The sequence below is a fragment of the Vibrio sp. 1978 genome, assembly GCF_033344345.1.
On sequence record NZ_JAWPOP010000016.1, the window covers coordinates 1 to 57671 of the forward strand.

General features: G+C 44.5%; 52 protein-coding genes and 1 pseudogene (1 of these 53 running past the window's edge). 35 read left to right on the forward strand and 18 right to left on the reverse strand.

Features of this window, described 5'->3' with window-relative positions; all coding sequences use genetic code 11:
• Positions 1 to 552: 552 nt before the first annotated feature.
• From R8N49_RS15850 to R8N49_RS15895, 10 genes and pseudogenes are all read left to right on the forward strand, one after another.
• The gene (locus R8N49_RS15850; protein ID WP_017633753.1) at positions 553 to 1152 is read left to right on the forward strand and encodes a hypothetical protein; all 600 of its coding nucleotides are present in this window, start codon (positions 553 to 555) and stop codon (positions 1150 to 1152) included.
• A gap of 9 nt (positions 1153 to 1161) precedes the next feature.
• Complete coding sequence (locus R8N49_RS15855) at positions 1162 to 2655, forward strand: type VI secretion system-associated FHA domain protein (protein ID WP_047101282.1); 1494 nt, start codon at positions 1162 to 1164, stop codon at positions 2653 to 2655.
• Positions 2648 to 3148, forward strand: coding sequence for a type VI secretion system lipoprotein TssJ (tssJ, locus tag R8N49_RS15860; RefSeq protein WP_005386118.1), 501 nt, complete (start codon positions 2648 to 2650; stop codon positions 3146 to 3148). The genes R8N49_RS15855 and tssJ overlap by 8 nt, the downstream gene beginning before the upstream one ends.
• A gap of 11 nt (positions 3149 to 3159) precedes the next feature.
• Complete coding sequence (gene tssK / locus R8N49_RS15865) at positions 3160 to 4485, forward strand: type VI secretion system baseplate subunit TssK (protein WP_005373357.1); 1326 nt, start codon at positions 3160 to 3162, stop codon at positions 4483 to 4485.
• Entirely contained in the window at positions 4482 to 5273 is a 792-nt protein-coding gene (gene icmH / locus R8N49_RS15870; protein WP_025767903.1) for a type IVB secretion system protein IcmH/DotU, read from the forward strand. The genes tssK and icmH overlap by 4 nt, the downstream gene beginning before the upstream one ends.
• 148 nt (positions 5274 to 5421) lie before the next feature.
• Positions 5422 to 5989, forward strand: a pseudogene (locus R8N49_RS31015) (DUF4150 domain-containing protein); the annotation flags it as partial.
• A gap of 902 nt (positions 5990 to 6891) precedes the next feature.
• Entirely contained in the window at positions 6892 to 8949 is a 2058-nt protein-coding gene (locus R8N49_RS15880) for a vgrG protein (protein ID WP_104980542.1), read from the forward strand.
• Entirely contained in the window at positions 8949 to 9350 is a 402-nt protein-coding gene (locus tag R8N49_RS15885) for a hypothetical protein (protein ID WP_104980543.1), read from the forward strand. Before R8N49_RS15880 ends, R8N49_RS15885 begins: the two co-directional genes overlap by 1 nt.
• Positions 9351 to 9755: 405 nt before the next feature.
• Positions 9756 to 10244 carry a hypothetical protein gene (locus tag R8N49_RS15890; RefSeq protein ID WP_258489478.1) on the forward strand — a complete coding sequence of 163 codons (489 nt, stop codon included), beginning with the start codon at positions 9756 to 9758 and terminating at the stop codon, positions 10242 to 10244.
• Between the two features lie 203 nt (positions 10245 to 10447).
• A complete protein-coding gene (locus R8N49_RS15895; protein ID WP_104980545.1) occupies positions 10448 to 10858 on the forward strand; it encodes a hypothetical protein in 411 nt (136 codons plus the stop codon).
• 114 nt (positions 10859 to 10972) lie between these two features.
• Here the strand turns inward: R8N49_RS15895 and R8N49_RS15900 are convergent, their stop codons facing one another.
• Positions 10973 to 12109 (reverse strand): multidrug effflux MFS transporter, encoded by a 1137-nt coding sequence (locus tag R8N49_RS15900; protein WP_053307573.1) that lies wholly within the window; start codon positions 12107 to 12109, stop codon positions 10973 to 10975.
• 99 nt (positions 12110 to 12208) lie between these two features.
• Here R8N49_RS15900 and R8N49_RS15905 point away from each other — a divergent pair, with 99 nt between their 5' ends.
• Entirely contained in the window at positions 12209 to 12982 is a 774-nt protein-coding gene (locus tag R8N49_RS15905; RefSeq protein ID WP_186585408.1) for an AraC family transcriptional regulator, read from the forward strand.
• Positions 12983 to 13072: 90 nt separating this feature from the next.
• On the opposite strand, the gene R8N49_RS15910 is transcribed toward R8N49_RS15905, so the two are convergent.
• Positions 13073 to 13981, reverse strand: a complete 909-nt coding sequence (locus R8N49_RS15910) for a LysR family transcriptional regulator (protein WP_005373334.1) — start codon at positions 13979 to 13981, stop codon at positions 13073 to 13075.
• 135 nt (positions 13982 to 14116) lie between these two features.
• Between R8N49_RS15910 and R8N49_RS15915 the strand changes: the two genes are divergently transcribed.
• The 9 genes from R8N49_RS15915 to mnhG all read left to right on the forward strand — a co-directional run bounded on the left by R8N49_RS15915 (position 14117) and on the right by mnhG (position 22184).
• Entirely contained in the window at positions 14117 to 14836 is a 720-nt protein-coding gene (locus tag R8N49_RS15915) for an SDR family oxidoreductase (protein ID WP_186585406.1), read from the forward strand.
• A 394-nt stretch (positions 14837 to 15230) separates the two neighbouring features.
• Positions 15231 to 16166, forward strand: coding sequence for a universal stress protein (locus tag R8N49_RS15920; protein ID WP_054574676.1), 936 nt, complete (start codon positions 15231 to 15233; stop codon positions 16164 to 16166).
• Positions 16167 to 16275: 109 nt separating this feature from the next.
• On the forward strand, positions 16276 to 16467 hold the full coding sequence (locus R8N49_RS15925) for a hypothetical protein (RefSeq protein WP_005373328.1): 192 nt from the start codon (positions 16276 to 16278) through the stop codon (positions 16465 to 16467).
• A 164-nt stretch (positions 16468 to 16631) separates the two neighbouring features.
• The gene (mbhE, locus tag R8N49_RS15930; RefSeq protein ID WP_213879819.1) at positions 16632 to 19301 is read left to right on the forward strand and encodes a hydrogen gas-evolving membrane-bound hydrogenase subunit E; all 2670 of its coding nucleotides are present in this window, start codon (positions 16632 to 16634) and stop codon (positions 19299 to 19301) included.
• Entirely contained in the window at positions 19301 to 19654 is a 354-nt protein-coding gene (locus tag R8N49_RS15935) for a Na+/H+ antiporter subunit C (protein ID WP_017633704.1), read from the forward strand. The genes mbhE and R8N49_RS15935 overlap by 1 nt, the downstream gene beginning before the upstream one ends.
• Positions 19651 to 21147 carry a Na+/H+ antiporter subunit D gene (locus R8N49_RS15940; RefSeq protein WP_017633703.1) on the forward strand — a complete coding sequence of 499 codons (1497 nt, stop codon included), beginning with the start codon at positions 19651 to 19653 and terminating at the stop codon, positions 21145 to 21147. Before R8N49_RS15935 ends, R8N49_RS15940 begins: the two co-directional genes overlap by 4 nt.
• Positions 21144 to 21620 (forward strand): Na+/H+ antiporter subunit E, encoded by a 477-nt coding sequence (locus tag R8N49_RS15945; RefSeq protein ID WP_017633702.1) that lies wholly within the window; start codon positions 21144 to 21146, stop codon positions 21618 to 21620. The genes R8N49_RS15940 and R8N49_RS15945 overlap by 4 nt, the downstream gene beginning before the upstream one ends.
• Complete coding sequence (locus tag R8N49_RS15950) at positions 21613 to 21891, forward strand: cation:proton antiporter (RefSeq protein ID WP_005373317.1); 279 nt, start codon at positions 21613 to 21615, stop codon at positions 21889 to 21891. Before R8N49_RS15945 ends, R8N49_RS15950 begins: the two co-directional genes overlap by 8 nt.
• Entirely contained in the window at positions 21891 to 22184 is a 294-nt protein-coding gene (mnhG, locus tag R8N49_RS15955) for a monovalent cation/H(+) antiporter subunit G (protein ID WP_005373314.1), read from the forward strand. Before R8N49_RS15950 ends, mnhG begins: the two co-directional genes overlap by 1 nt.
• A gap of 19 nt (positions 22185 to 22203) precedes the next feature.
• Here the strand turns inward: mnhG and R8N49_RS15960 are convergent, their stop codons facing one another.
• On the reverse strand, positions 22204 to 22911 hold the full coding sequence (locus tag R8N49_RS15960; RefSeq protein WP_005373312.1) for a GntR family transcriptional regulator: 708 nt from the start codon (positions 22909 to 22911) through the stop codon (positions 22204 to 22206).
• Between the two features lie 180 nt (positions 22912 to 23091).
• Here R8N49_RS15960 and R8N49_RS15965 point away from each other — a divergent pair, with 180 nt between their 5' ends.
• Together R8N49_RS15965 and R8N49_RS15970 are read left to right on the forward strand one after the other, a co-directional pair.
• Complete coding sequence (locus R8N49_RS15965; protein ID WP_005373308.1) at positions 23092 to 24420, forward strand: 6-phospho-alpha-glucosidase; 1329 nt, start codon at positions 23092 to 23094, stop codon at positions 24418 to 24420.
• A gap of 55 nt (positions 24421 to 24475) precedes the next feature.
• Positions 24476 to 26026: an alpha-glucoside-specific PTS transporter subunit IIBC gene (locus R8N49_RS15970; protein ID WP_258489480.1), complete on the forward strand. Its 1551-nt coding sequence runs from the start codon at positions 24476 to 24478 to the stop codon at positions 26024 to 26026.
• Positions 26027 to 26203: 177 nt separating this feature from the next.
• Here the strand turns inward: R8N49_RS15970 and R8N49_RS15975 are convergent, their stop codons facing one another.
• The 3 genes from R8N49_RS15975 to R8N49_RS15985 all read right to left on the reverse strand — a co-directional run bounded on the left by R8N49_RS15975 (position 26204) and on the right by R8N49_RS15985 (position 29997).
• Entirely contained in the window at positions 26204 to 28234 is a 2031-nt protein-coding gene (locus R8N49_RS15975; protein ID WP_186585402.1) for an acetoacetate--CoA ligase, read from the reverse strand.
• Between the two features lie 87 nt (positions 28235 to 28321).
• The gene (locus R8N49_RS15980) at positions 28322 to 29248 is read right to left on the reverse strand and encodes an electron transfer flavoprotein subunit alpha/FixB family protein (RefSeq protein WP_186585401.1); all 927 of its coding nucleotides are present in this window, start codon (positions 29246 to 29248) and stop codon (positions 28322 to 28324) included.
• Positions 29245 to 29997, reverse strand: coding sequence for an electron transfer flavoprotein subunit beta/FixA family protein (locus R8N49_RS15985; RefSeq protein ID WP_186585400.1), 753 nt, complete (start codon positions 29995 to 29997; stop codon positions 29245 to 29247). Before R8N49_RS15985 ends, R8N49_RS15980 begins: the two co-directional genes overlap by 4 nt.
• Positions 29998 to 30152: 155 nt before the next feature.
• On the opposite strand from R8N49_RS15985, the gene R8N49_RS15990 reads away from it, so the two are divergent.
• The 9 genes from R8N49_RS15990 (at position 30153) to R8N49_RS16030 (ending at position 40894) form a co-directional block, all read left to right on the forward strand.
• Positions 30153 to 31790, forward strand: a complete 1638-nt coding sequence (locus tag R8N49_RS15990; RefSeq protein WP_186585399.1) for an electron transfer flavoprotein-ubiquinone oxidoreductase — start codon at positions 30153 to 30155, stop codon at positions 31788 to 31790.
• A gap of 242 nt (positions 31791 to 32032) precedes the next feature.
• A complete protein-coding gene (locus R8N49_RS15995) occupies positions 32033 to 32833 on the forward strand; it encodes an ABC transporter ATP-binding protein (protein WP_005373297.1) in 801 nt (266 codons plus the stop codon).
• Positions 32833 to 34785 (forward strand): long-chain fatty acid--CoA ligase, encoded by a 1953-nt coding sequence (locus R8N49_RS16000; RefSeq protein ID WP_054576076.1) that lies wholly within the window; start codon positions 32833 to 32835, stop codon positions 34783 to 34785. The genes R8N49_RS15995 and R8N49_RS16000 overlap by 1 nt, the downstream gene beginning before the upstream one ends.
• Complete coding sequence (locus R8N49_RS16005; protein WP_005373295.1) at positions 34785 to 35678, forward strand: branched-chain amino acid ABC transporter permease; 894 nt, start codon at positions 34785 to 34787, stop codon at positions 35676 to 35678. The genes R8N49_RS16000 and R8N49_RS16005 overlap by 1 nt, the downstream gene beginning before the upstream one ends.
• Before the next feature lie 11 nt (positions 35679 to 35689).
• Positions 35690 to 36757, forward strand: coding sequence for a branched-chain amino acid ABC transporter permease (locus R8N49_RS16010; RefSeq protein WP_005382737.1), 1068 nt, complete (start codon positions 35690 to 35692; stop codon positions 36755 to 36757).
• Positions 36758 to 36802: 45 nt separating this feature from the next.
• Positions 36803 to 38047 (forward strand): ABC transporter substrate-binding protein, encoded by a 1245-nt coding sequence (locus R8N49_RS16015; protein WP_005373285.1) that lies wholly within the window; start codon positions 36803 to 36805, stop codon positions 38045 to 38047.
• A gap of 80 nt (positions 38048 to 38127) precedes the next feature.
• A complete protein-coding gene (locus R8N49_RS16020) occupies positions 38128 to 38949 on the forward strand; it encodes an ABC transporter ATP-binding protein (protein ID WP_017633695.1) in 822 nt (273 codons plus the stop codon).
• A 9-nt stretch (positions 38950 to 38958) separates the two neighbouring features.
• A complete protein-coding gene (locus R8N49_RS16025; protein WP_033906431.1) occupies positions 38959 to 40161 on the forward strand; it encodes a phenylacetate--CoA ligase family protein in 1203 nt (400 codons plus the stop codon).
• Between the two features lie 136 nt (positions 40162 to 40297).
• Complete coding sequence (locus R8N49_RS16030; protein ID WP_186585398.1) at positions 40298 to 40894, forward strand: methyltransferase domain-containing protein; 597 nt, start codon at positions 40298 to 40300, stop codon at positions 40892 to 40894.
• 288 nt (positions 40895 to 41182) lie between these two features.
• Here the strand turns inward: R8N49_RS16030 and R8N49_RS16035 are convergent, their stop codons facing one another.
• From R8N49_RS16035 to budA, 3 genes are read right to left on the reverse strand one after another with little or no spacing between them, the layout of a single operon-like run.
• Positions 41183 to 41941, reverse strand: coding sequence for an SDR family NAD(P)-dependent oxidoreductase (locus R8N49_RS16035; RefSeq protein ID WP_258489481.1), 759 nt, complete (start codon positions 41939 to 41941; stop codon positions 41183 to 41185).
• On the reverse strand, positions 41938 to 43641 hold the full coding sequence (gene alsS / locus R8N49_RS16040) for an acetolactate synthase AlsS (protein ID WP_186585397.1): 1704 nt from the start codon (positions 43639 to 43641) through the stop codon (positions 41938 to 41940). Before alsS ends, R8N49_RS16035 begins: the two co-directional genes overlap by 4 nt.
• 29 nt (positions 43642 to 43670) lie before the next feature.
• Positions 43671 to 44456, reverse strand: a complete 786-nt coding sequence (gene budA / locus R8N49_RS16045; RefSeq protein ID WP_017820349.1) for an acetolactate decarboxylase — start codon at positions 44454 to 44456, stop codon at positions 43671 to 43673.
• Positions 44457 to 44553: 97 nt separating this feature from the next.
• Here budA and R8N49_RS16050 point away from each other — a divergent pair, with 97 nt between their 5' ends.
• Positions 44554 to 45435, forward strand: coding sequence for a LysR family transcriptional regulator (locus R8N49_RS16050; RefSeq protein WP_017820348.1), 882 nt, complete (start codon positions 44554 to 44556; stop codon positions 45433 to 45435).
• Positions 45436 to 45613: 178 nt separating this feature from the next.
• On the forward strand, positions 45614 to 46369 hold the full coding sequence (locus R8N49_RS16055; RefSeq protein WP_186585396.1) for a PhzF family phenazine biosynthesis protein: 756 nt from the start codon (positions 45614 to 45616) through the stop codon (positions 46367 to 46369).
• 69 nt (positions 46370 to 46438) lie between these two features.
• Here R8N49_RS16055 and R8N49_RS16060 read toward each other — a convergent pair whose 3' ends face one another.
• Genes R8N49_RS16060 through R8N49_RS16070 form a run of 3 tightly spaced genes read right to left on the reverse strand, consistent with a single transcriptional unit; the run spans position 46439 to position 48988 of the window.
• A complete protein-coding gene (locus tag R8N49_RS16060) occupies positions 46439 to 46567 on the reverse strand; it encodes a DUF2474 domain-containing protein (RefSeq protein WP_005373267.1) in 129 nt (42 codons plus the stop codon).
• Positions 46568 to 46587: 20 nt separating this feature from the next.
• Positions 46588 to 47595, reverse strand: coding sequence for a cytochrome d ubiquinol oxidase subunit II (gene cydB, locus R8N49_RS16065; protein WP_047101326.1), 1008 nt, complete (start codon positions 47593 to 47595; stop codon positions 46588 to 46590).
• Between the two features lie 28 nt (positions 47596 to 47623).
• Positions 47624 to 48988: a cytochrome ubiquinol oxidase subunit I gene (locus R8N49_RS16070; RefSeq protein WP_086047473.1), complete on the reverse strand. Its 1365-nt coding sequence runs from the start codon at positions 48986 to 48988 to the stop codon at positions 47624 to 47626.
• Between the two features lie 154 nt (positions 48989 to 49142).
• Between R8N49_RS16070 and R8N49_RS16075 the strand changes: the two genes are divergently transcribed.
• Complete coding sequence (locus R8N49_RS16075) at positions 49143 to 50558, forward strand: PLP-dependent aminotransferase family protein (protein WP_176311490.1); 1416 nt, start codon at positions 49143 to 49145, stop codon at positions 50556 to 50558.
• Between the two features lie 9 nt (positions 50559 to 50567).
• Here R8N49_RS16075 and R8N49_RS16080 read toward each other — a convergent pair whose 3' ends face one another.
• The gene (locus tag R8N49_RS16080; protein ID WP_025767897.1) at positions 50568 to 51116 is read right to left on the reverse strand and encodes a sugar O-acetyltransferase; all 549 of its coding nucleotides are present in this window, start codon (positions 51114 to 51116) and stop codon (positions 50568 to 50570) included.
• Positions 51117 to 51449: 333 nt separating this feature from the next.
• Here R8N49_RS16080 and R8N49_RS16085 point away from each other — a divergent pair, with 333 nt between their 5' ends.
• Positions 51450 to 52316 carry a mechanosensitive ion channel family protein gene (locus R8N49_RS16085; protein WP_258489483.1) on the forward strand — a complete coding sequence of 289 codons (867 nt, stop codon included), beginning with the start codon at positions 51450 to 51452 and terminating at the stop codon, positions 52314 to 52316.
• A 98-nt stretch (positions 52317 to 52414) separates the two neighbouring features.
• Here R8N49_RS16085 and R8N49_RS16090 read toward each other — a convergent pair whose 3' ends face one another.
• From R8N49_RS16090 to R8N49_RS16110, 5 genes are all read right to left on the reverse strand, one after another.
• Positions 52415 to 52735 carry a DUF1840 domain-containing protein gene (locus R8N49_RS16090; RefSeq protein WP_005373256.1) on the reverse strand — a complete coding sequence of 107 codons (321 nt, stop codon included), beginning with the start codon at positions 52733 to 52735 and terminating at the stop codon, positions 52415 to 52417.
• Positions 52736 to 52908: 173 nt separating this feature from the next.
• The gene (locus tag R8N49_RS16095) at positions 52909 to 53811 is read right to left on the reverse strand and encodes a hydroxymethylglutaryl-CoA lyase (RefSeq protein WP_017633678.1); all 903 of its coding nucleotides are present in this window, start codon (positions 53809 to 53811) and stop codon (positions 52909 to 52911) included.
• A complete protein-coding gene (locus tag R8N49_RS16100) occupies positions 53792 to 55840 on the reverse strand; it encodes an acetyl/propionyl/methylcrotonyl-CoA carboxylase subunit alpha (RefSeq protein ID WP_186585392.1) in 2049 nt (682 codons plus the stop codon). Before R8N49_RS16100 ends, R8N49_RS16095 begins: the two co-directional genes overlap by 20 nt.
• Complete coding sequence (locus tag R8N49_RS16105) at positions 55833 to 56615, reverse strand: enoyl-CoA hydratase-related protein (protein ID WP_017633676.1); 783 nt, start codon at positions 56613 to 56615, stop codon at positions 55833 to 55835. Before R8N49_RS16105 ends, R8N49_RS16100 begins: the two co-directional genes overlap by 8 nt.
• Before the next feature lie 105 nt (positions 56616 to 56720).
• On the reverse strand, positions 56721 to 57671 hold the 3' portion of the coding sequence (locus R8N49_RS16110; protein WP_137282718.1) for a carboxyl transferase domain-containing protein. The gene runs 657 nt beyond the window's last position; 951 of the gene's 1608 nt are visible here — the last part of the coding sequence; its start codon lies off the right edge, out of view; the stop codon is at positions 56721 to 56723.

Below are 57671 nucleotides of genomic sequence, written 5' to 3' on the forward strand. Positions count from 1 at the left end.
GAGCGTACCACTTTCAGTAGTTGACTTCCTCTTCTACACCTATCCATGAATGTCGCACTTATTATCTGAAATCGGGAGTATTAAGTTATATAGGATTTCACTACTGTTATATTAAATTATAAGCAGTGCACATCTGCCGCAATTCTATAGACAAAATAAGCGGATTAGATAATAAAAATTCATTAAAAGAAATTAAATTACTTTTAGTGTGATCTTTGTTCATAATATTAATATCAATAGTTAAGTCTATTTATAAGAAGAAACTTATATATGAAGATGAGAACGTTGATTAAAAAGTAACTAAATTGTTATCGGAGATTACGTTTTGTTCAATTAGCAATCAAATTCTGTTACTTCTATTTAAATAGAAAGATTTACTGTCTCGTCACTTAATCTGTAGTCGGTTCTTTAGTTTTTGTTTGTAGGTAAAACAACCAACCTGATAGTTGAAATGTATTAAATTATAGGTGTTTTTTTAGGCTTATTGAAAAAGAGAATATAATTGATATCTTTCGCCTCTAAGTAGAATATCGGTTTTCCTAGAGGGACGAAATGCTAAAACCAAGTCAAATTGGGCTGATTTCAGCCATGTGTCTATTTTCTTCTGTTGCAATGGCAAAAGGGGAGCGATATGGACTCTCTACCAGTATGTTGACTATCGATAGCATTAAATACGATGAAGGTAAAAGTGGTGAGCAGGATACGCTTAGGTTCGGCTTGGTTCATACTCGTCCTATTGATGAAAACAATAACCGTTGGCGTTGGTGGTTAGGGCTAAACTATCTAGCAGAAGATATTGAAGCGCCAGCAAACGGCTTATATCAAGAAGCGACGAACTATGAACTTCGTGTTGTTCCTCAATATGCGTTGACTTCTTGGAGTGTTTTCACGCCATATGTTGGTGCGGGCTTGTCTGTCGGTTACTCGCAATATTCTAATCGTTGGCAAGTAGACCAAGAGGGCTATCGTTATGAGAGTGTTGAAGATATCGACCAGTTTGAGTTAGGTGCGGTTGTGACCCTTGGTACTGCTATAAAGTTAGGCAGTAATCCTGACGCCCATATACAAATTATCCCGCAGGCCTCTTATATCCTTCCGGTTGTAAATGATGGAATTGGTGGGCTTGAACTATCAGTTTCTTTGCTCTTTTGAGGTTCGTAAATGTACTCAAATCAGCTAGTTTTATTTATCTCAAAGTGTCCAGAGGAATACACCGGTGCAAAGCATATTGAAATGCCTGAAAGTGGTGGTTCGATAGGTCGTTCCCCAAGCTGTAGCGTGTCTTTAGCCGATCACAACCGCTTTATATCGGGCACTCATTGTTTGCTCAGCGTGTATGGAGATACCTACTATATAAGTGACGTATCAACTAATGGCACAATGGTAAATGGGAATAAAATACTAAAAAATCAACCCGTTGCGATAGTTGATGGCGACATCATTTCTTTAGGGCAATATGAGATTGGTGTTTCTCTTGAGCACGTTACCTCAACACTAGACATCGCCGCTGATATTGCTCCTGAGCGAGTATCTAGCGATCCTCTGGTTAGTCTAGGAGATGCGGTTGTCGAAGAGGAAGAAAAAGTCGGTGCCTTAGAAGATTTGTTTATGGAGACTAAACAGGATGACATTGATTGTCATGATCCTGTTGCTCACCTTAACTTTTCGATGCAGCGAGATGACGATTACTTAATTCGTGATAATGAGCGTACAGAATCTGAACAACCTAGAACCGTGGAAAGCACGCGTCAGGTGGTCGATGACAGTTTCAGTATATATTCCGAATTCGATCAGCCAAGCCTAATCCCTGAAGACTGGATGGCTGCGGAAACCAAGAGTAACGCATCAGTCAATGATGCATTAGCGCCAGAAAGCGGTAAGGCACATAGAGCCGATATTGCCTCAGCTGAGGTGATGCAACCTGGCACGGTAGCCCCAGATAGCACTATTCAAAGACAACATCGTACGCCTAATGTTACTGAGATGGTCGTAGAGCAGGCTAACACAGGGTCAAAATGGGAAGAGATGACCCAATCTTTTACGCCTTCTCCTAACACTAATCAGCAACTTCAAATACCTACGGCAGAGCACGCGATAAACAGTACGACGAAAGCACAAGTCGATACTGATGCGGCCGTTTGCTCTCAAGATATAGCGCAAGCGTTTTTTGATGGTTTGGGTATTCGAAATCCAGAGTTGATGACAAACGAGGCGCAGTTATTCAAGCAAATGGGCACTTGCTTGCGTTTATGTATTGATAACCTACAGAAAGAGTTGCACGAAGTGGAATCGTTAAAGGATGAGCAGAGTGCGAGTGAGGCTAACTCGAACATTGCAGAGCTAATGCTCACTTTGAATAGTCAGCAATTACTGGCTCCAAATGAACTGGTTGAACAAATGCTCGATGAGCTGAACGACCACCAAGTTATGTTTAACAAAGCACTGAATGAGCTCGTTTTAGAACAGTCTGAAACGAACGATCCCGTAGCATTTGCTAACAGGGTCGCTAGCCAGTCTTTGTTCTCAACTAAGTCAAAGCTGTGGGCCGAATACCTAGATTTCTACACTAATAATCGTCGCCTGCTTAATGAAACATCCTTAAAAGGGCTGATTAAGAAAAACTATAACAAAGTGATTAAGGGAAACCATGCGTAGTATCGCCGTATTACTCGGATTTGCCATGTTGTCCGGTTGTTCCATGTGGGATCAATTTAAAGAGTCCACAGGTATCACACCAGAAACTTCGTCGATTGAATTGGTTATTGAGGCATCACCTGTACTCAATGTGAGAAATGGGGGCCAGTCATCTCCAGTTATTCTCCGTCTTCACGAATTAAGTTCGCCAGTATTGTTCCGAAGCTTAGATTTCTTTGCCTTGTTTGAGAGCGATAAAGCGTCGTTGGGTGATGAGTACATCAAACGTTACGAATATCAAATACAGCCAGGTGGAAAAGTTCATGAAATGCTAACGCTAGACCCTGACACTCGTGCCGTCGGTTTTTCAGTGGCTTTTCGTGATATTGATGGTTCGTCATGGCGAAAAGTGGAAGTTATTGAAGAGAAGAGCGAGTACTACATCAAGCTCAAGTTAGAGGGCAGTGAGTTAATTTCTGATAACACTCGCGGCATTGAACAGGTTTACTTTTAAGGGATAGAAACATGTCTTTATACAATCCAGTTGTTTGGCAAGATGGAATGTTCATGAAGCCGCAGCATTTTCAACAACTCGATCGTTCGCAAAGTAAACTATCGAGCCTACTGAGTGCCAATGCATCGCCTTTGCATTGGGGAATTAAACGTTTAGAAATCAACTCTCAGTTACTAGCACTGGGTAAAATCGGTATTACTCGTGCTGAAGGTATTTTACAAGACCGGACACCATTTGAGCTTCCGTTGCTTGCCGAGCTGCCTGAAGTGAAAGATGTAGATCCTTCTATTGCCGATAAAGTCGTTTATTTGTGCTGTCCGTTACCATCGGAACGTTCTGAGTTGTTTGGTACCAAAAAAGACGGTGCGCGCTATACGATGGAATCTCAAGAAGCGGTTGACGCTTGTTATGATTCGGAAGACATGGCAAATATCGTCGTCGGTAAGCTTAACTTTTGCTTAATGTACGATCATGAAGATAAGAGTGCTTACACGTCTATTCCGATCTTAAAGATCTCAGAAGTGAAGCCTGATGGCAGCGTGATCTTAGATGATAGTTTCATTCCTACCTGTATCGATATTCATGCGTCGACAGTACTGAGTAAATTTGCGACCGAGTTTGCTTCTATGTTGAAGCATCGCGCGGAATCGATAGTTCAGCGATTAGGGGTGGTGGATCAACAAGGTGTATCATCGGTTTCTGACTTTATGCTATTGCAAGCGCTCAACCGATACGAACCCTTGTTTTGGCATTTCGCCAGCACAGAAGCTGTGCATCCTGAGTCTTTGTATCGAATTCTTCTTCAGGCAGAAGGTGAGCTTTCGACGCTGTGCTCAACGACACGCCGACCTATTGAGTTTACGAAGTACAATCATGGTGATCTTACTAGCTGTCTTTCTCGCGTCCTAGACAGTGCGAAAATGACATTGAGCGTGATGTCTGAGCAAAGAGCAATTCCACTGACCTTAAAAGATCAGAACTATGGCATCAGAACGGCAGCAATCCCTGACAATAAGATCATCGATACGACGACCTTTATCCTCGCAGTTAAAGCTGACGTGACCTTGGATGTCCTGCATACCCAGTTTGTCAGCCAAACGAAGATCGGTTCTATCGATAACATACGTGACTTGATTAACCTTCAACTGCCTGGGATTGAGATCAAACCAATGCCAGTAGTGCCACGTGCGCTGCCGTATCACGCTGGCTACACCTATTTCGAGCTCGATAAAACGGGCGAAGAGTGGATGGCATTGAAGAACACTGCTGCGATTGCGATTCACGTTGCGGGCGATTTCGCTAACTTATCATTGCAACTTTGGGCCGTTCGTCTATGAGTTACGCAGAAACCGACGTCACCGTAGTCTTATTCCAACCAGAGCCTGGCAAACCAATGGAGGTAATGCCAGCGCCTGACTTGTCGAGAAACATCGCAGTACAAGATCTATCTATCGATAACATGGGTATTAACCCGCTAGTGGACCAGTTCTCATGGTTGATCGCCAGTCTGTCTTGTATGTCTTCGATCCCTTGGCTTGATGACCCGATGCCATTTCGTGAACAAGTGGCACGTGAGATTCGAAAAGGCGAACGAAAACTTAATGAAATGGAGCTCGATCGTGCTTCGGTTCTTGTAATTCGTTACTGCTTGTGTGCGGCGATTGATGAATCTGTTTGTCGGCAAGAATGGGGGGCAAATAGTCACTGGAGCCAGAACAGCTTACTGTCTGAATTCCATAATGAAACGTCTGGTGGTGATAAGTTCTTCGTTATTCTCGACCGCTTAAAAGCCGACCCTCGCAAATACCGTCACGTTATAGAGTTTCTCTATTTATTGCTTCAACTTGGTTTCCAAGGCAAGTACGGCCGTGAAGAGCGTGGTAACGAAAAGTTAGCGGAAATTGGCAGCACCATTTATCGATTAGTGCGAGATGACCGCCTAGCAGAACAAGAAAAAGTTTCTTTAATCAACCTTAAAGCTAAATACCTAAAGAAGCCGTTAAAAAGGGTAATTTCACCCAAGCTGATCTTGAGTCTTAGTGCGATGACGTTTGCGCTTATGTATGCGGCAACCTACATCGTCATAGACTTAAAATTTCAGCAACTGCTTGAAGTGTATAGATAACCAGAAATCTAAAAATGAGATCTTCTGCCAGTTTTAGGGCTTATTGTGAATATCACTGGTCTTTTAGTGAAATTCACTAGTCATTTAGAGAGATTGCAATGTGCGATCTCTTTTATCATTCAATCAATAAAATTCAAATGGATTGGTTATGGGCGTAACAGTTGGTGCGAATGGACTTTCGATAGTTCATAAAGGCTCAGGTGGTGAAGCGAATGCAACGCTCCCAGATGTTTGTTTAACTAAGGTCGGCAAGCCAGTCGTTCCTATCCCTTATGGCAACAATGCTAAATCAGCAGACCTTGCTGGTGGGACTACGACAGTCTCTATGGATGGCGGTAACAGTGTCGCTATCAAGGGCAGTACGTTCTCAAAAAGTACCGGCGATGCGGGCGGTGACAGAAAAGGCGTTTCCTCAGGCACGATAGAAGCCGAAGCAAAATTCATTTCAGCTTCACCAACAGTTAAGTTTGAAGGTAAGGGCGTATGTCGCCTGTCCGATCAAATGACCATGAACAAAGCTAACACTATGTGTTTGGGTGGCGCACAAAACCCATCGGTTTCTGTGACGGAAGAGCAGGAAGGGACGTATACGCTGGATATAGAATGCAAATATCCAAATGGGCTCCCTTACTCTAATGCACAATTTTCTTTAGTCGAACCTTCAGGTGCTGTCATTGGGAGTGGAGTGCTGGATTCTAGCGGAAAAGCAACTGTTAATGGTCTCGCTCTAAAAGAATGCAAGTTAGTGCTCAGCGAAACTCAAGACTCTTATACGCCGAACCAATCTTTAGCTGAAAATATTGTGACGGAAACTTACCCTGATCCGAATGATTTTTGTACGTTTGTCGCAGGTCGCCGCTCGCCATTTTGGGAAGATCGTGTTGGGGTTGCTAATGACTGGGGGATATTGATGTCCCCATCCTTCAGTGATGATGACTTTAAAGATATTGTGTTAGAGCAAAGCCGTATATCGTCTCCTTATGCGATTAGTCAAAATCACTCTAAAGATTTTTCTGATGCTTATGTTTCGGCACTTTATCACATCCAAACTGATACTACTGCGCTAGAGAAATATGAACCTTTAGTTGAACTGCTCTTGGAGCAAGTGCACGAAAATGGCGATATATTGAGAGTCTTATATCAGGCTGATGTGTTTGAGCCTCCCTATGAATTATTAGCGAAGCTTCGCTTTTTAGGGACTGGAAATACTGTGAAGTATTTGCAGTTTGTTTTATGGACGTTGATAAACAATCAAATCTGTTCATACATCGATGAGCTAAACAGTGAAATCATCGGTCGTTTAGATTTCATACAAAGCCAAGCTTCTGCAAGATCGTTGAGTTCTGTTGAAGAGGGTATAAACGGTTATAAAAAAGCACTTAACCACTTCAAACAAGCACTTCCTGACGTCATTAGCCAAATTTTCGAAACCAAAAATGACACCCTAATTTCTATATCGGCAATGGCCCTTGGGAGTACCGTTAACATAGCGAGCCAATCTAGCTTTGCTACTAATTTAGGTAGGGTTAATGCGGTGGTGTACACGAAGTCAAACAACTTGAACCGCCCATCATTTGTCACTTTTGACGATAACTTTTCTGACTAGGACATTTAAATCATGGATGCAGTTTTTCCGATAGCGCAACGAGAAGGTGACGCTTACTACACGCTCAGTGATTTTACGAAATTGTTTGATCAAGCTAAGAGCGGTCGTTATTTAATAGGACAAGGGTACGGTTGGCATAGTGGCATTCACTTAACATCAAAAATGTTACCGTGGGGGAAAGGGCTCAGACCTATTCAAGCGATGCTTGATGGAAAAATAGTGGCATTTCGCATAAATCCTGATTACCTAACATCAACGTACCAAGAGCAAGAGTTTAAGTATAGTAATAACTTTGTGCTTATCGAGCATGAGGCTGTAAACCCCGAAGATAATGAAGATGTATTTAAGTTCTATACACTTTATATGCACCTTGCGCCACCTTCAGATATTGGCGCCAATTCATCTATAACCACGCGTTACCGTTTACAAGAAGCGAGAAATGTACGCACTTTCAAACATAGTGATGTGCCTACTAATTCTGGTGAAAAAAAACAGTCGATGTCTAAAGGAACATTACTTGAATACCTGTATGCAGAAGAGAAGGAGACCCATCCATACCAGATCGACAAAAATACCTACAAAATGATAAAGTGCCGTGTGGTAGAGAATGGTAAATCGGCAAGTGGTAGCGAAAAAGCACTGTTAAACAAGATTGTTTGGTTTGCTTCGGGTCTCAATAGTGACTTTGACATTTTAGAAGATTCCTCTGCTGTCCTATCAGAACCAGTTTCAGAACCTAAATGGATGTCGGACAAGGCGGCAATGATTAGGGACGGTAGTGTGGTTTCTTTACTCCCACTCCTATTTAGAGAGGGGATAAAGGTTTCAGCTGGGGAAGATATCGGTTACATGGGACTGCATGAGTACAGTAACGATGCAATTGGAACTAAGAAAGAAGATAATCGTGTGCATATCGAGATGTTCTCTTTTGAGGAGCCGCCCGAATTTTTAAAAAAACAGATTTCTCCCAAAAATGCGGAAGAAAATCCACTTGTTGTTCTCGATGGGGCCGATAGTAGCGGTGCCGTTGATATGAGTAATTCGTTTATTCAGCAATTACTTGAATCTGTGACAGAAGATCAAGTAACGGACTTCTCCTCGTTCACTGCTCGCGATGCCAAAGTATACTTAGACGGTAAGCGTAAACACTTTGAGCGATTTATTGTGAAACATCCTACAGATTGGCATACAGAGTCGTCACAAAGTCTTTATGAATCAATCCATCAGACCGCAAAGGAAGCTCTAGATATTAAGTGCTCCGCTGGTTTTGTGACTATAGAGGACTACCGTAACTCCCCATGGCGCGATCAAGTGATGGATAGCTTTGATCTTTTCTCGCAATTCGAACTGGAAAGAGCAGATAAGTTCTCATGGATGCAAGATTTACAAGGTGATTTGCAACTAAGCGGTGATAAGAGTCTTTGGCATTATTGGCCGTTCTCCTTATTCAATCTGTCTCCAAAACTCGTCGTGCAACTGGGTAAAACATCTGAAATTTATGAATCAGGTGGAAGAGGCCCGGGGGTTATTTCGTCAGGTAGAGGGGATCATGGTGGTAAATCATATGGTGTTTACCAGTTGTCGTCTAATCTTAAAGTTGTGCATCGTTTTGTAAAAAATTCTAAATATAGAGACCATTTTTGTGAGTTGACCGTAGGTAGTGATGCGTTTGATGAAACTTGGAAGCGTATAGCAAATAGTGATGCGGTTGGCTTTAGAAATGCACAGCACAAGTTTATAAAAGAAACACATTTTGACCCACTTTATAATAAGCTTATCTCAGAAGGTATTATCAAAAATACTAACGAAGCTGCAATACTTGACATGATATGGTCAACTAGCGTCCAGTTTGGTGCAAGAACATCTTTAATATCAAGAGCTGTTGGTAAAAGTACTGAGCTTTCTAGCAGAGAGATTATCGAGCTTGTTCAAAACTATAAACATGATAAAACACACTTACTTTTTAAGAGCTCCCCTACATGGTGGGGTGGTTTAAGACAACGTGCTCTTAGTGAGAAGATTAAACTTTTGGCGCTTTTAGACCAAAATGCAATTATAGAGGAAAATTAATGAAATTACTTGGCTTACTAGTATTACTTTTTTCATTTTCATCGATAGCTAGCGATTATACTGATAGCTACAAGCAGTGTACGAATAACTCCACAGGCTCTATTGATAAGGCTTTTAGTTGTATTGACAAGGAAATTGAATTTAATCAGTCATTGATCAATAAGGTTTTTGACACTAATAAAACCAATTCAGATATTGGTAGAATTTTAAAGATTATTTCTAATAATGTAGAAAAAGAGTATAGAGTCGCTTCTGAGTCATGTGCAATTTATGCTGAAATTTATCAAGGTGGTCAAGCGGGACAACTATTACAACGCCAGTGTTATCTTGACCGAATTATTGACATTAGAAAGTTTGTACTTGATGCTGAAGAGTTGACTAGTTTTAATTATGATGAGTGAAATCTATTTCAAAGTCATAATTGAGATTAGATAGTATATGATAATTTTTCTACTAACTTTTTGTATAATATCAATGTTGACACTGCCAAATATATATTTAGTAATGTAAAAACTTTTTAAGAATGATGAAGATGTTTGTTTTAATGCTAAATTAGATAAATAGTTCGCTTCTTTTGTTGGTTTGAGAACTGAAATCATAGTGAGAGCTCTGAAAACTATATGAGTGGTAAGACGGCGAATATAGGAGCTGAACGAATAAGGGTGAATATTTAAGTTAACATGTAAGGGATGATAATTTAATGTTTGCATGTTTATAAAATCAGTGGAGTGCGTTAATTCATTATTATAATAGAATTAAAAGTTATTTTTATACGCATGCAAAAAATTAAGAGTTAAAATTTAAAGGTGATATCCTTGCTTGTTAATCATAATAAGTGTTTTGGATTTTTACGCTTCCCATTTTTTGTAAACTCAGGCTGCGAACAAGACCCTTTTGTATTTACATGTAATTTGGAAAATAAAGGCGGTGGCTTGAAAGCTTGTTTTAATCAAGCCGAGAATTCGATGTACTTCGTTGTTGACGAAAATGGGTTGAAAACAGTTTATGCCCAACGAAAAGGGAAGAGTTTAGATAACTATAAATGGATAGATATTTCTCTTGAAGAACCTGAATTCATTCCTTTGAAATTTGAAGTAAATGAAAACAAGAATGCGTACTTTTCATTGACTAGAGGTGGTGGACGGTTGAGTGTCGTTGCTAGCTTCGTTGACATGATTGAAGATGAAAATGCTGTTGAGTACTACAGTGAATTGGGAACTGAAACAGCTCTGGATCCCAACGTTAGATTAAAAATAAAACACGTAAAGCCTAATGAGTTTGAAGCTTGGGATTAAATAGCAATAGATTCCAGTGAGAGCTTAAATAAAATTCATTGTAATAAAGAGTTAGCTTTTCTATAAAATTTACTCGAGATGTTTGGATAAGAAATGTTCAGATAAAAAGCGCCGAAAGGCGCTTTTTATTTTCTTTAAAATAAAGTATGGTCTCCCTCCTTTTAAAATGGTAAGTGTTGAATAATTATACAGTGGTTAGGTAAATGAATAAAATAACTAAACTCGCTTTGGCTTTGTCCGTATTGACATCTATTGTTGGGTGTCAACTGGTGTCAAATACGCCGATGCAATCGACAGCAACGAAGGAAATAATTGAAAAAGCAAAGGCAGAGTTTGATGGACAACGTTTTTATAAGTTGAATGAATATGATGAAGAAATCAACGTTTCAGATGACGGGGTCATTACCTTCAAGTCTTACTTACCACGCAGCGGCGGCTATGAATGGGTACCAATTGTGATACGCGATACTAGTTTTCGTGTTTCTTGCGATTATTTCAGTGAATATGTTGAAGCTGGAATGGTTGTTCAGGTTCAGTTTGTAGGTAAACGCGGGCGCATTGAAAATTACGACAAGCAACGTTGTGAAGAGTACGGTGAGCCAACATGGCAATAAGATCTATGGATAATTAAAGCGCCGACAGGCGCTTTTTATTTACGTTTTAGTTAACCGTTAGAAAAGATGTAGACCAATCTTCGGAAGATTAGGCAAGCAATGCGTAGTATCTGGTCACAAGTTGGTATGAACTTGCCTTTTAGAAAACGCTAATAAAATCGCTAAACAGCTACATGCTAATAGAACGACACCTAAGTTTTGTGCTGTTCCAGCCATCGCTAATCCCGTCCCGATCATGATGTAGTACATGAGCCCAAATAAAGCGCCTGCGCTACCTACCTGTTGTTTATAATCAACAAGTGCGTCACTGAGTATATTGGGTATCGCAATCCCATAAGACATGACGACTAACACCATTGGAGCAACAAACCAGATTGATTGGCTCAGAATCAACACACCGACTGATCCCAAACTAAGCAATACTGCTGAGAGCCAAAGTAGTTGGCTTTTTCGAACATTTTTAGACACTAGGGATTTGTTTAAATAACTCCCAAGCAGAGTGCCTAACCCCAGTACCATGCCACTGTATCCAAATTGTTCGGAGTTATACCCAAGTGCTGAGAAAGTAAATGCGCCAAGCTGGTAATAAGAAAATAGAGCAATGTTATACAAAGCAACCAATAATCCTGAGCGCCAAATTCGCGCGTCTCTTACCATTTCCCAGCTAAGTTGATGCAACCGTACTGGTGTCTGTTCCTTCTGTGTTTCAGGAAGCTTAATAACGTTATAAGCGAGCAATACTAACGCGATTAAAAACAAGGCAAAAAACACATAACGGTATCCACCAAGCGCTGTAAGCTGCCCGCCTAATAGCATGCCAACTACCGGGCTGATTGATATACCCATCCCCATTAAGCTAAAGACTTTACTCAGTTCTTGACCGTCAAACGCGTCACGAAGCATGGTCTGTGTGACAACGGATCCTACCGCGATACCAAATGCGCTTAGGGCTCGCGCGGCCATGACAACAGCAAAGCTTTCGGTTTGAGTTGCGAGTAAAGATGCGCAACCATAGATAAAGAGCCCAATAAGCATGGTGGGCCTTCTTCCCAGTTTATCTGCGAGAACTCCCCAAACTACAACGCCAATGGCAAAAGCTAGGAAGTAGATCGACAATGTTTGGGCTGCTTGTGCGTGGTTTACATCAAATGATAGAGCGATTGAGCTCAACGCTGGGCTATAGATGGTTTCTACAATTTGCGGAAACATCAACATAACCAGCATGAGCCATAAAGAGGGCTTAGTATTCATATTGTTACCCATCGTTAATGAAGTTGGCGGGCAGTATAAATGAGGCTATGATTGATCTAATAACAACATAAAAACCAAATACATCAATATTCGGACAAAATGGCGCTTATTAACGAAAAAACACAATTTGATGCAGACAAGATTACTAATTATGTAGTGGGAATTGCTGCGGATATTGGCAAGCACGACTCAGGTATGCATATGCACAAGAAAGGGCAGTTATTGTACGCACCTCAAGGTTGTATGAGTTTTGCTCTGGAAGACTCGATTTGTATTTTGCCACCGACAAAGGCGGTTTGGATCCCACCTAATACGCCGCATCGTGCACTAATGACGAATGTGGTGGCGTATCGATCTTTGTATTTTGATTGTGAGGAGTTTGCCTGTCCGAGTAAGATCACGATGATAGAAGTGAATAATTTACTCCAAGCTCTTATTGATAAAATGTCATTTTGGGAGTGGGATAAGCCTAGCAGCGAGATGGTAAATACGACGGCGCTTTTTTGGGAGGAGTTTTATGCTGCGAAACGTTATTCGTTTCAGTTGCCTTTGCCATCGCATCGGCGCTTAACAACGTTTCGTCGAGAGTTGGTTGAACCTTCATTTCTAGCTCCTTCGCTTACTACTCTTGCAAGCAAAGTTGGGGCAAGCACCAAGACGGTAACACGATTATTTAAGTCGGAAACGGGTATGAATTATCAAGATTGGCGGCAACAGTGGAGGCTTTTAAAAGCCGTTGAATTGTTATCAACGGGCATGCCAGTCAGCGCAGTTGCCGATTGGCTGGAGTTTTCGTCAGACAGTGCTTTTATTGCATTTTTCAAAAAGCAAACTGGACAAACACCTCTGACGTTTATGAAAACCAAGCCTTAAGCGTCAAAATGCTCACACTCTTTCTAGAACAACCCCCAGGTTCACAGGCTCAGCCTATAAAGCATACATAGACAGGTACCAACGTGCAGGTTACTTGTCTTTACTCTGCAGTTTGCGAAAGTATTGCGTGGTAAAATCAACAAAGGCTCGGATGCGTTTTGGTTGATGTCGGTCGTGATGATAAAGGAGTGAAAATTCCACACTCGGAATGCTCCAATTGGTAAACACTTCTTTTAGCTTGCCTGTCTGGAGTTCTTGTTGGCAATAAAGTGCTGGCACACGGATGATGCCATTTCCCGCCAAGGCTGCCTTTATCATTACTCTGCCACTCTTACATCGTAACTGTCCACGTATCTGGTGTTCCGTTGACTGCTTTGTATTCGTGTTCTCAAATGCCCACCGTGTCACACTACCTGTCAAACAAACGTGTTTTTCTAAGTCCTTTGGATGCGAAGGATAGCCATATGTTTCTAAATAGTTTGGGCTTGCGTATGTCCCCATTTCCACATCGATCAGTTTGCGAGCGATAAAGTTGGAGTCGTCTAACTTTCCCATTCGAAAAGCGATATCGAATTCATCCGCGATTAAATCGACACGATGGCTACTAAAATCTAAGTTAATGCTCACTTGTGGGTGTTGGATTAGAAACTGAGCAACGATATCTGCGACAACGTCTTCTCCTAAATAGCCCCCCACACAGTTGATACGAATGTCACCTCTTAAGTCTTCTACATCATCAACCACTGCCATAACAGCTTGATCAATATTGTGAAGGGCAGTTTCACACTGTTTATACAGAACCTTGCCTGCTTCGGTGAGGTTCAGTGTTCGAGTGGTCCTTTGTAGCAAAGTGACACCAATCTGTTGCTCCAGATTTGTTATTTGACGTGAAACGTGTGAGCGAGAAACGCCAAGTTGCTCTGCTGCTTTCGTGAAGTTTCCTAGTTGAGCGATTAGGACGAAGGAGCGAATATCCGCAAGGTTGATGTGTGTTTGCATGATGACTTCTTCATAATTCAAAAAAGTATTGTTGCAGTATAACAACAGTGTTTCAACTAGGTCGGTATATATCAACAAACAAAGTTTTCTTAAACTTACCGCCACTGATGTAAACCGTTCGATTAAGGATTCAAAATGAAAAAGTTAATTGTTATTACAGGCGCTAGTTCAGGCATTGGTGAAGCGATTGCACGTCACTTCAGTGAGCAGGGCCATGCTCTTCTTTTGTTAGCAAGACGTGTAGAACGTTTGGAAGCATTAAACTTACCAAATACGCTTTGTGAAAAGGTAGATGTGACCGACAAAGCTTCTTTTGAGGCTGCAATTGAGAAAGCTGAAGCGTTGTATGGTCCGGTAGATGCACTTGTAAATAACGCAGGAGTTATGCTTCTCGGTCAGATAGATACTCAGGAACCATCGGAGTGGAAGCGCATGTTTGATGTGAACGTAATTGGCTTACTCAATGGCATGCAGTCCGTCCTAGCACCGATGAAAGCACGTAACAGTGGTACGATCATTAACATCAGCTCTATTGCGGGCAAGAAAACATTCCCTGATCATGCCGCTTACTGCGGTACCAAATTTGCGGTTCATGCGGTTTCTGAAAACGTACGTGAAGAAGTTGCATCATCGAATGTTCGCGTTACGACGATTGCACCTGGTGCAGTGGAAACGGAATTACTTTCACATACAACGTCTCAAGATATTAAAGATGGCTATGACGCTTGGAAGGTGGATATGGGCGGCGTGTTGGCAGCAGACGACATTGCACGAGCAGTGCTGTTTGCTTATCAGCAACCGCAAGGTGTATGTGTTCGTGAAATTGCTTTGGCACCGACAAAACAACAACCTTAACATTGAGTTACGGCGATTTTAGGTCACTAAAGCCGTAAAACTTTGCATATCGATTCGTGATTGAGATGGCATCTTTAAACTAAGTTGCGTGAAAATTTAGGCCATCCATTTAAATCCGGACACTAAGTGTGTTATTGCTTATACCCAAGTTACTCAAGGTGAGAAAAAACTTTGAGTAATTTGGGTTTTTATTTGGTCTCAATTTTAGGTAGCGGAATTTATTTAGGTCAGAAGGCGGCAGTTGTGATGAAAGGAGAGTGTGACGTAAAACCAAGTGAAGCAATACCCGTCTCTTAATGAGAATTGATTTCATCAACGTCACAAGCCGTTACAATTATCCGTTAGGTATTATACTTTGTGGGTGGTTAATATTTAACCAAACAAGGAGGTGTGTATGAAACGATTCGCAAACATACTTTTTGCAACACAAGGATTGCCAGGCCATAGTGACGCCCTCGAACAAGCGATGAGGATTGCATCTAGCAACAAAGTGCCTGTCTCAGGGCTAATAGCGTGTCCTGATTTCCCAACAGACATGATCCAGTATCAGCAAAGTTATGAGCAATCGCTGCAAGACTCCCTCAAACAAAGTATTCACGAATACAGACAGAAGCTGGGACTCACTGAAGAGGATCTCGCATTTCCTCTTACTGTGAAAAGCAGTGAAAAGCCCGCTGTCTGTATTATTCAAGAAGCATTAGCTGATAACAAAGATCTCATCATCAAAGAAGCTGAACCGCTCGGTGAAGGTGCTGAGGGTTTCAAAGCTATTGATATGACTCTGTTACGAAAATGCCCTTGTCCGCTTTGGTTGCACCGACCAATTGATAAGCCAAGAGATAAGCGCCGTGTTGCTGTGGCTATCGACCCATTAACGGCAAGCGATGAACAGCACTCATTAGCCGTGCGTTTACTCGAATTATCGCGTTCGATAGCCGACACCTGCGATAGTCGTTTACACGTGATTTCTTGCTGGGAGTATTACTTAGAAAACTACCTTAATGGTAACGCTTGGATTCAAGTCGATGATGCTGAGTTGAAACATGAACTCGACAAAGCAAAAGCCGATCATAAACAAGCTCTGCAACAGCTGTTGGAGGAGTCTGGGATTACAGGTGAAATTGTGATTCACCACCTGCATGGAAAACCCGACGAAAAGATTCCAGATTACGTAGAAAGTATTGAGGTAGACGTGTTGGTCATGGGTACCTTAGCGAGGACTGGTATATCTGGTTATGTCATTGGTAATACGGCTGAAAATATTTTGCAATCGATTAACTGTAGTTTGGTCGCTCTTAAGCCCGATGGTTTTGTCTCACCGATTCAGTAATTGGGGTGTAACAAAGTTGGGTTTAAGTGATGTTTTAGGTAAAGGAGGGAGATGGATCTCTAGAACATGGAATTATCAATGTATCAATAAGTTATCAGAGGAGAGTGACATGAAAAACCTATGCCCGAAATGCCACACAGAAATGATAGAACGTTCGAATGTTTATGTTTGTCCGAGAAATGATATCGGTGACTGCACCTACGATGCATTCGAGTTAGCTGATGACGATAATCCATATACATTCAGCCAAGAACACGTAAGTAGTGACCTACGTTCTTATGCCGTAGCAGACAGCAAATAGCGGTTTGTATCGGCGTTCCTCTAAGTAGCACTCAGTGATTACTGTTTGCTACTTTTCCCTTGGTTTCATGATCGTTTTTGAAGCGCTTGGGCTAAAACAATACAGTGGAGTTTGTCATTTGCGCCGAATAGCGCGTACCTTCTTATAATAACGAATGGGCTGCGATGTTGAATAACATAACGGGTAAAGAAAACCTGCCGAAAAACCTAGATAATCAGTTGGTCTTACTGATTTTCCCTGCGCTGCCAGTTTTAATCTTCTCTTTTCTCTTCTATATCTATAGTCCTGCAGGCGTGAGCTGGAATGCGGAATGGATACCAAGCCTCGATATCAACCTTAGCTTTAGATTAGATGGTCTTTCATTTCTTTTTGCGGGACTGATCAGTGGGATTGGCGCACTGATTCAAATCTACGCTTTGGCTTATTTACGAGAAAGTGATAGCCGGTTTTCCTTTCATTTGTATCTAACCCTATTCATGCTTGCCATGCTAGGGATTGTGATGAGCGATAACATTCTGTTGTTATTTGTTTTCTGGGAACTCACCACCATCACTTCTTACTTACTGATCGGGTTTAATCACGAAAATAAAACGTCTCGGAAAAACGCCTTGCAGTCGCTGATTGTTACCGGTGCTGGTGGACTAGCGTTGCTAGCGGGTCTTATCTTGCTGGGAGCAATGGCAGGGAGTTATGAGCTAAATACCATTATCGAGCAGGCAGGAACTATTGCGCAGCATGAATGGTTTATCCCATCTCTAGTGCTCATACTACTCGGTGCATTTACTAAATCTGCGCAATTCCCGTTTCATTTTTGGCTACCTAACGCGATGGCAGCTCCCACTCCGGTCAGTGCGTATTTACACTCGGCAACAATGGTAAAGGCAGGCATTTACCTCTTAGCACGTTTATCGCCAGTTTATGCCCACAGCGAGATCTGGTTTTATGCTTTAGTCATCACTGGGAGTATCACGGCCATTTGGTGCACATTTGTCGCATTAAAACAAACTGACTTGAAGCTGATGCTAGCCTACAGCACGAATGTTGCTTTGGGTAAATTAACATTATTACTAGGTATGGGCACAGATTTGGCCGTTAGTGCAGTATTGATGTTTATTCTCGCTCACTCTTTCTATAAAGCTGCGCTGTTTATGGTGGTGGGTAATATCGACAAAGCGACAGGAACACGAGATATTGATCAATTGTACGGTCTGAAGTCAGTGCTCGTCATCAGCATGGTTGCGGGGAGTTTGGCTGCGTTGTCTAAAGCGGGGTTCCCGCCGTTGTTAGGTTTTTTGAGCAAAGAATACATGTACAAGTCCGCAGTAGAGCTCAATAGCTGGATCGCCTTTGTACTTTTAATCGTGAATATACTGATGGTCGCGCTAACCATTATGCTTATTGCGAGACCATTCTTTGCTCGCCGTGGTCTCGTGCCGATTGAAACTAAGCCAGTTGAGACAAAAAAAAACCTGTGGATCTCGCCTTTGCTCTTGGCACTTGGCAGTCTCCTGGTCCCGTTATTCGGTTTAAATTGGTTAGATCGCAATATTATTTTTCCGGGCTCTGCTGACATTCTGCCCACAGCAACTCTTAAAGAGACATCACTATGGCATGGCGTGAATGTACCGTTAGTGTTAAGCGTTATTACGCTAGCGTTGGGGTATGTGGTGTACCGTGTTTATCCAGCTGTGTCTGCATTTTTTCAGCGGTTACATCTATTCGTCCCCAAAGCGGAGAATATTTTTGAACGACTATTAGATGGCATGATGACAGTGGCGAAGTGGCAAACGGCGCGGTTACAGCAAAAGAAATTGAGTCGCTATGTCCTATTATTTTTCACGGTACTTGCCGTTGCGTTACTGAGTCAGGTAGCGCTTATTCCTCTGCCTTTGGTTGGCGAACTTTCAAGTGTCACTTTCTATGAGATTGGTATTGCCTTATTGTTGATTGGTGCTGCGCTCGTATGTACGTTGTCCCACGCAAGACTTCTTGCGATTTCTGCGCTTGGTATGATTGGCTTCATGACCACGCTTGTTTTTATGATTTATAGCGCCCCGGACGTTGCGAAGACTTTACTGTTAGTGGAAACATTAATGGTGGTCTTTCTTGCATTGTTAATGCGTCATATGCCACGTCTAACCACCGTGCCCAAGCATTCAATAAGACGTAAAGTAGCGAATATTTGCATAGCAGGTGTGATAGGTGTTTCGGTTACTTTACTTTTGTTAGGAATCACGTCTCAGCCGATGGACTCTTCGGTGTCAGATTTCTTTGCAGAAAACAGTGTCCCGGGTGGACATGGGCGAAACATTGTTAACGTTATTCTGGTCGACTTTCGCGCATTTGATACATTGGGAGAAGTTGTCGTCGTTGTTATTGCTGGGATTGCGGCAGTGAGTTTGCTTAAAACAAGAGCGAAAAAACAAAATCGTATCCAATCATTAATTTTTGCAACCACGGCACACATCGTTTCGGCACTCATGCTCGTATTTTCAGTGTATCTGTTGTTACGTGGTCATAATGAACCGGGCGGTGGCTTTATTGGTGCGTTGATTGCCGTTATTGGTTTATCACTTCTCATGTTCGCGGAATCACCGAAATACGTTCGTTCTAGGTTGTATTTCAAACCGTTTCTCATTGCGTTATCTGGCATCGCATTGAGCTTAGTTTCTGGTGCTTTGAGCTTTGCGTTTGATAAACCGTTTTTGACCGGACTGTGGTGGAAAGACGTGATACCACTAGGGACGCCATTGGTTTTTGATGTTGGTGTTTACCTTGCCGTTATAGGTGGCGTGATGGGTATGCTGCTTCGTATTAATGAGGAGCTAGAGTGATGGAAATAGTCTGGAGTGTTGTCGTTGGAGTATTTGTCGCAGCAGGTGTTTATTTAATGCTTGAAAAGCATATCTTGCGCCTTTTGTTCGGCATCATGTTACTCAGTAGTGCGGTTAACCTTGCTATTTTTACCGCTGGGAGGCTGACGCCCGGAGAACCGCCATTGATTGGCGATAATGCTCTTTTACCACCAGATAGCGCGGCAAATCCTTTACCTCAAGCGCTTATCTTAACTGCGATAGTCATCGGTTTTGGACTACTTATTTTTGCTTTAATGTTGTTCTATCGAGCTTATAAAGACACTGGAACTGCAAACGTCGATGAAATGCAACGTTCTGAGGAGGGTCAATGAGTTCGATTTTGCTTACGTTACCGGTAGTTCTCTCGCTGAGTACGGCGTTGATTATCTTCTTCGTCCGTCGCTCAACAAAAAGTGTTGAGTGGTTGAGCGGTGTAAGTGCGATTTCGAACCTTTTCGTTGCGGGCTTTCTCACAGAAAACATCATAAGTAATGGTATTCAAGCCGTTGCTTTTGGTCAGTGGAGTGCGCCATTTGGTATCGTGTTTGTCGCAGATTACCTCAGCGTTGCTATGGTGATGATAACGGCGGTGATTGGTGCGATATGTGTTTTCTACGCGATGGCGGACCTTCACCGAAAGCCCTCCTATAGCAATTACCATGCGTTAATGCACGTGTTGCTTGCTGGCGTTTATGGTGCTTTCCTGACTGGAGATATTTTTAATCTGTATGTTTGGTTTGAGGTCATGCTCATTTCATCATTTGGTTTAATGGTGTTAGATGCAACGAAAACTCAAGTTGATGGTGCAGTAAAGTACGTGATGTTGAACCTGATTTCGACGCTGGTATTTTTGCTTGCTATCGGTTTATTGTATGGCGCAACGGGCACCTTGAACTTGGCCGATCTCTACACCAAAGTAGGGGAAAATGAATTGAGCATCAACATGATGCTGTCCGCGCTATTTTTGTTTGCCTTTTCTATTAAAGCGGCACTCTTTCCTTTATTTGCTTGGTTGCCAGCTTCTTATCACACGTTACCAAGCGGTGTGGTGGCACTGTTTGCCGCGTTGCTTACTAAAGTCGGTGTATACGCGTTGATAAGAGTCTTTACCTTGGTATTTCCGCTCGCCGAGAGTGGTTGGCAACCGACGTTAATTTGGGTCGCAGGGCTAACCATGTTAACGGGCGTTTTAGGAGCGGCTAGCCAATTCGACATTAAGAAAATTCTTTCTTTTCATATCATTAGCCAAATAGGCTATATGATCATGGGGTTGGCTATTTACACTCCCTTAGCTTTAGCCGGTGCCATTTTCTACATTGTTCATCACATCATTGTAAAAGCGAATTTGTTCTTAATAGGTGGATTCATCGAGCGCAAATATGGCTCTAGTCAACTTGAACATTTGGGTGGGGTATACAAAGCTATGCCTTGGTTAGCGTTCTTGTTTCTTGTCCCTGCGTTTTCTCTGGCCGGTTTCCCACCGCTATCGGGTTTCTGGGGAAAGCTATTGGTCATCAAGTCGAGCATACAGGCTGAGTATTACTGGTTAGCAGGTACCGCGTTATTGGTGGGGTTGCTTACTGTCTACTCGATGACGAAAATTTGGAGTGAGGCATTTTGGAAAAAGCCATTTAGAGAGAAGCCAGAACAGACTCTGCAGGCCAAAGTACATTGGTTGTACTTCGTTCCAATTATTGTATTGACAACGTTGACGCTAATCATTGGCTTAGTGGCGGAGCCTTTTTATCAATTTTCCGTTCAAGCTGCAGAACAACTGTTAAATCCGACTGAATACATCAGAGTGGTGTTAGGAGGAAATGCATGATCTATCTATTCCTCAATTTTTTCTTAGCGTTAGCGTGGATGATGCTTAATGGCAGCTATTCGAGTCTGAATTTTGTTGTCGGATTTACGGTCGGCTTTTTTGCTTTAAGGTTGAGTCAACCATTTGGATTGAAAACGAGCTATTTTCAACGTTTTGCATCTGCATTGAAGTTATTGGCGTACTTCGCTTATGAAATGGTTATATCGGTTGCGAAAGTGGTGTGGGACGTCGTGACACCTACTCATTTGAGTCAGCCTGATATCGTTTATGTCCCTCTGGAGGTCGATTCTGACCTAGAAATCACATTACTGGCGAACATGGTTTCTTTAACACCGGGTACGCTTAGTTTGGATGTTACGGCTGATAAAAAGTATCTTATCGTTCATGCCATGTTTGCACCTGAACATGAAGAGGTTATTCGCGGAATTAAAGATGGGTTAGAGCATCGAATTTTGGAGGTGACGCGTGGATAGTTGGCTGCAAATAACGGTCACTTTTGCCTATTCTGGGCTACTACTCAGCTTTGTTATGGCTTTTGCTCGTTTAATTCTAGGACCAACGCTAGCTGATCGAGTTGTGGCGTTAGATCTGATTTCATTTATCACTATCGGATTTATTACGGTTTACACCTTAGACAGCGGTGAGGACGCTCTGTTAGACATCGCCATTACATTAGGTTTGGTCGCATTTCTCGGCACGATCGCATTTGCACGTTTGATCGTTAAAAGAAAGGAGAAAGAATAATGGACGTGTTGATTGGACTATTTTTATGCTTAGGAACATTGTTGACCTTGGTTGCAAGTCTAGGTGTCCTGAGGCTTCCTGATTTGTATACCCGAATGCATGCAGCGACCAAAGCTGGAACTGTCGGAGTGAGCTGCTTGTTATTAGCGGTCGCTTTCTCACTCCCTGAAGTTACCGTGATCTCTCGGGTTATCGGTACGATGTTGTTTATCGTTCTCACTGCGCCAGTCGCCTCCCACCTGCTCGGCAGAGCAATGCGAGAGGTCGGATATAAGATTTGGCGCAATGATTAACCATTAGCGTCGAATAGTACTACGTCCTAGTTGAAATAAACTCGAAGCTGTATTGATGAAGTCGGAAGTAATTGACGGTATATTCAAATGCACGACCATCTTCTAGGTAACCAGTGGACTCAACTTTTAGAATAGGGGAAGCTTCTGATTCATTCAGGTATGAGGCCGTCTCTGCATCTAACAAATACGGTTTGACAGACTGACTGCTTTTCGCAATTTTCAATCCTTTGCTATTTTCAATGTACTCATATTTAGAACCATTCATTATGGCTATGCTCAAGTCTGGAAATAACACTGCTGGCATATGAGTGACTTCGTAAATTTCAGGCTCATCATTAATACATCTGAGTCTATGTATTTCATATGTATCATCATTGGGCGAGAGATTTAACTGCTTAGCAACCTGTTCATTCGGTTTTTTAAGTTCGAACTTTATGACTTGAGAGCTAGGCGTTTTCCCCTGTTTACTGACTTCCTCGATAAAACCCAGCAAATGTAAGGCATCATGTTGGGCTTTTAGATCGTTTACATAAGTTCCACTACCTCTTGTCCGACTAATTAAATTATTGTCGACCAGAATTTGTAAGCTTTTTCTGATGGTTACGCGGCTTACGGAAAACTCTTCTTGCAAATCACTCTCTTTTGGAAGCATCGATTTAGGTTGTAGTTCCCCATCTTTGATCTTTTTTTCTAATCGTTCCGCAATGTCTATGTATTTGGGTTTCATAATACCTCGCTAAGTCTTGGATCATGATAGCAAGAATGTGATCTGAGATGTAGTTAATACTTTTCTTTAGGATCTTTGTGTGATCTTTATCTCGTATCTTTGTGCTTACACTTTAAATGTATCATAAAAGTATTAATACTTATTTTATACATTTTCAGGGTAAACATTTGAGGTAGCGAAATGAAACGTCAAAAATTAACGATTGTTGGTGCTGGCAGTACATACACACTTGGTATGATGAACAGCCTTATTGCCGAAAAAGATAACTTTCCACTCGCAAAAGTCGTGTTTTACGACATAGATGAGAAACGCCAAGAATCGAATGCATTAGCTACTGAAATTCTATTGCGAGAACACTATCCAGAAGTTGAAGAGTTTGTTTATACAACGGATAAATCTGTCGCATTCGCAGATTCGGACTTTTTCTTTATCCAGATCCGCACTGGTGGGTTGGCCATGCGCGAGCGCGATGAACAAATCCCGCTATCCAACTCTTGTGTTGGGCAAGAGACATGTGGCGCGGGAGGAATGGCATATGGACTTCGCTCTATCGGCGACATGATCCAGCTAGTGAATGAGATCCGACAAACGTGTCCAGATGCGTGGATTCTTAATTACACCAACCCGGCGGCAATTGTCGCTGAAGCTTTAAATCGTGAATTTCCGCATGATAAGCGAATTCTAAATATCTGTGATATGCCAGCAGCGATTATGGTCAGCTATGCGCAATTGTTAGGATGTGAAATTTGGGACTTCGTTCCTGAATATTTTGGGCTTAATCACTATGGCTGGTTTACCAAAATTCGTAACAAACAGGGTGAAGACTTAACGGACAAAATTAAAAATATCATCCTAAAAGAAGGGATCAGTGCGGTTGATGCGGAAATAGCGGATGACCCATCGTGGCAAGCCACATTCAAAAACATGAGAACAATGCTTGCTGATAATCCAGAGTTTTTGCCGAATACGTATCTTCAGTACTATTTGTACCCTGAAAAAATGGTGGCGAAAGAGGATATCAACAATACTCGCGCAAGGCAGGTAATTAACGGCCGTGAGAAACGAGTGTTCGAATTGAACGCAAGAATAATTGAAGCGGGCACCACGAAGCACGAAACACTGCATGCCGATATCCATGGTCGATACATGGTGAGAGTCGCGGCTTCGCTAGCCTACAACTTGAGCGATGTGTATCTCGTCATCGTACCGAATAATGGTGCTATTACAAATTTACAAAATGACGCCATGGTAGAAGTTCCAGCTGCGCTAACTAGTGATGGACCGAAAGCTTTTACTGTAGGAAAAATCCCAACCTTCCAAAAAGCCATGATTGAGAGCCAACTTGGTTACGAGAAATTAGTTGTGGATGCTTGGTACGAAGGAAGTCAGCAAAAGCTGATTAATGCACTCACACTTAACCGTACCGTGGTTAATGTGCCAAAAGCTAAAGAAATAACAAAACAATTACTAGAAGAAAATAAAGCCTACCTTCCTCAATTTTTTCAATAACAACTGGACGTTCGGGGCCTACTTGTAGGCTCCGTGAATGAAACAAGAGGTTTATATGAAAGACATTATTCAAAGGTTCGGAGCCGCGATGTTTGTTCCCGTTCTATTATTTCCAGCAGCGGGCATGTTATTGGGTTTCTCTGTTGTGCTGTTAAATCAAGAAGTGTTTCCTTGGGCACTAGAGGGGAGTGCTTGGGTTAAAGTCTCGACGATCATTTTACAGGCATCTCTCGCTGTATTTAAAAATATGGCACTTATTTTTGCCGTTGGGTTACCTATCGCTTTAGCTAAAAAAGCATCTGGTCGCGCTGTACTTGCAACACTCGTTTCCTACATTACGTTTAACTACGTTATTGGTGGAATCCTTCAATTTTGGGGACCAGAACTGGGCGTGAACTATACGGAAGGTGAGCGAGGTTTGACTGAAGTTGGTGGCATTCTAACGCTTGATACCAACTTACTAGGTGCCATTTTAATTGCAAGTCTCTCTGTTTGGGTTCACAACCGATTCTTTGATAAAAAGCTACCGGATTGGGCGGCTGTATTTGGCGGAACGCCATTGGTTGTGATCATTAGTTTCCCCATTATGGTCGTGATAGCAATTCTAACTTGTTTGACTTGGCCAAGTATTCAGCATGGTATTAACAATCTGCAATCATTTTTGGTTTCTGCTGGATCGTTAGGGGTATGGCTATTTACGTTTTTAGAGCGAATCATGATACCAACGGGGTTGCATCATTTCGTATATGGTCCCGTTTTTTATGGGCCAGTTGCAGTCGATGGCGGAACGGTTGCCTATTGGATTCAAAATATACAGACATTCGCCCAGAGCTCGGAAAGTTTAACGACACAATTTCCTCAGGGTGGTTTGATGTTGACGGGAATGGGTAAAGTGTTTGGTTGTACGGGTATCGCACTAGCACTCTATTCAGTTGCGAAAAAAGAAAATAAAAAGATGGTGATGGGGTTAGTGCTCGGAGCCGCAATCACAGCAATTCTTACAGGGATAACCGAACCAATAGAGTTTACATTCTTATTTATCGCACCTGCGCTGTTTGCTTTGCATGCGTTGTTATCTGCGACAATGGCAACGATCGCCTTTATGTTTGGTGTTTCCGGTAACTTTCAGACTGGCTTGATAGACTTCATTTTCCAAAACTGGTTGCCTTTGGCTGGTAACCATGCAGGAACATACGTGATTCAGATTATTATTGGTCTCATGTTTACTGGTGTTTACTTTGTTACGTTTCGCGCGCTTATTTTAAAATACAACATACTTACTCCGGGGCGTGAAGGTGCAGATAGTAAGTTGTATTCCAAAGCTGACTACAAAGAAGCGAAAGCGGTCCATAGCAGTAGCGCAAGTCCGTCACAAGCTAGTGCCTTTATTGAAGGTTTGGGTGGAAAAGAAAACATTGACTTGTTAACTAATTGCGCGACGCGTCTGCGTGTTAAAGTTAAAGATGTCTCTCTGGTAAAGGAGAACGCATTTTTCACACAGCACGGAGCGGTGAATATTGTTAGAAATCAAGAGAGCCTTCAAATCATCGTTGGTTTAACGGTGCCACAAGTTCGCGAAGATATGAGCCAACTGATAAAAGCTTAACCCCCAAACTAATGCTCCAGCTCATATGGCTCAAAGGTGAGATAGAATTATCTCACCTTTTTTGTGTACATGAAGCATATTTCGCTCAGTTTCCACGAAAGTGGGGAGGAGTTATCGAGCGAGCTAAAATATAGTTAGGTTATACCCGTCTGTATTGTTGGAAGACTTGTTGAGTCTCTAATTGACAGTGGCGCCACTTTCTATGTTGAAAAGCGTTTTAATTTCTTCCAGCACTTCTGGGTTAGCAATAGCACCAATGTTTTTTACAGCTTGTCCGTTTACCAATTGTTTCACTGCTAGCTCAACCAATTTGCCTGAGCGCGTTTTAGGAATATCACTGATAGCAAAAATTTGTCGTGGGACATGGCGCGGTGAACATTTTGTTTTCAATGTTTGGCGAATTGAATCGGTGAGTTGTTGGGTTAACTCGACGTTGTGAGCGAGTTTTACTAGTAACCAGATTTCTTCAGACTGCTGGTTTAACTTGCCGACGGCGATGGAGTCCTCGACCTCGGGTAACGCGTTCACTTGCTGATAGATCTCAGCGGTGCCGATTCGTACGCCGCCTGGATTCAATGTCGCATCGCTACGGCCATAAAAAATAAAACCGCCATGTTCGGTTTGCATCACATCGTCGCCATGGTGCCAGATATCGGTAAACTTGCTCCAATAAGCGTTGTGATAGCGTTCGCCGTTGTCGTGCCAGAAGCCAATAGGGAAGTTAGGTAGTGAGTTATTGCAAGTTAGTTCGCCGCGTTGCTGTGTAATGGTTTTTCCCTCGTCGTCCAAAACACGCACGTCGATTCCCAGCCCTGCGCCTTGGCATTCACCTTTGTAAACTGGTGAGATAGGGTTTCCCAGTACAAAGCATCCGCAAATATCCGTGCCGCCAGCGATAGAAGCGAGATGTAAGTCCTGCTTGATGTGCTGATAGACATAACTAAATTGTTCTGGGTAAAGCACCGAACCAGTTGAGCAAAGAGTTTTGAGTGACTTCAGGTTATGTTCTAGTTTTGGAGAGCAGTTTGCCTGTTCCAGTGCTTCTAAGTATTTCGCTGAAGTACCAAACAGCGACACGCTATGTTCTTCTGCTAATTGCCATAAGACGGAGTGATCAGGGTAAACCGGACTACCGTCGTAAATCACTAAGGCAGCACCACTCGCAAGAGCGGAAACATGCCAGTTCCACATCATCCAACCACATGTTGTGTAGTAGAAAACCTTGTCTTGCGATTTGATGTCGCAATGCAGTTGATGTTCTTTGAGGTGATTGAGCAAGGTACCGCCTGCGGAATGGACAATACACTTAGGTTGACCTGTTGTACCAGAAGAATACAAAATGAATAACGGGTCATTAAACAGCGTTGGTTGATATTGAATTGATTGTGGAGAAAAGTGGTGAGTAATATCGGACCAAGAAACAAACTCAGAAGTGCTAGCACTCTCAGCGTTTTGTAAATATTCGATTTGGCATACGCTAATAGTAGTCTCTTCGGAGGCACTGCTTAACTTACTACTAAGAGTGGTGTTCTTGTTCGTCATATCGAAAGCTTTGCCTCCGAACTGGTAGCCATCACAGCAAAAAAGAACTTTCGGTTTGACCTGACCAAAACGCTCTACGACGCTATCGATACCAAAATCAGGAGAGGTTGAAGTCCAAATGGCACCAAGACTGGTGGTGGCCAGCATGGCAATAACGGTTTCAGGAAGGTAGGGCAAATAACCCGCAACGACATCGCCTTTACCGACACCACAATTGAGTAGCCATTGTTGAATGGCAGAAACTTGTTCAAGCAACTGTTTACCGGTGAGTTGTCTGTGTTCACCGCTTTCATTGCTAAAAACAATAAACTCACGCTCTGGTGATTGCTCAGCCTGAGATAGGAGGTTCTCTGCGTAGTTCAGCGTGGCGTCAGCAAACCATACTGTGTCTCTATTTACATGGTGATGATTAGAACCTGTTTGTGTCCATTTGGGACTGCCAAGGCTCTTGATTTGCGAACCTATATCTCCGATTACGTTGCAAAACTGCCAAGTATGTCGCCAAAATTCATCATTGTGCTCAATGGACCACTGGTGTAGAGACGTGTAATTGTTGATTACGGTACCTTCGGCTTTGTCTTTATTAACCTTTTCGATGAACCGTAATAAGTTGCTATTGCTGACGCGCTCAGCAGATGGTGACCAAATAGGTGCAGAATTTGGCATAGGTCCCTCTAATTTCAATTCTTTTGAATATGACCAAAAACAAAATAAAGGGGCGAACATAGCAGTGTTCGCCCCTTAACTGATCGTTTAAAGTTGTTCGGCAAGCTGAGGTAGTACCTCAAATAAATCACCAACCAATCCATAGTCGGCAACTTCAAAGATAGGAGATTCTGGATCTTTGTTGATCGCGACAATCACTTTGGATTCCTTCATTCCTGCAAGATGCTGGATGGCACCGGAAATCCCAACCGCTATATAAAGCTTAGGTGCAACGATTTTACCGGTTTGACCCACTTGTAAGTCGTTGGCAACAAACCCGGCATCAACCGCCGCGCGAGAAGCGCCAATGGCAGCACCTAGTTTATCGGCCACTTGTTCGATCAACGCGAAGTTCTCTTTGCTACCGACCCCGCGTCCACCTGACACAACCACCTCTGCCGCGCTTAATTCAGGGCGCTCTGACACGGTTTTATCGACAGAAACCAATTCAACCATTGGAGCTGAGATAGTTACCTGCTGATGCTTAATATCAGCTTGGTTGTGACAAGTAACCGGCTCAAACGCAGACGCGCGCACGGTGATGACGCGAACCTTGTCGCTGGTGGTCACTTTGGCAAATGCGTTTCCTGCGTAAATAGGGCGGACAAAAGTGTTTTCATCGATAACTTGGACAATATCGGAAATTTGCCCAACGCCGAACTTCGCTGCTACTCGCGGTGCAAGATCTTTCCCTTTTGATGATGAGCTAGCCCAGATTGCGTCAAAACCTTCAGCAATACTCACTACAGTAGGTGCGATACTCTCGGCAAATTGATGCTTAAGTTGCTCATCATCGACACAAATTACGTTTGATATACCATCAACGCGACAAGCTTGCTGAGCGACTTCTTCACACTGGTGGCCCACTACGATCAAAACATTGTCTTGGCTGACTTGTTTTGCTGCATTAACCACTTTGAGTGTGTCCGCATGCAATTGGTTATTGTCATGCTCTGCTATGATTAAGTTCTTCATGAAATCACCTTCGCTTCGTTACGCAGCTTATCGAGAAGCTCTGAGACAGATTCAACCTTGATGCCACCTTTTCTTTGCGCTGGCGGTGTGATTTCTTGAATGGTTTGGCTAAATACCACTTCAACACCCAGACTGTCAGGTGTGATGGTATCTAACGGCTTGCGCTTAGCTTTCATGATATTAGGCAAAGAGGCAAAACGCGGTTCATTCAGGCGTAAGTCAGTACTGATCACCGCAGGTAAGTTCATCGTGACCGTCATCAAGCCGCCGTCCACTTCTCTCACGACCTGAACTTTTTGATCTTCAATCTTCACGTCGGAAGCGAAAGTTGCTTGAGGCCAGTCAAGTAGGGCGGCCAGCATCTGAGCCACTTGGTTGTTGTCAGTATCAATGGATTGTTTACCCGTAATCACAAGCTGTGCTTGTTCTTGCTCAACCAGAGCTTTGAGCAGCTTAGCGACGACCAATGGCTCTATTTTGTCTTCAGTATCGATATGAATAGCGCGATCGGCACCTAACGCAAGCGCAGTACGTAGTTGCTCCTGACACTGGCTACCGCCGGCACTGACAACGATGACTTCATCTGCAATACCTTGCTCCTTTAGTCGTACGGCTTCTTCAACGGCTATTTCGCAAAATGGATTAATCGTCATCTTGACGTTATTGGTTTCAACATCGCTATGGTCCGCTTTCACGCGAACTTTAACGTAGGGATCAATGACCCTTTTGATTGGCACTAGTATTTTCACGTTAGATTCCTTTTACAGTGAAGACTATGTGTTTACAGTGAAGACGATGTGATGACGTCTTTAAAATGATGTTAATTTACCTTTACGTTTGCGTCAACTTTAAATATATTGTTGATTAACAAGTTGGCAACATGCAAAGAAAAAGGAATGCAATCATGGAAAGAGACTGCATGGAATTTGATGTTCTGATTGTAGGCGCTGGTCCCGCAGGTTTGTCTGCGGCATGCCGAATCAAACAATTAGCAGCAGAAAAAAAACAAGACCTCTCTGTTTGCGTGGTAGAAAAAGGTTCTGAAGTTGGAGCGCATATTTTATCGGGTGCGGTGTTTGAAACGCGGAGTTTGGATGAGCTTTTTCCCGACTGGGAAGAGAAAGGCGCGCCGCTCAATACCAAAGTAAACCAAGATAAAACCTACTATCTAGGCAATGACATCAATGGTCATGAACTGCCTTCTTGGGCGGTGCCTAATACGTTACATAACAAAGGTAATTACATCATAAGTTTGGGCAGTCTATGCCGATGGATGGCGTTGCAGGCTGAGAACTTAGGGGTGGAGGTCTACCCAGGTTTTACCGCCAGTCAAGCGATCATCGATGAAGATAGTCGTGTTTGTGGCGTGATCACGGGCGATATGGGATTAGATAAAAATGGTGAACAAAAAGGAAATTTCGAACCTGGTATTGAACTGCGAGCGAAGTTTACTTTATTTGCTGAAGGCGCACGGGGGCATATTGGTAAGCAGTTGATTAACCGATTTAATCTTGCTGAAGAGAAAACGCCTCAACACTACGCTATCGGTTTTAAAGAGCTGTGGGAAATCCCATCAGAGCAGCATCAGCAAGGTTTAGTAGTGCACGGATTAGGTTGGCCGTTATCAAATGAAGCTACAGGTGGCAGTTATCTCTACCATTTAGAGGGAAACCAAGTTGCCGTCGGGTTGATTGTTGACTTGAATTATAAGAATCCGCACTTGAGTCCATTTGATGAGTTTCAACGTTTTAAACACCACCCGTTGATTGAGCAATACCTCAAAAATGGGAAGCCTATTAGCTATGGCGCGAGAGCGATTACCAAGGGCGGCTTTCATTCGCTTCCCACGCAGCAGTTTGCTGGTGGCTTGTTAATTGGCTGTGATGCAGGAACACTTAACGGCGCTAAAATCAAAGGCACACACACCGCAATAAAATCTGGAATGCTTGCCGCTGAAGCAGTATGTGAAGCCCTTGAGAGTCAGTCAGTTACTGCTGATTATCAAAAGCATTTCAAACAGTCTTGGCTGTATGAAGAGCTTTATCAAGCACGTAACTTCTCAAGTGGAATCCACCGCTTTGGATCGTGGCTGGGCGGTGGTTTAGCGCTGCTGGAACATAACGTGTTAAAAGGTAAAGCTAAGTGGCATATCCGCTGTGATAAGCCTGATCATCAGTCTCTGTTATTGGCGGAAAACAGCAATGAAATTGTCTATCCGAAGCCTGATGGCGTGTTAAGTTTCGATCGCCTCTCTTCCGTTTATCTATCCAATATCTTCCATGAGGAAGATCAACCATGCCACTTACGACTGGAGAACCAGCGGATCCCTATTGAGCAGAACCTTGAATTATATGCAGAGCCAGCACAGCGCTATTGTCCGGCTGGCGTGTATGAAATCGTACAGGGGGAGCAGCAGCCAGAGCTGCAAATAAATGCGGCCAACTGTATCCACTGTAAGACCTGCGACATCAAAGATCCAAGTCAAAATATTACCTGGACTCCGCCAGAAGGTGGTGGTGGTCCGAACTATCCAAATATGTAAGCGTTTGAGAATAATTTTTATTAACAATTTATTTACTTAAAGTTTGCGTTAGTTCAAATCTTTCTCGATGAACTCGATTGCAACTTAATCTTTCAGGCACTATTCTGATTTTAAATTGACGTTTACGTAAACTGAATACAAAGTTGATGCATAGGTGTAAAAGCGGTTACCAGTATCAAAGTTAGGTTTGATCAAATAGTGCTCAATGGAACGCACTTAAAATAACGAAAGGGAGATCAACTATGGTATCGGAATCGCCTCTGTTGCAGGTAAACGATATTTCATTGGCTTTTGGTGGGGTGAAAGCTTTAACTGACGTGAGCTTCCATGTGAATGAAAAGGAAATTTTTTCAATCATTGGCCCAAACGGTGCAGGTAAAACCTCAATGCTCAATTGCATCTCTGGTCGATACACACCAAACAAAGGCTCTGTAATCTTCGCTGGAGATGATGTAACTAAACGGACACCTAGCCAACGAGCTGAGTTAGGGTTGGGAAGAACCTTCCAAAACTTAGCGCTCTTTTCTCACATGTCGGTACTGGACAACATCATGGTTGGCCGACACCACCTACTAAAAAACAACTTCGTCACGGGGCCACTCTATTGGTTCTCTAATGCGCAGAAAGAAGAGATGGCGCACCGCAAATATGTGGAAGACGTGATCGATTTTCTAGAAATCCAGCACATCCGAAAAGCGACTGCAGGCACCCTATCTTACGGCTTACGTAAGCGTGTAGAGCTTGCTCGTGCCATTGCCTTAAAACCTAAGTTACTGCTGCTTGATGAACCAATGGCAGGTATGAACTTGGAAGAAAAGGAAGACATGGCACGTTACATCATGGATCTGAATGAAGAATTAGATATCACGATCATCATGATTGAGCACGACATGGGCGTGGTCATGGACATCTCTAATCGCGTTTTGGTTTTGGATTTCGGGAAACACATTGCTACAGGTGAGCCTGAAGAAGTGATGGCCAACCCACATGTGAAACAAGCGTACTTAGGCGAAGAGCTACCGACATTAGAGGAGAGTGCATAATGGCACAGCAACATAATGATTGGGCAGATATAACCCGCTTAGATACCTTTCCAAAAGTGTTGCAACACAATGCCAAGAACTGGCCCGAGCAAGTCGCAATGCGTGAAAAGGAGTTTGGTATATGGCGAGAGTTCACTTGGAAGGATTATGAAAACCGCGTCAAGTGGATGGCACTGGCACTACAAGATTTAGGTATTGGTGAGCAAGATGTCGTTGGTTTGCTAGGTGATAACCGTCCTGAATGGGTATGGGGCGAGTTAGCGGCACATGCGATCAAAGGTTTCTCGCTGGGCATCTATCAAGATTCTATGCACGAAGAGGTGGCGTACCTTATCAACTATGCCAAAGCAAAAGTCGTGATTGCCGAAGATGAAGAGCAATGCGACAAGCTGCTTGAGCTTGGTGATGAAATTCCTAGCGTTGAATACATTATTTACTGCGATCCTCGTGGAATGCGTAAATACGATGATCCAAGATTAATTGATGTTGAACAGGTCTACAAAAAAGGTCAGCTGATTGATAAAGCGGACCCAGACAAATATCTCAATATGGTTGTTGAAACCAAAGGCAGCGATCTTTCAATTCTTTGTACTACGTCGGGTACGACTTCTAAACCAAAATTGGCTCAGCTACACAGTGGCACGTTCTTGGATCACTGTGCGGCTTACTTGCGTGCAGACCCTCGTTCCCCAGGCGACAACTACGTTTCTGTTCTGCCTTTGCCTTGGATTATGGAGCAGGTTTACGTGGTTGGTCAGGCGTTGATTTCTCGTCAAATCGTTAACTTTGTGGAAGAACAAGAAACCATGATGTCCGACTTGCGTGAAATCGGTCCAAACTTTGTGCTGTTAGCGCCACGTGTGTGGGAAAACATTGTGGCAGACGTGTCTGCACGAATGATGGATTCGACACCGTTTAAGCAAAAGATGTACAAACTGGGCATGAGCTTAGCCAACAAAGCGCTGGAGCAGGGTAAACGCTCTAAGTTGGCTGAATGGATTCTTCTGCGTGCTCTGCGTGACCGTTTAGGGTTTTCGAACCTGACATCTGCGGCAACCGGCGGTGCGGCGATGGGACCGGATACTTTCCGTTACCTACAAGCTATTGGTGTGCCACTTAAGCAGCTTTATGGTCAGACCGAAATGTGTGGCGCATACACCGTGCACCAAGCGGATGATGTGGATTACGATTCCGTTGGTGTTGCGTTTGATAATGCAGATGTGAAAGTCATCAACCCGGACAGCAATGGCGTTGGTGAAATCATCGCGAAAAGTACAGGCATGTTTACTGGCTACTTAAACAACCAAGCAGCATATGATGAAGATGTTCAAGATGGTTGGATGCACACAGGCGATGCGGGCTATTTTAAAGATTCCGGTCACTTGGTGGTGATTGATCGTCTGAAAGATATGTCGGAAACCAGCCATGGCGACCGTTATTCGCCACAGTTTATCGAAAACAAACTCAAGTTCTCGCCGTTTATTGCAGAAGCCGTGGTGGTAGGTAAAGGTCGACCTTGGCTGTCTGCCATCATCTGTATTCGCTATGCGATTGTCGCGAAGTGGGCAGAGCAACGCGGCTTGGCATTTACCAACTACACCAACTTATCTGCTCAACCAGAAGTGTACCAAGCGATTCGTGAAGAAGTTCAAAAAGTGAACGAATCCCTACCGGATGCACAGAAGATCAGCAAATTCATTCTACTTTACAAAGAGCTGGATGCCGACGATGGAGAGCTAACTCGCACACGTAAAGTACGCCGTGGTGTGGTTGCAGAGAAATACGGAGACATCATCGAAACCATCTACAGCGACGATCCAAAAGTCGATGTCGATACAGTGATCACTTATCAAGATGGCACCAAAACACGCATTCAAACGTCGCTAGTTATTGAAACGCTTATTGAGCATGAGCCAACACTAGTGGATAGCGAACAACGGAGGATCGCATAGTGAATACGGATTTATTACTGCAACTCGTCATTAATGGCGTGATCGTTGGCATGTTGTATGGCGTTGTCGCCATGTGCTTTGTATTGATTTACAAATCGACCCAGGTGGTCAACTTTGCTCAGGGTGAGTTTTTGTTGATTGGCGCGTGGGTATGTTGGGCGGCATTGGTACACCTACAGTTACCATTTTTTATCGGTTTTTTACTCACGCTCGCGTTCATGATGATTTTTGGTATCGCCGTGCAAACCATTGTGCTCAGACCGTTGATTGGTGAACCGATTATCTCTGTGATCATGGTGACCATCGGTCTATCTATGTTCTTCCAAGCGCTGATGAAGTGGATATTCGGCGTCTCGGCTGTTTCGTACCCGCAAGTGTTCGAAACCAACGTGGTGAATATCGGAGGTTTGAATGTTGAGTTTGCTTACATTCTGAGCTTGATCTTCTCAATGCTCATCATGGGCGCGTTCTACTGGTTCTTCAAATTCAGCAAAATGGGTCTGGCAATGCGCGCAACGGCATTCAACCAGCAAGTAGCCCAGAGTCTTGGCATTTCCATCAAGAAAGTGTTCGCCATCAGTTGGGCCATTTCGGCAATGGTATCTGCAACAGCAGGGATTGTTATCGGTATCGTTAACGGCGTATCTGACGCGCTATCCATTATTGGTATCAAAGTTTTCCCAGCCGTTATTTTAGGTGGCTTAGATTCGGTAGTCGGCGCAATTGTCGGTGGTATCACCATCGGCGTGCTAGAAAACTTGGCTGAGTTTTTTGATAGCCAATACCTGCAAGTGGGTAACTTATACAACATCGCACCATTCTATGTGCTGTTAATCATTCTTGCCTTCAAGCCATATGGCCTGTTTGGTACCAAAGATATTGAGCGTATTTAAGGAGAAATAACATGGCTCAACTTAGCATGCGCCCATGTGGGGACTTTCGAACCACATACAAAAGCGATACGCCAATTTTTGAAACCAAAACCATCAGAAGCCTTGCGATTGCAGGTGTCATCGCCATGCTGGCAGCACCGCTGGTCTTGGATATTTACTTCCTAAACCTGTTTATTCAGATTGCATACCTCGGTATCGCGGCATTGGGCTTAAACATTTTGGTTGGTTTTACCGGACAAATCTCGCTAGGTCACGGTGCGTTCTTTGGCTTTGGCGCCTTTGCATCGGCTTGGCTAAATAACCAGTTTAACATTCCAGTCGTGTTTGCGATTCCGCTTGCGGGTTACTTAACCATGATTGTGGGGATGCTGTTTGGTCTGCCAGCGGCTCGAATTAAAGGTTTATATCTAGCTATCGCAACGTTGGCGGCGCAGTTTATTCTAGAGGACTTCTTTGCTCGCGCAGATTGGTTCAGTGGCGGCTCATACGGTGCAAGCGCGAACCCAATTAATTTGTTTGGCTTTGAGTTTACGACTGACGAAAGCTTCTTCTACATCGCTCTGTTTGCGCTGATCTTCATGTATATGTGGGCATCAAACTTAATCCGTTCTCGTGACGGTCGCGCGTTTGTCTCAGTACGAGATCACTATCTGTCAGCAGAGATCATGGGCATCAACCTAACCAAGTATCGTCTGCTCTCATTTGGAGTGTGTGCATTCTATGCGGGCATCGGGGGTGCACTCTACGGACATTATCTAGGGTTTGTATCAGCAGAAGGCTTCACCATCATGATGTCTATCCAGTTCTTGGCAATGATCATCATTGGTGGCTTGGGTTCAGTCAAAGGCACATTGATGGGGACGATATTTATCGTATTGCTGCCTGAAGTTTTGGAGTTTGGCGTAACGGGGCTTTCAGCGTTTGGTGATACCACCGCTTTCACTGATGGTCTGGCTTACTTCAAAGAAATGGCGATTGGTCTAGTCATCATGCTGTTCCTCATTTTCGAACCTCAAGGATTATCGCATCGCTGGCAACAGATTCGAGCATATTGGAAACACTATCCGTTCTCATATTAACGTGGAATTAAGTGGAATATACCTCAATAACAAGGACAACGAGTTATGAACAAAGGACATTTAGCGACAACGTTGGTGCTGTCATCTGCACTGTTTACTACCGCAACTTGGGCAAAAGATTCTGTGTTTGTCGGGCAATTAGTCGACTTTTCTGGACCAACTGCCTATGTGAGCAAGCCTTATGGTTCTGGCGTGCGAGACGCATTGCGTTGGATTAACCAAAACGGTGGCATTAACGGTACCGAGCTCGAATTTGAAACAGTAGACATGGCGTACAAAGTACCAGTGGCGATTTCTAACTATAAACGTTGGGTTGCGCGTAAAGACATGGTTGCGCTGCAAGGTTGGGGTACGGCGGATACCGAAGCGCTTATTTCGTTTGTTACCAAAGACAAAGTGCCGGTGTTCTCTGCTTCTTACTCTGGTCACTTAACTGACCCAACTGGCAAAAACCCAAAAACCGCGAAACCAGCGCCTTATAATTTCTTTTATGGTGCGTCGTACTCAGATGCGTGCCGTGCGCTAGTTAAGTGGGCGAAAGAAGATTGGGAATCTAAGGGCAATCAAGGTGCGCCGAAATTTACGCACATTGGCGATAACCATCCATTCCCGAATGCGCCAAAAGAAGCGTGTGCAGAGTACGCCAAAGAGCTTGGTTTTGATGTGCAAAACCCAGTCGTTGTGTCACTAAAACCAGGGGACTTCAAAGCGCAATGTTTGTCGCTGAAAGAGTCAGGCACCAACTACGGTTACATTGCCAATATCGGTAGCTCGGTTATCTCACTAGTGAAGTCTTGTAACACGGTTGGGACAGAGTTCCAGTACATGGCAAACATTTGGGGCGGCGACAAGCCAGTGCTTGAAGCAGCAGGCGATGGCCTTAAAGATTACGTTTTCCCAGGTATGACGGCGTTTTGGGGAGACGATAACGAAGGCATGAAGCTGGTTCGTGAGATTTCTAAGCAGTCTGAATCAGAGCCGGGCGAATTCAGAACTCACCATTACATTCGCGGTATTTGTTCTGCGTTCTATATGAAAGAAGCGATGGAGTGGGCGAAAGATAATGGTGGCATCACAGGTGAAAACATCAAGAAGGGCATGTATGTCCATGACAACTGGGTACCACAAGGCTTAGAAGGTGTCTGTGTCCCTGCGAACTGGAAACCGGAAGATCACCGAGGCACAACAACCGTGAACGTCTTTATGGGTAACAACGATGGCGGTGCAGTTGATATTAAGAAAGTATCACAGGTGACATTGTCACGTCGTGACGATTGGCTAGGTTACTAATTTACGACTTATTAATAACAAAGCCTACTGAAAATAAGGATGGGTGAGAGAACACTCTCACCCTAGCAAGGAGTAGTTTGATGGCTGAATTAGCAACGAATATCGAACCGGCAGAAATACTGCTTTCAGTGAACAACATTGAAGTCGTCTACGACGAAGTAATACTAGTACTTCGCGGTGTGAGTTTAGAAGTTCCAAAAGGGCAGATTGTGACCTTACTGGGCGCCAACGGTGCGGGTAAATCCACAACGTTGAAAGCCATTTCTGGTTTATTGAAAACCGAAGATGGTGAAGTGACGCGCGGCGAAATCAACTTCATGGGCGAACGCATAGACAACAAAAGCCCGGAAGAGATCGTCCGTTCGGGCATCTTCCAAGTTATGGAAGGGCGCCGAATTGTTGAAGATATGACGGTAATAGAAAATCTTCGCTTAGGCGCTTATACACGCTCTGACAACGAAGTTGAACAAGACATCGAAATGGTGTTTGACTATTTCCCGCGACTCAAAGAGCGCACTGGCCTGGCGGGCTATTTGTCTGGCGGTGAGCAACAAATGTTAGCGATTGGCCGAGCGTTAATGGCTCGACCGAAGATGATTTTGTTGGACGAACCGTCTATGGGGCTTTCTCCACTGCTAGTTAAAGAAGTATTCAGCATTATTAACAAGATCAACAAAGAGCAAGGTATTACCATGCTTTTGGTTGAACAGAATGCCAACTTCGCTCTTCAAGCGGCCGATTACGGTTACATCATGGAATCAGGCAAAATCGTACTAGATGGCAGCAAGCACGAATTGCTAAACAATGAAGACGTAAAAGAATTCTACCTTGGCGGCGGCGATGAAGATCGCAAGAGCTTTAAGAATCTGAAATCTTACAAACGTCGTAAGCGTTGGTTGTAAGGAGCAAGGATGAACGAACTATTTGATGCGAAAGAATCGTTGTCTCTACAGGCGCGAGAAGAGTCGCTGTTTCAACGTTTGCCAGCACTGATTGAGAATTCGAAAGCCAATAGCGAACATTACGCAGCGCATTTTTCTGAGTTAGATCCTACATTGGCAAACAATCGTGAAGGGCTTGCTCAGTTCCCGATTACACGTAAGTTCAATGTACCTAATCAGCAGCAACTTAAACCGCCGTTTGGTGGCTTAAATAGCGTTGCCATTGGTCAAATGGCGCGCGTATTCCAATCTCCTGGGCCGTTGTATGAGGCTCAAACGGATGAGGCCGATTTCTGGCGTATGGGGCGCGCGTTTCACGCTGCTGGGTTCTGTGCGGGTGATTTAGTGCATAACACGCTCTCTTACCATTTCTCTCCTGGCGGATTTATTATGGATGGTGGCGCAAGGGCTTGTGGCTGTGCGGTATTTCCGGCTGGAGTAGGCAATACCGAAGCGCAAATAGAGGCAATTAAACAGCTTCAACCTAATGGTTACACTGGTACACCTTCGTATTTGCTGACGTTGCTACAAAAGTACCAAGAGAAATACAATGAGCTGCCTAGCTTTGAGAAAGCTCTGGTCTCTGGTGAAGCGGTTACAGCAGACATGGAACAGATGTTTGAGGAAAAAGGCATTGCAGTCTTTCAAGCCTACGCAAGTGCAGAGCTTGGTTTGATTGCTTATCAAGTGTCTGGTGAACAAGGATTAGTGATTGCCGAAGATATTATTGTTGAAATCGTTGATCCTGATGGTGTTCCTGTACAACCGGGAGAAGTCGGTGAAGTCGTTGTAACCTCGCTTGATGAGAAGTTCCCGCTGATTCGCTACGCAACGGGAGATTTATCGGCATATCTAGAGACAAGTTCTGATTCTTCACGCACGAATGCACGAATTAAGGGCTGGATGGGACGAGCAGACTCCGCGGTGAAAGTAAAAGGGCTGTTTGTTTATCCGCATCAGATCCAAGAAGTCTGTCGTCGCCACGATATTAAAGGCTCCTTGAAAATTGAGCGCGATGGCTTCAACGATGCCATTACTTTCTGTTGTCATGATGTGCATGTATCAGCAGAGGACATTCAAGCAACACTCCAGTCTGTCACTAAACTGAAAGGCAATGTCCAGTTTGTACCGAACCAAGCGGAGCAGCCGTTAATCAATGATCTTCGCAGTTAACTCATTGGTGGCATAAGTGCAGTAGAAAGTGGTTGTCATAAAAAACTAACAACGTCAGACAAAAGGCTAGAAAAGGGATATCACATTGCGCTGCGTATCCCTTTATTTTTTACTACCGCAATCAGGGAGCGGGTAAATGAAACAGGCACCAATGATTAACACACAATTCTGGGATGATTTGTTTATCCGAGGCACTATGCCTTGGGATGCCCAATCGACACCTCAAGAACTCAAGGACTATCTTGACAATTCACTTCATGTAGGCCAGTCAGTGTTTATTCCTGGGTGTGGTGCCGCTTATGAACTGAGCACTTTTATTCAATATGGGCATGACGTGATCGCGATGGATTACAGCCAAGAAGCGGTAAAAATGGCGCAATCAGCGTTAGGTAACTACAAAGATAAAGTCGTATTGGGTGATGTATTTAATGCCGATTTTTCTCACTCGTTTGATGTCATTTACGAGCGGGCCTTTCTCGCAGCACTACCGAGAGATATGTGGTCAGAATACTTTTCGATGGTGGATAAATTATTGCCAAGCGGAGGTTTTCTAATTGGTTTTTTCGTCATTGATGATAATTACCTATCACGCTTCCCTCCATTTTGTTTGCGAAGTGGGGAGTTGGCAGCTTTTCTAGAGCCCACGTTTGAACTTGTGAAGTCCTCAGTGGTGGCAAACAGTGTTGAGGTTTTTAAAGGCAGAGAGCAATGGATGGTGTGGCAGAAGTGTTAGTCGCTTTTAATCTTTTTGAAGAAGTATTCGCGGAAACTTTCTGGTTCTTTGTGAATCGCTGATATATAAGTCTTCACTCTATGCCTGATGGAATGCTCACATAGTTTGTCGGTTTGTGTGAAAAATTAATTTCTCGTTGCTGGTTTTAAGTTGTTGAGATATCTCTAACAGCGGTTGAGTGGTTGAGTTTATTGCTGGCACGGGTTATGTGCTCAGAGCGTAAAGCGACAGATCAGCATCGATCCGAAAGGTAGTAGAACGTCTCTTACTGATCTGTCTATTTCATGCTTATACTATTTTAGGTTGACCATCTGATGCGGTGGCACCGCCGTCTACAGGTAGGTTTGCGCCATTAATGAAAGATGCGTCATCACTTGCCAAGAAAGTCACGACAGACGCAATTTCTTCAGGTTCGGCTGCTCGGCCAAGCGCAATGCGCTCATTGAATTTATCGCGGATGTCCTGCGGCCAGCCGTTCGTCATGTTGGTTTTTACTAAGCTTGGGCATACGGCGTTAATTCTTACCCCATCCGCACCATGGTCCAATGCCATCGCTCGGGTAAGGTTCACCACTGCGCCTTTACTCGCGCAATAGAATGCGGCACCCCAGTCACCACCCAAACCGGAAACGGACGCGGTATTTACCATACAACCTTTCGTTTTTAAGAGTTCAGGTAACGCAAACTTCGCGCAATAAACGACGCCGTCAATGTTTACACCAGAGATCTTCTTCCAGTCTTCCACACTACCTTCAATCACGGTACCAGGGACATGTACGCCTGCATTGTTTACTAAAATATCCAGTTTACCGAAACGGGTAACAACATCAGAAATCAGTGCTGGGACTTTGTCTGGATCAGAAACATCAATGGAATGTGCCGACACACGCTGTTTATCAAAGCCCTCAACGGCGTTTGCCAACTGCTCTTCATTCCAATCGGCAAGAGCGACGTTTGCGCCTTCTTCATACAAACGTTTTGCGATGGCCAAACCAATGCCATTGGCAGAGCCAGTCACGAGTGCGACTTTATTTTTTAATCCTCTCATGCGATTTCTCCTTCGAAACTTACAAAAACGGGATCTTGATTTTTCTCTGTGCGCGGCAACATCAGTTTGTCGTTGTCGCTGTAATCTACGGGGATAGCCACCACTGCTGGTCCTTCAACATCCATGGCTTTATTCAATGTCGGTAGTAATTCGTGTTGACTAGTCACTGCGAAGCCTTTCGCGCCAAATGATTCGGCGTAGACCTTGAAATCAATTGGTCCAAATTTCACACTAGAGCAGCGCTGATATTTGTTGACCTCTTGCATTTCTACCATGTTGTAGGCGTTATCAACCCACACAATATGGACGATATTGCAGTTCAGTCTAACCGCGGTTTCTAACTCCATGCTCGATTGCATAAAACCGCCGTCTCCTGATATCGATACCACTTTGCTACCAGGTTTTAGTAGGCTGGCACCAATGGCCCATGGGAGTGCAACGCCCATTGTTTGTTGGCCGTTAGACACCAGCATTTGGCGAGCTCGAAAACAGCTCAAGTAACGAGCGATCCAGATGTGGAAGCTCCCCATATCAAGGCATAGCGTGGTATCCGGTGTGATGATAGATTGCATAGCTTTTATTAGCGCCAGTGGATGAAATCCTTGCTTGTTATAGACATTGGGATAGGTTTTGATCACTTGCCGTTGCAGTGCTACCTCTTCCAGTACTGAAAGTGCCGTTGGGGAAAGGCGAGCATATTCAGAGATATAGCTGCCCATCTTGTCTAATGACTGCGCAATGTTTCCGACGATTTCAACACAAGGCTGATAATTAAGTTGGTATTCTGCTGGTTCAATATCGAGGTGAATCACTGGGTTGCGGCGGCTGTTCCAAAGCTCAGGGTCATACTCTATTGGGCTAAAGCCGATGGTGAGAATTAAATCGGCGTCCCGCAGTAAAACATCGCCAGGTTGGTTATTAAACAAACCGACACGCCCAGCAAAGTGATGATAGTAATTGATGTCTACCGTGCCGGCGGCCTGGTAAGTGCCGACAACGGGTAGCTGCGTATTTTGAAGAAACCGAGCGATAGCAGCAGCGTTTTGACTGCGGCTCGCGTGAAGGCCAAGTAAAACCACACAGCGCTTTGCTTTACTGATTCGACTGACCGCTTCTTCGATTGCTGCGATGTCTGCGCAACCAGGCTGTGTGTAAGGCGAGGGGACAATAATGTCCGTTTGGGTTTGCTCGGATAAAACATCTTGGGGGAGACTCAAAAAGCAAGCCCCAGGACGACCTGACTCTGCGATACGAAATGCGTTCGCCATGATCTCGCTTGCGGCGTCCACATGCTGCACTTCAGCACTGAACTTAGTTATAGAGCGAAAAATACTGACGGTATCCATGCTCTGGTGTGTTTGTTTTTGCTGGTCAGTTCGTTTCACCGCACCACCGATAGCAATCAGCGGATCGCCTTCGGAGTTTGCTGTTGCAACCCCCGTAACTAGATTTCCACAGCCAGGGCCTGACGTAACCATTGTGACGCCTGCTTTGCCGGTTAGTCTTCCCATAACGCCCGCCATAAATGCGCCGTTAGCCTCGTGGCGTACCGGAATCATTTGGATGTTAGTGTCTTCAATCGCATCGAACAGTCGATCGATTTTTGCACCGGGAATACCGAAAATGTACTTAATGCCGAGAGACTCTAGCTGTTGAGCGATCAACTGAGCTCCATTTTTATTTGAAGGTTTGGATTGCATTTGTTGTCCTTATTATTTGCCTGACTTTGTTACTTTTCCGCCTTTTCTATGGCGGTATTTATATCTTCCGGAGCCAAATTGGCGTTGAGGAAGTCTGTCGATACTGGGGTATCAATCACTAGCCGTGAGACTTTGCCAATCTGGAGAAATCCTGACGAAATGCTGTAATCCTGGATATGACCACCTCCTTGGCGGTCATCGGTAATAAAATGTTCGTGATAGCCGGGTACATTGATGCCAGTCGTATATTTAGGACTGCGAAAGCCGGCGACCACGCCTTGCTTATGCGTGAAGCGGAATGTTGGTTGTTCTTTGACCACTTCAAGCATTGGTCGATAAGGGCGTGTTTGTTTAGGTACGGTACGAGTACGAACTGAATCGAAAACACCATCAATGCGCACTGCGCAAAATAGGTTATCGCTTGGAACCAGGTCGTCTATGAGGCTATGGACTTCATGACGTGACATGCGCGATGTCAATGGCAGCTCGATATCAGGCTTAAAAAAAGTCATGACAGCAAAGGGCGTTTTTTGCTCTAGGTCTGCCGGGTTTGCGGAGCCATCCGACTTGAGTTGAAAAACTTCCTTATCAAAAGCAATCAACTCACCATCCAATTCATTGAACGTACCTAAACCAAAATCCCCATGTTTCAGCAGTTCTTCTATGGTTGTCGAGCCTTCGTAAACACCAGCGATCAAAGCACTCATTAACGAAGTCTGATAAATCTCACCATCTCCGGTAACGTGATGGTATTCAGAAAATTCTTTCGCTACTTCAAGCGAACAAGCGCATAGAGGGTTATAAAATCCACGCATGAGTAAGACCAGTTATGCAATGAAGAGTATATTTAGATTGACTTCTACACGGTGCTAAATCCAATATAAAAAAGATTTATTTTGATATGGAAAATATATGGAATTTCGCTACCTGAAGTATTTTGTCGCGGTCGCCGAGACTCGTCACTTTACCCGAGCAGCTGAACGGTTAGGGATTGCGCAACCTCCTTTGAGTCAACAAATCAAAAAGCTAGAGCACGAGCTTGGCGTGGACTTATTTAAGCGCTTGTCTAGAGGAGTAGAACTGACCCATGCAGGGCAAGTCTTTTATACGGATGCGGTAAATATTCTTGCTGATGTGGAACGCGCTAAAGCAAAAGCCCGACAGATTGCCCGTGGTGAAAATACGCAGGTTAAAATTGGGTTCGCGACGTCAACATCAACCTGCATTAAGGTATTGGAGAGGATTGGGCGTATTCAAGAGAATGGGGTTCATTTACAGACGGCGGAACTGTCAATGCCAGAGCTTGCCACTCAGTTAAAAAGCAAACAACTTGATCTCGCAATCATGCGGCTACCCTGTTACGCCAGTGAGCCTTTTGAGCACAAGGTGTTGTTTAACGACCCGTTTGTCGCGGTGATTCCGGCGGGCCACGAACTGGCAAAATATCCCTGTATCCAGATGAAACAGTTGAGAGGCCATAAAATTTTACTGTTTCCACGAGAGACTGGACCCGCATTGTTTGATGGCATGAGCACACTTTTTGCCGACGCAGGAGTAAGGCTCGAACCACAGTTCGCAGCACCGCAACTTCGTACGACGATTGCCATGGCGCAGGCTGGGTTAGGTATCGCTCTCGTTCCGCGCTCACTGGCTGAACATCTCGATGATTCCGCGACAGTCGCCGAGATTGAGGATATCCCTCTCACTAGTCGTGTTGTTGTTGCTTGGGAGGCGTCTAATCTCAATAAACAAGCGCTAAAAGTAGCCATGCACATCGGTCATGTTGAGGCTTAAAGCTTTGTCATATAACCTGTCGATTGTACCCAACGAACAAAACTTACTGAAGATTGCGACTCTGTTGTCGTATATATTACCTACATCAAGTTGACTTGATAGCTGAACTCTCGTTTTTATCGAGATGATAATGACGAGGACCTTGATTTAATGCATGGTTAAACCGCAAGGGTGATGGATGATTAAAGCGCAAATATTTGATGTATTTTGTGATGAGTTAGCTCAAGGTAATCCATGTGGCGTTGTCGAACTAAATCACTGGCTGAGTGATTCTGAATTACTTCAAATCACTCATCAGGTCGCTCAACCTGTCACATCATTTGTGGTTCAGTCTGGCAGTGACTACCACATTCGCTGGTTTAGCCTAGAAGGAGAGATCAACCTATGCGGACACGGAAGTTTGGGCGCAGGCGCTGCAATCATTTCCAACTATCATAAGAACGAGGTCATTCTACAAAGTCAGTATGGTCATGTTACCGTTACTGGACTGGATGGAATGTATCGGATAGTGATGCCAAGTTGGCTAGCCAAGCCTCATGCCATCCCCTTGGGTATTTCAGGCTTTTCCAATCACCCCGTAGATGCTTTTACAACGCGTGATTTGGTTGTTGTTCTCGAATCAGAAGATGATGTTGTTCGCTATCAACCTAACTTTGATGAGCTGATTAAAATTGATGAGTTTCATGCTGTCATCGTGACGGCTCAAAGTTCTGATAGTGGCTATGTGCTGCGTTACTTTGCACCTAAAATCGGTATTTCAGAAGATCTTGCCACAGGTTCGGCTCAGTGCTCATTGGCGCCTTATTGGTTTGAAAAGCTAGGCAAAGAAAAATTGACGGCTCGTCAGCTATCTCGTGCTGGTGGTTATTTTGAAGTGGCTCGCGGTTTAGAATCTACGATCGTATTGTCTGCACACGTGAAAAGTCGGACTTGAATGCAAACGCCTCTAGCTCTTACACAAGATCTAGAGGCATCCATTTTTTATTGACTTAAACGTGCCGAGCTAAGATTTTAACCCTGCAGCGGTCATCATGACGCGAAATAACATAGACACTAACCCTAATGCAGCGACGCTAACGACCCATATTCCAACCATCCAAGCCCATTGGCGGCACCAATTTTTGATTTTCATACTCACTCCTTATCAACTCGTTAATGGTACGCTTCGCCTTCTTTTACTTTTCCGGAGAAGACGTAGTAACTCCAAAAGGTGTAAGCCAGAATAATCGGGATGATGATCACTGCTCCAACGAGCATAAAGCGCTGACTGCTTGCAGGAGCCGCTGCTTCCCATATTGATATGCTAGGAGGAATGATATTTGGCCAGATACTGATGCCAAGCCCAGCGAACCCGAGAATCACGATCACTAACGCCATCACGAAAGGGCTGCGCTCTTTACGCTTTTTAACGGAGTCGGCAATCTTCAAACATACCAGCCCAGTAATGACAGGTACGGGCAGTAAGTAGAACAAATTAGGCAGAGAAAACCATCTTTCCGCAATGGCAGGGTAAGCAAGTGGAGTCCAAGCGCTCACAATGACTAATGCGGAGATCATCGCCAGTAGTGTTTTGTTAGTGAAGCGGTGCATCGTGTTTTGCAGTTCACCTTCCGTCTTCATGATGAGCCATGTGCTACCAAGCAGCGCGTACGTTGCGACTAAACCCAAACCACAAAAGATGGGAAAAGGGCTGAGCCAGTCGAGTTGGCTACCTACGAAGACGCGGTTTTCCACCGCAAAGCCTTGAATTACCGCGCCAACAACGATGCCTTGGAAAAACGTGGTTAAAATCGAGCCGACCATAAAAGAGCGATCCCAGAACTTTAAGTGATTTTCCAATGCTTTAAAGCGAAACTCAAACGCGACGCCACGAAAGATCAAAGCAATCAACATCAACGTTAAAGGGATGGTTAGCGCTTCAATAATTACCGCGTAAGCCATCGGAAAAGCGCCAAATAGAGATGCGCCTCCAAGCACAATCCAAGTTTCGTTGCCGTCCCAAACTGGCGCGACACTGTTGACCATGACGTCTTTTTGTTTTTCATCCTTGATGAAGGGCATCAGTATTCCAATACCCAAATCGAAGCCATCCATGATGATGTACATCAAAGTGGCAAAAACGATGATCGCGAACCAAATCACGGATAAATCAAAATGCATATTCTCTACCTTAACTTTGTGACAAATTCTAGATGCGGCCTGAAACGGTCGTCATGTCGTGCTCATCGTGTTCGATTGCATCGGGGCCTTTCTTGATTTGGTGGATCATGTAGTAATACCCAAAACCAAACACCAAGCTGTACACAACAAGGAAACACAGCAGGCTGATGCTCATTTGTAGGTCTCCGTGTGCAGAAACCGCATCACGCGTTTTTTGTACGCCATAAACGACCCAAGGTTGCCGACCAACCTCTGTCGTAAACCAGCCAGCGAGTATTGCGATAAGACCAGATGGCCCCATAAATAATGAAAACTTGAGGAACCAACGCGAGGTATAAAGCGTGTTCTTTTTTCGTAACCATATGCTGTAGAAGCTCTGTAAAATCATCAGAAGTCCTAGCCCGACCATGATTCGAAATGACCAAAAGACGATAGGTGAGTTCGGTCGTTCCTCTTTCGGGAAGTCTTTCAGTGCCGGGATTGGCTCAGTTAAACTGTGGCGTAGGATCAAACTTCCTAAAACAGGAATTTCTAAGGCATAGTCTGTGCGTTCTTGTTCCATGTTTGGCATGCCGAACAATATCAATGGGGTTGGTTTGCCATCACTGTTATCCCAATGTCCTTCGATGGCAGCGATTTTGGCGGGCTGGTGTTCCAGAGTGTTTAGCCCGTGCACATCGCCAATCACGGTTTGGAGTGGCGCAAGGAACACTAAGATCCCGAGCGACATCGAAAACATGGTTTTTACCGCAGTCGATTGATTGCCTCTCAATAAATGCCAAGCGGCTGACGCGCCTACAAAGAGTGCTGAACTGACGAAAGCCGCGACGCTCATGTGCGCCAAACGATAAGGAAATGAAGGATTGAAAACGATAGCAAACCAGTCGGTTGGCACCACACGTCCGTCGACAATTTCATAGCCTTGTGGCGTTTGCATCCAACTGTTGGAGGCGAGAATCCAGAACGTCGAAATGATCGTTCCTAACGCCACCATCGAGGTTGCAAAAAAGTGCAGCTTTTCGCCGACGCGACGCCAACCAAACAGCATTACGCCAAGAAATCCGGCTTCGAGAAAGAATGCCGTTAACACTTCATAAGTCAGTAATGGGCCAGTGATAGAACCAGCGAAGTCGGAGAAACCACTCCAGTTGGTGCCGAATTGATAGGCCATGACAAGGCCAGATACAACGCCCATCCCAAAGTTAACCGCAAAAATTTTCGACCAGAAATGATAGAGCTTTTGGTAATCGGGATTGCGTGTTTTTAGCCATAAGCCTTCCAGCACGGCGAGATAGGTGGCCAAACCTATGGTGATAGCGGGGAAAATAATATGAAAGGATACCGTAAAGGCGAACTGTATCCGTGCAAGCATAAATGCGTCGAGGCCAAACATTAAACTTCCTTTGATCTTTTAAGTTTTATGAGAGAGCTATTTTAAGAGGAGCGGAATGAGGGAAGTAGGTACAGACAGTGACTATAAACCTATAACAGATTAAATATTGAAGTGTTATTATTTTGAATTCGGCTTTAGGGAAGGGGATTTGCGTTTGGCGAAGTATCAAGAGTTAGTGGAACAGCTTAAAAGGCAGATAAAATCGGGGATATGGCATCCGGGTGACAAGCTGCCTTCTCTGCGTCGCCAATCTGAACACTCGGGTTTAAGCTTGATGACGGTGTTGCATGCCTATCAAATTCTGGAATCTCAAGGCTGGGTAACGTCACAGCCGCGCTCTGGTTATCGAGTCGCTCCCAATATTAAGAGTTCAAATGAACCCCAAGCGCCAGCCGCGGTTTCGTGGACAGAGCAGGTAGACATCAATGAGTTTATCTTTGATGTTCTGCAGGCGAGTAAAAATCCATCCATGATCAATTTTGGCTTTGCCTATCCAGACCCAAGTTTGTATCCACGCTATCACGTGAATCGGGCGATGAGCGCAGCCGCTCGCAATATGCCGATTTCCACCACCTTTGATAACTTACCGCCGGGAAACGAACAATTACGCACCATCATCGCGAAGCGTTATGCTGCGAAAGGCATTGAAATTTCACCCGATGAAATTGTCATTACGGCAGGCGCGCTGGAGGCGTTAACGCTCAGTTTGCAAGCCAGCACAAGACCGGGAGATTGGGTGGTTGTGGAGTCGCCTGCATTTTATGGTGCATTGCAATCCTTAGAGCGGTTAGGTTTGAAAGCGCTCTCAGTAAGAACAGACCCAGTCACGGGCATTGACCTAGACTCATTGGAACGAGCGCTGCAAACACACGATGTGAAAGCGTGCTGGCTGATGTCGAACTTCCAGAATCCTCTGGGTTTTACGCTTTCCAACGAGAAAAAACAAAAGCTGATTGAACTGACACAGCGATATAACGTGCCAGTGATTGAAGATGACGTGTACAGCGAACTGCATGCAGGGAATGACTCGGTTTATCCACTAAGAATGTTTGATGACACGGGCAATACCATGTTGTGCTCCTCGTTTTCAAAATCATTAATCGCAGGGCTACGTATTGGTTGGGTTGCGGCGGGAAAGCGGGCGCTAGAGGTACAAAAGTTACAGTTAATGAGTACATTAGCGACGAGTGCACCAGTGCAAATGACATTGGTACACTATTTAACAAGCCGCAATTATGAATCTCATTTGAAGCAGTTACGGAAAAAGCTGTTTGAACGTAAAAGTAAGATGACGGTTCTGCTTAGTGAGCTGTTACCTGAAGCAGTCAAAGTGTTAAGCCAAAGCGGTGGGTACTTTATTTGGTTAGAGCTTCCCAAGCATATTGATGCCTTGCAGATATATCGAGAAGCGCTAAAAGGTAATATCAGCATCGCACCGGGAAAGATGTTCAGCCTGACAGAACAATACGATCACTGTATTCGTCTTAACGCTTCTTTTGAGCTCAATGACAAATATGTTCATGCTCTCAATCTGCTCGCTAATATTATTCGCGAGCATTTGGCGAAATAGCGACTTTCTTCAGTTTTTTGGTTTAATGGAGCGCGCCGGATTTCCAACAACTCGATCGCCCGGCGCAACGTCTTTGGTTACGACAGAGCCAGCGCCGACGACGGCCTCATCGCCAATGGTCACGCCCGGCAGTATGATTGCGCCCCCACCAATCCAAACGTTATTGCCAATTGTTACCGGTTTGGCGATCTCATCTCCGGCTAAGCGTCTTTGTGTATCGAGTGAATGAGCGGCTGTGTAAATTTGCACTCTAGGCCCAATCATGACGTTCGCGCCAACCTCAACCTGCCCATTGTCCAGAATAATGGCATCCCAGTTGATGTAGGTGTTTTCTCCGATGGACAAGTGACAACCGTAGGTAAGTTGTAGCGGTGGCTCTATACAGGCGCTGTTTTTTAATTGGACGCCCATTTCCGCCAATAGTTGTCTACGGATATCTGGGTTTGGCTCGTGGTTAAATTGGAAGACAAGCTGCGCAGTTTTGGCGCGCATTAGCTTTAGTTCTTCATCCAGACAATTATAGGTTTCTCCAGAGCGCATCCGAGTCAGTTCTGACATAACAATCATTCCATCAATGTTATTTGCAATAAGGTGCATAATAGGTGAGAGTGATTCGAAGTGAAAATTTGATGCTTAAAAATCAGAAAGTTATCACTGATTTGCCTTGCGTATCCAGTTGGTTGATTGGCTCGTTTAGTTCACAAAGACGTATTCCCTAAATGGCTTAATCGGTTGAAGCCAAAGTGGGAAACCACTCGAAGCGTTTTACGTAGATTACAATATAGTTAATAAGAAGAACTTAATTGAGCCGCTGCGCTATCGATTGATCCAAAAATTTATGACTTATGCGCTCTGGCTTGCTGGCAACGATGAATCAAGAGTGAGCACTTTATGTTCGAACGGGCCATTTCATTTTTAGAAACAACACTGTTTACCTTTAACGAACAACCTATCACGTTGTGGGCGATATTGATGGTGCCGACATGGGTGATTGTCGCTTTATGGTTGTCCAAAATTTTAATCAAAACCGTTACGTCAAGAATGTCCTCATCGGGGAAAGATCCTAACGTGATTCATTTGGTTAAACGGATATTATTTGTCATCGCTCTAGCCATTATTTTTATGACCACACTTTCGATGATCAATGTGCCAATCACCGCGTTCGCCTTTCTGTCTGGTGCCATCGCTATCGGCTTCGGTTTTGGTGCGCAAAACATCATTAACAACTTCATAAGTGGCTGGATTTTGATTGGTGAAAAGCCAATCCGAATTGGGGACTTTTTAGAGGTTGAGGGCGCCAAAGGCACTGTCGAGCAAATAAATACACGCTCAACGAGAATCAGGCGAACCGATGGTGTTCATATGCTCATACCCAACAGTCAGTTGATTGAGAACGTGGTGATCAACTGGACGTTATGCGACAGATTAGTTCGTGGCTCTGTCGTCGTCGGTGTCGCGTATGGGAGCGATGTCAAACAGGTTGCTGCCTTAATGGCGGAAGTGACTTCGCAGCAAGCGCAAGTTCTGAGTTCGCCAGCGCCAGATGTGTTTTTTCAAGACTTTGGTGACAATGCTTTGATCTTCGAATCTTATTTTTGGATTAACTCAACGGTTGAGGGCGGTATTCGCTCGGTCGCAAGTGCCATGCGTTTTGAAATCTACGAAGCTTTCGAAAAGCACGGCATTGAAATCGCGTTTCCACAACGAGATGTGCACATTGATGGGGAAATCAAGTTGTCTAGGGAGAGAAACGGATAGGGCGATAAGCGGTATTGGTGTTCTTATCTTGGTGTCGAGTAACCATAGCGAGGCGGTCACAACACGGATTCACCTCGCTAGAAACAAGTTTGAAGGCGTTATTGGTTGTCCCACATGACTTCGCATTCTTCTTTGATTGCTGATTTTAGCAACTCAATCAGTGGAAACGCTCTGCGTCCTAGGCTTACCGCGGGCTCTGCTTGTTCTTCCTCTTCGTCTACATCAGTAGGGAGGTTTTCTTCAGCTGCATTTTTCGCAGATAGAGCAGAAGTTAATCTTGATAGCGCGTCAGGAACATCTTGAGCGGAAATTGATCCCGGCACCGTGCCGCTGTGACCCATCATTTTGAGCATATCTAATGCAATATCACCAAACATTGTGACGTTTGAGTGGCTTCGACAACGAAATGTTATGAGCATTTACCTGATCCTGTTTTATATGTTCGGTTTGAAACTAAATTGTAGCTGAAATCAGATACTAATTAATGTGATGAAGACCGTTGAGCGTTAAGGTTTTTATGAGTAACAACAAAAAACGGGCACGTACGTCTGCATGCCCGTTGAAATACATTACCTGATTGGTTGTTGATGATTTACAAGCTATACGGATCGCCCAGAGCTAATGCGACCCTAGAAGCAGGAGACTTTCCTAACGCACGGCAAATTTGCCAACCCGCTTCATTGATGACGCTAAGGTCAACGCCCGTTTCAATCCCAAGTTGCTCACACAGATAAAGTACATCTTCCGTTGCAACATTGCCACTGGCTCCTTTCGCGTAAGGGCAGCCGCCGAGCCCCGCTACTGCGCTATCAATGGTGTTGATGCCCATTAACAAGGCTTGGTAGATATTGGCTAATGCTTGTCCATAAGTGTCATGAAAATGTACTGCGAGCGCGTCTTTTGGCAGTAGCGTTAACAACGAATCCAGCATGGCGATAACGCGATTAGGTGTTGCTTTACCGACAGTATCACCGAGCGAAATCTCATAACATCCCATATCAAACAACGTATTGGCGACCTTGGTAGTTTGCTCTGGCTTGATTACTCCCTCATATGGACACACCATGGTACAAGACAAGTACCCGCGCACAGGTATGTTGTGCTGGTTCGCCAATTCGATAACGGGTTCAAAACGGGCAAGGCTCTCCGCAATGCTGCAGTTGATGTTCTTCTGGCTGAACGTTTCTGAAGCGGAGCCAAACACCGCAATTCGCTTTACACCGCTTTCCAGCGCACGTTCTAACCCTGCGAGATTTGGTGTGAGCGCGCTATAAACCACGTCAGGCTTTTTTGAGATACCAGCAAACACCTGATCGGAATCGGCCATTTGAGGCACCCACCTTGGAGAGACGAAAGATCCCGCCTCAATATGCTTTAAGCCACTGCTGCTTAGTTGGTTAATCAAACGGATTTTATCAACCAGCGTCACTGACGTTTCATTTTGTAAACCATCACGAGCGCCGACTTCGACGATATTAACTTTCGCTGGTAGCATACTCGCGCTCCTTATCTTCACTGACGTTATCCGATATCAAAGACAAATTCAGCAGGATGGAACCGTGCTGTACTTGGTCCCCGTGCTGATAAAACAATTCGTCGACTTTTGCTGCTACCGGAGCCGTGATGGTGTATTCCATTTTCATTGCTTCGAGTACCAAAAGCGGATCGCCCGCCGCCACTTCGTCACCTTTAGCCACCATAACTGCTGAAATTATGCCGTTGAGTGGTGCGGTTGGACTTAGTTCATCATCTACATCTTTTGCAGAGTCAAAGTTAGGTTGATGAGCGAACGTGCGCTGCTGACCAAGATAAAATAGTGTTGTTCTTTGTTCATCGCTAAGTGCATTAAAGGTGTAACGCACATTATCAATATCGACGATAAACTGGTTGTCACTTTCAAGCAGGATGACCTGATGCAGCTCCTCACCACATCGGACAGTGAAGTGAGATCCTGTATCTTGCGATGATTGTTGCAAACGTACCTGATGGTTGGCATTGGCATCCGTGAAGTTAAATCGGTAAACGTTGTCAACCGACAGTCTAAAACCTCGTTTGGTTGGCGCGGGTAACGTTGAGCTGTCTGATTTTGAAATGAGATCATTCCAGCGAGCAACCGCCGCCAATGTAAGCCAGATTGAATCCGACACGTCTTGCTGCTCATTTATGCCTTGTTGATGTGTGACGAGGAAACCTGTATCGAGCTCAATCTCGGCAAAGGCTGGCTGCGAAATAATACTGTGCAGATAACCAATGTTTGTCGTTACGCCACGTACGTGATATTGAGTTAACGCCTGCTTAAGCTGGTTTAGAGCGATATCACGAGTTTGCCCCCAGACGATCAGCTTGCTGATCATTGGATCGTAATATTCGCTGATGCTATCGCCTTGGGTAACACCACTATCAACGCGTACGCACGCTAGGCGCACATTACTGTCTGATACGGGTTCTTTTAAGTAGTCAATGCGGCCAGTCGACGGCATAAAGTCATTGTCTGTATCTTCTGCGTAAATTCGCAGCTCAATTGAATGACCGTTGTGGGTGATTTCAGATTGTGAAATAGGTAAATGCTCGCCAGCTGCGACTTTGAATTGCCACTCCACCAAATCAACGCCAGTGATCAATTCAGTGACAGGGTGTTCAACTTGCAGACGGGTATTCATCTCCATGAAGTAGAACTGACCTCGGCTATCGAGTAAGAACTCCACCGTGCCAGCGCCAACATAGTCGATCGCTTGAGCGGCCTGAACCGCAGCTTCACCCATTTGTTTACGCAGTTCATCACTAAGACCGGGAGCTGGTGCTTCTTCGACTACTTTTTGGTGACGGCGTTGAATGGAGCAATCGCGATCAGAAAGATAGACACAGTTGCCATGTTGGTCAGCAAATACCTGAACTTCAACGTGGCGAGGCTGCAATATACATTTTTCGATTAGAAGCTGCTTATCGCCAAAGCTTGAAAGTGCTTCACGCTGCGCACCGTCGATGGCCAGAGGCATTTCGGCTGCGCTATTGACCACTCGCATGCCTTTACCGCCGCCCCCTTGGGTTGCTTTAAGCATCACTGGGTAACCGATTTTTTCCGCTTCTGCTAATAAATGCTCTACGCTGTTGTCTGTGCCGTGATAGCCCGGAACCAATGGTACGTTCGCCTCAGACATGATGGCTTTGGCTTGCGACTTCGAACCCATTGCTTCAATTGCGCTGGTGGAAGGGCCAATAAAGGCGATGCCATTTTCGCTGCACGCTTTGGCTAGTTTCGGGTTCTCGGAAAGAAAACCATACCCAGGGTGGATAGCATCGGCTTGCCATTTTTTCGCAGCGCCGATAATCGCATCGATATCGAGATACGATTCACTCGCAGGAGCGGGGCCAATGAATTCAGCGAAATCCGCTTGTTTAACATGTAAGCTGCTGCGATCCGCTTCGGAATAGACGGCTACCGTCTCGATAGCCATGCTTTTTGCGGTTTTAATGATTCGGCAGGCAATTTCACCGCGGTTTGCGATCAGTATTCTTTTAAACATGATTCCTCCAATTGGCGGCGCGCTTTTCAAAAAATGCAGCTAGTCCTTCTTGTCCTTCACTGGACACGCGAGCGGTTGCAATAGCTTGGCTGGTGTATTCAATTAATGAATGATCGATAGGTTGGTTATCACAGCGTAAACAAAGTGCTTTTGCAGCCTGCATGGCTTGTGGACCGTTGTTGAGCAGGTGATCAATGGTGCGATTGACGGCTTCACGTGGTTGAGCGTCTATCTGATGAAGAATACTCATCGATAGCGCGGTTTCGGCATCAATCAGTTCCGCGGTTAAAAAGTAGCGTCGGCTTTGTCGTTGTCCAATCGCTCGGATTACGTAAGGTCCGATGGTGGCGGGTAACAAACCGAGCTTCACTTCACTCAAACAGAAGCGGCTTTCAGGTGTACCAATAGCGATATCGCAGCAGCAGATAAGCCCAAGTGCGCCGCCAAATGCAGCGCCATGCACCATAGCAATAGTCGGTTTGCTAAAGGTATCCAGCGTATGCAAAAGTTTTGCTAGTTGCTGTGCATCTTGCAGGTTTTCACTCTCGGTTTTGGTGGCCATTGACTGCATCCAGCCAAGATCCGCACCCGCAGAAAAGTGTTTCCCTTGCGCCGTTAGTACCAATGCACGTAGAGAGTCGTCTCTCTCAAGTTTTTCCAAGGTTTCGATAAGTGAAGCAATTAATTCATCATTAAACGCGTTGTGTTTCTCTGGTCGATTGAGGCTCAACCAAGCAACGCCATTGCTGTCTTTTTCAAGCAGTAGTCCGGTCATGTGACTTCCTTTGTCTGACATTTCAGTCTCTATTCCAATGCTCGCTAACCGTTACTTGTATAAACATCGGTATTCGCGAGGAGTTAAGGTTTGCCTTGCATCCGGCTACATACGGAAGATGCCAAATTTGCTGTCTGGTATTGGCGCATTAAGCGCAGCAGACAGAGCAATGCCGACAACATCACGGGTTTTCGCAGGGTCAATAATGCCGTCGTCCCACAAACGAGCACTGGCGTAATAAGCGTGACTTTGAGTCTGATATTGCTCCGCAATTGGACGTTTGAACGCTTCTTCTTCCTCCGCGCTCCAGCTTTCACCTTTGCGAGTTTTGATATCGCGGGTCACTTGCGCCATCACGCCAGCCGCTTGCTCTCCACCCATGACGGAGATGCGCGCGTTTGGCCACATCCACATCATGGTTGGATCATAAGCGCGGCCACACATGCCGTAGTTTCCTGCGCCATACGATCCACCAATAACCACGGTAAACTTCGGCACGTCTGCACACGCAACAGCAGTTACCATTTTCGCACCATGTTTGGCGATGCCTTCGGCTTCGTACTTCTGACCGACCATAAAGCCCGTGATGTTCTGCAAGAAGAGCAGAGGAATTTTGCGTTGTGCGCACAGCTCAATAAAATGCGCGCCTTTTTGTGCTGATTCCGAAAATAGAATGCCGTTGTTAGCGACAATGCCAATCGGCATACCGTGAATATGGGCAAAGCCACAGACCAAGGTTTCGCCGAACAAGGCTTTAAATTCATCGAACTGGGAATCATCAACAATTCGGGCAATGACCTCTTTAACATCAAACGGCTTTTTAAGATCGGTTCCGACGATGCCGTACAGCTCTTGGGCAGGAAAACGTGGTTCCTGAGGTGCTTTTTGCTTGAGTTGAACGGGTTTCAAGTGGTTGATTTGTGAAACCGCTTGTCTTGCCAACTCTAACGCGTGGTGATCATTTTCTGCGTAATAGTCCGCCACACCAGAGGTGCGACAGTGAACGTCTGCGCCACCAAGATCTTCCGCGCTGACTTCTTCACCTGTCGCTGCTTT

Coding starts and splice junctions, on each gene's coding strand:
- R8N49_RS16105 (WP_017633676.1), bottom strand. CDS start 56,615: ATGACCGGACTACTGCTTGAAAAAGACAGCAATGGCGTTGCTTGGTTG.
- R8N49_RS16080 (WP_025767897.1), bottom strand. CDS start 51,116: ATGTCAGAACTGACTCGGATGCGCTCTGGAGAAACCTATAATTGTCTG.
- R8N49_RS15940 (WP_017633703.1), top strand. CDS start 19,651: ATGAGTTCGATTTTGCTTACGTTACCGGTAGTTCTCTCGCTGAGTACG.
- R8N49_RS15970 (WP_258489480.1), top strand. CDS start 24,476: ATGAAAGACATTATTCAAAGGTTCGGAGCCGCGATGTTTGTTCCCGTT.
- cydB (WP_047101326.1), bottom strand. CDS start 47,595: ATGCATTTTGATTTATCCGTGATTTGGTTCGCGATCATCGTTTTTGCC.
- R8N49_RS15960 (WP_005373312.1), bottom strand. CDS start 22,911: ATGAAACCCAAATACATAGACATTGCGGAACGATTAGAAAAAAAGATC.
- R8N49_RS16055 (WP_186585396.1), top strand. CDS start 45,614: ATGATTAAAGCGCAAATATTTGATGTATTTTGTGATGAGTTAGCTCAA.
- R8N49_RS15885 (WP_104980543.1), top strand. CDS start 8,949: ATGAAATTACTTGGCTTACTAGTATTACTTTTTTCATTTTCATCGATA.
- R8N49_RS15850 (WP_017633753.1), top strand. CDS start 553: ATGCTAAAACCAAGTCAAATTGGGCTGATTTCAGCCATGTGTCTATTT.
- mnhG (WP_005373314.1), top strand. CDS start 21,891: ATGGACGTGTTGATTGGACTATTTTTATGCTTAGGAACATTGTTGACC.
- R8N49_RS16070 (WP_086047473.1), bottom strand. CDS start 48,988: ATGTTTGGCCTCGACGCATTTATGCTTGCACGGATACAGTTCGCCTTT.
- R8N49_RS16090 (WP_005373256.1), bottom strand. CDS start 52,735: ATGCTCATAACATTTCGTTGTCGAAGCCACTCAAACGTCACAATGTTT.
- R8N49_RS16060 (WP_005373267.1), bottom strand. CDS start 46,567: ATGAAAATCAAAAATTGGTGCCGCCAATGGGCTTGGATGGTTGGAATA.
- R8N49_RS15925 (WP_005373328.1), top strand. CDS start 16,276: ATGAAAAACCTATGCCCGAAATGCCACACAGAAATGATAGAACGTTCG.
- mbhE (WP_213879819.1), top strand. CDS start 16,632: ATGTTGAATAACATAACGGGTAAAGAAAACCTGCCGAAAAACCTAGAT.
- R8N49_RS15905 (WP_186585408.1), top strand. CDS start 12,209: ATGGCGCTTATTAACGAAAAAACACAATTTGATGCAGACAAGATTACT.
- R8N49_RS15980 (WP_186585401.1), bottom strand. CDS start 29,248: ATGAAGAACTTAATCATAGCAGAGCATGACAATAACCAATTGCATGCG.
- tssK (WP_005373357.1), top strand. CDS start 3,160: ATGTCTTTATACAATCCAGTTGTTTGGCAAGATGGAATGTTCATGAAG.
- R8N49_RS15895 (WP_104980545.1), top strand. CDS start 10,448: ATGAATAAAATAACTAAACTCGCTTTGGCTTTGTCCGTATTGACATCT.
- R8N49_RS16035 (WP_258489481.1), bottom strand. CDS start 41,941: ATGAGAGGATTAAAAAATAAAGTCGCACTCGTGACTGGCTCTGCCAAT.
- R8N49_RS15910 (WP_005373334.1), bottom strand. CDS start 13,981: ATGCAAACACACATCAACCTTGCGGATATTCGCTCCTTCGTCCTAATC.
- R8N49_RS15995 (WP_005373297.1), top strand. CDS start 32,033: ATGGTATCGGAATCGCCTCTGTTGCAGGTAAACGATATTTCATTGGCT.
- R8N49_RS16100 (WP_186585392.1), bottom strand. CDS start 55,840: ATGTTTAAAAGAATACTGATCGCAAACCGCGGTGAAATTGCCTGCCGA.
- budA (WP_017820349.1), bottom strand. CDS start 44,456: ATGCGTGGATTTTATAACCCTCTATGCGCTTGTTCGCTTGAAGTAGCG.
- R8N49_RS16010 (WP_005382737.1), top strand. CDS start 35,690: ATGGCTCAACTTAGCATGCGCCCATGTGGGGACTTTCGAACCACATAC.
- R8N49_RS15900 (WP_053307573.1), bottom strand. CDS start 12,109: ATGAATACTAAGCCCTCTTTATGGCTCATGCTGGTTATGTTGATGTTT.
- R8N49_RS16000 (WP_054576076.1), top strand. CDS start 32,833: ATGGCACAGCAACATAATGATTGGGCAGATATAACCCGCTTAGATACC.
- R8N49_RS16030 (WP_186585398.1), top strand. CDS start 40,298: ATGAAACAGGCACCAATGATTAACACACAATTCTGGGATGATTTGTTT.
- R8N49_RS15945 (WP_017633702.1), top strand. CDS start 21,144: ATGATCTATCTATTCCTCAATTTTTTCTTAGCGTTAGCGTGGATGATG.
- tssJ (WP_005386118.1), top strand. CDS start 2,648: ATGCGTAGTATCGCCGTATTACTCGGATTTGCCATGTTGTCCGGTTGT.
- R8N49_RS16015 (WP_005373285.1), top strand. CDS start 36,803: ATGAACAAAGGACATTTAGCGACAACGTTGGTGCTGTCATCTGCACTG.
- R8N49_RS15975 (WP_186585402.1), bottom strand. CDS start 28,234: ATGCCAAATTCTGCACCTATTTGGTCACCATCTGCTGAGCGCGTCAGC.
- R8N49_RS16025 (WP_033906431.1), top strand. CDS start 38,959: ATGAACGAACTATTTGATGCGAAAGAATCGTTGTCTCTACAGGCGCGA.
- R8N49_RS15915 (WP_186585406.1), top strand. CDS start 14,117: ATGAAAAAGTTAATTGTTATTACAGGCGCTAGTTCAGGCATTGGTGAA.
- R8N49_RS15855 (WP_047101282.1), top strand. CDS start 1,162: ATGTACTCAAATCAGCTAGTTTTATTTATCTCAAAGTGTCCAGAGGAA.
- R8N49_RS15990 (WP_186585399.1), top strand. CDS start 30,153: ATGGAAAGAGACTGCATGGAATTTGATGTTCTGATTGTAGGCGCTGGT.
- icmH (WP_025767903.1), top strand. CDS start 4,482: ATGAGTTACGCAGAAACCGACGTCACCGTAGTCTTATTCCAACCAGAG.
- R8N49_RS16085 (WP_258489483.1), top strand. CDS start 51,450: ATGTTCGAACGGGCCATTTCATTTTTAGAAACAACACTGTTTACCTTT.
- R8N49_RS15920 (WP_054574676.1), top strand. CDS start 15,231: ATGAAACGATTCGCAAACATACTTTTTGCAACACAAGGATTGCCAGGC.
- R8N49_RS16095 (WP_017633678.1), bottom strand. CDS start 53,811: ATGCTACCAGCGAAAGTTAATATCGTCGAAGTCGGCGCTCGTGATGGT.
- R8N49_RS16050 (WP_017820348.1), top strand. CDS start 44,554: ATGGAATTTCGCTACCTGAAGTATTTTGTCGCGGTCGCCGAGACTCGT.
- R8N49_RS15935 (WP_017633704.1), top strand. CDS start 19,301: ATGGAAATAGTCTGGAGTGTTGTCGTTGGAGTATTTGTCGCAGCAGGT.
- R8N49_RS15880 (WP_104980542.1), top strand. CDS start 6,892: ATGGATGCAGTTTTTCCGATAGCGCAACGAGAAGGTGACGCTTACTAC.
- R8N49_RS16020 (WP_017633695.1), top strand. CDS start 38,128: ATGGCTGAATTAGCAACGAATATCGAACCGGCAGAAATACTGCTTTCA.
- alsS (WP_186585397.1), bottom strand. CDS start 43,641: ATGCAATCCAAACCTTCAAATAAAAATGGAGCTCAGTTGATCGCTCAA.
- R8N49_RS15965 (WP_005373308.1), top strand. CDS start 23,092: ATGAAACGTCAAAAATTAACGATTGTTGGTGCTGGCAGTACATACACA.